The sequence below is a fragment of the Pseudomonas sp. TWP3-1 genome, assembly GCF_049896625.1.
GTDB lineage: Bacteria > Pseudomonadota > Gammaproteobacteria > Pseudomonadales > Pseudomonadaceae > Aquipseudomonas.
Map to the genome: position 1 here is coordinate 1 of NZ_JAFCUQ010000013.1, position 55,346 is coordinate 55,346.

Genomic DNA, 55,346 nt, shown 5'->3' on the forward strand with positions numbered 1-55,346 from the left:
TTGGTCTCGGTACTGGATACGATAAACCGGCTTAGCCGCATAGCTTGAACCGCCGTATACGGATCCGTACGTACGGTGGTGTGAGAGGACGGCGGATGTAAATCCGCCTCCTACTCGATTCAGAAGACGAAGCGTGACCAGGGTCGCAGTGACCTCCGTTCGCGCACGCTTCATTTGTCATTACAGAGGAATGAGAAACTTATGGACTATCCAAAAAGCATTCCCAGCGTCGGGCTGGTGGATGGCCGGTTTGTCGATGAAAACCCCGTCGCCGGCACCCCGGGTTCGCTGATCCCGGCCGTCTGGGGCAACAGCGTCAGCCAGGAAATTTTGAATGTGATTGCCGGTGGCGGGCTGATGCCTTCCGAGGCGGATACCGGACAGTTGCTCAAGGCGATTCAGGCGATTGTCGGGGCGGCGAGTCCGATGCGTTCGGTGGTGACGCGGCTCGCGGCATCGAAGACGCTAAGTGATCAGGAACTTGGGCTGGTATTGATCGACGGAAGTCCCGGATCCACAACATTGACGTTGCCTGCGGCCAACATCGGACTGGGTGTACGCGACGTAATTTTGCGGCGCGTCGACAACAGCGGCAATCGACTGGTGGTGCAGGCGTCCGGCACTGACCGGATCCGTTTTCACACGCACCTGTCCCCAAGCGGCTACCCGTTTCTAGTGCTGATGGGCGGTGGTGACTGGTGGCATTTGCGCAGTGACGGTGCTGGTAGCTGGTGGCCGATCGGTCGCTTCGACAATACCGCGTTGGGCCGACCCTTTTTCGAGACCACCACGTTGCTCAGCCCGGGTGGTTACGGCGCGCTTAACGGTACGCTGATGAACCGTGCCGAGTGGCCGTGGTTGTGGGATCACGCACAGCGCTCGGGGATGCTCAATACCGAAGCCACCCGGGCCGGTAATGAAGGCAACTGGACGCCGGGCGACGGCGCGCTGACCTTCCGTGGGCCAGAACTGCGCGGCGACTTTCTGCGAGTGCTCGATGAAGGGCGCAACGCCGATCCGGCGCGTGTAATGGGTTCCAATCAGGCGGGTACGGTGCACTCCTACGTAATGGGTGCCCAAGGCGCCGGCGCCGTAGGCTCGCGCTGGTCCGACAGTCTTTCGGCTGTGGGCGCCCAGACCCACGAAACAAAAGTGTTCACCACTCCCTCCAACGGTGGCCCGATTTTCCCCGCTGGCACCAGTTACCAGATGGATCCCGCCAATACGCTTTTGTATTCCTTCTCTTCCCGCCCGCGCAACGTTGCCTACCCCGGCCGCATGAAAGTCATTTGAGGTGCTCCATGTTTAATTATCTAGTGGACGACGTCGGCGCTCTGGTCGGGCCGGTCGAGTTTTTCGTTACGCCCGGGATCGGTATTCAGTTGCCCGCCAATGCGGTGCAACTGGCTTACGAGCTGCCGACACCTGAGACCGGCCGTAGCTGGGCGCTGGTCAATGGCATCCCACGCGAGCTGATCGATCAGCGCGGCACTGTGTATCGCAAAGACAACGGTGCCCTGCAAACCTGGAGCGAGTTGGGGGCACTACCGCAAGAGTTCACGGCTGAGCCTTGTCCCGACCAATTCCATGTCTGGCAGGACAACACGTGGGCCGTGGATGAACCCCGGCGTCAGGCGCAGATCAGCGCCGAAGTTCTTACCCGGCGCGACGCACTGCTGCGCGACGCCGTCCTGCGCATCGCCCCCTTGCAATATGCCGAAGACATCGGCGATGCGAGCCACGAAGAACAACTGCAATTGCTTGAGTGGAAGCTCTACAGCGTGGAGTTGAACCGGGTCGAAAAACAGCCAGGTTTTCCCGGTGAACTGAACTGGCCTGTCGTGCCAGGCGCCACCGTCAGCAACTGAACTACACAGGGAACAGTGCAGTGGACTATCCAAAAAGCATTCCCGGTGTGGGCTTGGTCAACGGTGGGTTTATCGATGAAAACCCGATTGCCGGCACGCCTGGCTCGTTGATCCCCGCTGTCTGGGGCAACAGTGTGACGCAAGAAATCCTCAACGCTATCAAAGCTGCCGGGCTGACTCCGGACGAGGCGAAAACCGACCAGTTGGCTACCGCGATTGGTGCATTGGTCGATTTCAACAAACTGAAGAACACACCGACCACTTTGAGTGGATACGGCATCACTGATGCCGGTGGCCGGTTGCTGGCGATCAGACAGATCGACGCGGTCGGGATCACGGTTTACAAGCCACATCCCAAAGCCAAACGCATCCGGGTGCGTTTGGTCGGGGCAGGTGGCTCTGGTGGCGGATGCGCCCCGGTCGCTGCCACCTATCAAGCTATTGGCGGCGGTGGAGGTGCCGGCGCCTATGTCGAGAGCTTGTATGAAGTGACGCCGGAAATGCTCGCGGGTGTGCCGGTCTCACTTGGGGCCGGAGGTGCACCACGCAACGTTGCTGGATTGACTGGGGGAGGTGCTTCCTTCGGTAGCTACATGAGCGCTACTGGCGGATCGGGTGGACAAACTCTGACGGTTTTGACTTCTGCAACTGCGTCCGGGTTTGTGCAGGGCGGGGCCGGTGGACAAACCTTCACCGGCGGCAACCTCACCAATGCCCGAGGGATACCCGGTGAATATGCGATGTACAACGCCAATTGGGGCGTGCTCTCGGGAGCCGGGGCCGCCAGTCCGTTTGACGGTGGTGGCACGCGAGTCGGCGTGAACGGAAACGGCATTGCTGGCGGGCGGGGCTCGGGCGGTAGCGGCTCTTGTTCAACCAACGCTTCTGCTTCAGTGGTCAGCGGCGCTGGCGGCAACGCCTTTTGTGAAATCTGGGAGTACGAGTAATGGCGCTATACGCACGGATCGAGAACGGTGTCGCGGTCGAGCTGATCGACAGTGGTGACTACGCGATCACTGAACTGTATGCACCTTCTTTTGTAGCCTCCATCGTGCGGGTGCCGGACGGGGTGAATGTCGAAATCGGCGCGCCATTGGCCGCAGCCGCGCTGGCCGTTGAGCCAGCGCTTGCAGAGCCACCTGCGGTTGTTATTCAGACAGCGGTTGCCGAGGACAAGGAACCCGCTGATGCAGGGCGCACCTGGCGCCAGTCTGCGTTTGCAGCTACTGAATGGCTGATCACGCGCCATCGCGATGAGCAGGACCTGGGGCGCGGCACAATGCTCAAGGCCCAGCAATACCTGCAACTGCTGGAATATCGCCAGGCACTGCGTGACTGGCCCGATTCCAGCGGATATCCGACCGCTGTATCTCGGCCCTCAGCGCCGCAATGGTTGCCCGGCACGCTCGGCTGATGCCATCGCGCCGCTTACGTTTTCAGATAAGGAGATGAACCTTGGACTATCCCAAGAGTGTGCCTGGCGTCGGCCTGGTGAATGGACAGTTTGTCGATGAAGATCCGATTGCCGGCAAACCCGGTTCGCTGATCCCGGCGACGTGGGGCAATAGTGTCACGCAGGAAGTACTCAGCGTGGTTCAGGCGGCGGGCATGACGCCGAACGAGGCATCCAGCAACCAGTTGCTGGGTGCTTTGCGCAGTTCTCGGTTGTTTTCCACTGCGCCGCAGTTTGATACCGGTAAAGCGGTGGCCACGGCTGAATTTGTGCAACGGGCGTTGGGTAACCATGCCAATGCTAAAAGCTTGATCGACACGGCCCAGCTGACTGCTGCAGATGTGGGATGTGCGTTCGGGCTGGGTGGCACCACGGCTTACACCGTGACGCTGCCTGAGGTCTCCAGCGTCCCCGATGGCGCCACCCTGAGTTTTCATTGCCTGAGCAATTCGGTCATCACGATCGCCAGTAAAGCCGGAGCACAAATCTGCCCGCAGGGTGCTTATCTGACCTCGATCACCATCAACGGTGGTGAAAGCGCGCAGCTCGTTAAGGGCTACGGCGTCTGGACGGTCCACGGCACCGCCAGCCTGAAATATGCAAACGCCTTTGGCTTGCAACTCGCTACTGCCGGTTATCAAAAACTGCCCAGCGGTCTGGTTTTTCAATGGGCCGTGGGGGGATCCGACGCCAACGGCATCATGACCATTTCATTGCCGATCAGATTTCAGACGGCGATCGTCGGCGGAGTTGCCGATGAGGGCAATCCGGCTGGCTGGAGCACGGGCAACACGACCGTTTGGGCATTTGATCTGGCCGCTTCAACGACATCGGTGGCTGTGGCGCGCGTCAGGAACGTCGCTGCCTCAAGCGTCCGACCGGATCCGGGAATCATGGGCCGCATACTGGTTTGGGGGAAATGACCATGAAGATTCATTTTTACGCACAAACACTCGGATTTGATCGAGTCGAAAGCCCTTATCCCGAGTTACCCGAAGGCGCAGTAGAAATTACTTACGCTCAATATGCCGACCTGTTTGCCGGACAGGCACTCGGTAAAGTCATCAGCGCCAGTGTCAGTGGGCAGCCCGTACTGACTGATCCGGTGATCTCTCCTGCGGCGCGCATCACTCATGAGCGCGCATGGCGCAACTCAGTGCTTCGCGACACTCAATGGTTGGTATTTCGTGACGCTGAGGAAATGGAATCCGGTGGGGGCACGACATTGCGTGCCGAAGAGTTCAAGCAACTGCTGGCGTATCGGCAAGCATTGCGCGACTGGCCCAATGCCCCGGACTTTCCTGATGCTCAATCGCGTCCGGTCGAGCCTGACTGGCTGGAAAGTTTTCTGCGCGTCAGCGCCTGAGGAATTGAAATGGATTATCCAAAAAGCGTTCCCAGTGCAGGGCTGGTGAACGGCAAATTCGTCAATGAGGACGTCGTCGGCGGTTTGCCGGGGTCGTTGATCCCGGCAACGTGGGGCAATGGCGTCACCGATGAGCTGTTGAATGTCGTCAAATCCGTTGGCCTCGCACCGAGTGAAGCGGATGCCACGCAACTGCTGCAAGCGATCAAAAAGCTCAGTCAGGCTGGAGAGGACAAGCATGCGGCCGATGTCGGTGCTGCCAACCTTTATATGGCTAATTACCTGCCAGTCATTACGACTTTGAAGGATGGCTTGGCGCTGCGCTTTACTGCCGCAAACGCCAATACAGCGGCGAGTACATTCGCGCCGAATGGGCTTGTGCCCAAGCCGCTAGTGAGTCTCGCGCTGAGTGCTTTGCGGCCTGCCGAGATAGTCGCTGGCAGCGTGTGTTCTGTAGTTTTCAGCGCGGCACTGGACAGCTGGGTGTTGGTGTATGCCAGTGGTGGCAATGCCAACGGCGGGCGGTTGTTGGGTGTGAGGACGTTTGCTGCTTCGGGGATGTATGTGCCGACGGTGGGCATGAGGAATGTATTGGTAAAGATTGTGGGTGGGGGAGGCGGAAGTGCGGGCGCTGTATCGACCGGCGCTAGCCAGTATTCCCTTTCCGGAGGCGGAGGTTCCGGCAGTTACGCCGAGGCCTGGCTGTCGAGCGACATCGTCGGAGCGAGCCAGGTGGTCACGGTCGGCCTCGGCGGTACTGCTGGAGCACCTACGAGTGGCGGTGGCGTGGGCGGAACTAGCTCTCTTGGTTCTCTGGTATCGGCGCCCGGTGGTCAGGCTTCTCCGTGGCTCACTTGGTTGCCTGCGAATGCGACGGGACTTTGTGTGGGCGGTCAAGGCGGTGACGTTGCGAGCGGTGGAAACATTGTCAATACGGCTGGTGCTGCCGGGGCACCTGGTATTTCGGTCAATGGCTCGACGCTTGCCGGGAATGGCGCCAGTTCCCCGTTGGGAAGTGGAGGCAAGGGGTATGCGATGCCAGGCTCAGGGTATGGCTCGGGTGGGGGTGGAATGGCCATCGGCCCCAATCTCGCTGGTAGATCTGGAGCAGCAGGCGCTCCCGGCGTTGTGATCATTTACGAGTACGCCTGATGAAAACCTACGCACGCATTCATGAAAACACCGTGGTCGAACTGTTCTCGACCGAGGGCAACATGGTCGAGATGTTTCACCCGGATCTGCTCTGGGCAGACATCACCGAAGTCACTCCGGCGCCACAAGTCGACTGGACCGCGAACTTCGGCACACTCGGCTGGGTTTTTTCTTCGCCCGAAGTGGCAGCAGCAGATGGCACCCTGAAAACCCTGGCAATGAAATGGCTGACGGGGCGGGGGCGTCAATCGTGATTCAATCGAAGCATCCAGGGAGGATCGAGCATTATGCAAATTACTGAAAATGACCTTATCAACATCATGCCCAACGCCCGCAGCCAAGCGGGCGTTTTTGTTTCTGCACTCAACACCGCTATGGCCGGCCATCGCATCGACACGCCCAAACGCATCGCTGCGTTTCTTGCGCAAGTCGGGCATGAGTCGGGGCAACTGCAATACGTGCGCGAATTGGGCAACAACCAATATCTGAGCAAGTACGACACCGGTACGCTGGCGTTACGTCTGGGCAATACGCCAGAGGCCGACGGCGACGGACAGAAATATCGCGGTCGCGGTCTGATTCAGATCACTGGGCGCAGCAATTATCGCCAGTGCAGCCTGGGACTGTTTGGCGATGAACGGCTGCTGAGCTTGCCCGAGCTGCTCGAACAGCCGCAATGGGCGGCCGAGTCGGCTGCGTGGTTCTGGGCGGTCAACGGTTTGAACGAACTGGCTGATCGCGATCAATTCAACAGCATCACCCGGCGAATCAACGGCGGGTTGAACGGCCTGCAGGATCGTCTGGATATCTGGGCGCGGGCGAGGGCGGTGTTATGCCTGTCTCCTGGCGATTGATCGGCATTGGCCTGCTTGCTTTAGCTGCTGCCGCGCTGGCCTGGCAATTCCAGGACTGGCGCTACGGCCGGCAGCTGGCCGACCAGGCGCGGCTGCACGCTGAAATGTTGAATCAGTTGAATCTCGCGGCTGCGACCGCGCAACAGGCCGAACAAGACAAGCGTCTTCTGGTTGAACAGCGGCTCGCGGCCAGTGAACAAACCCATTATCGAGTGCTCAGCGATGCCCAACGTGATCAGGATCGCTTGCGCGATCGTCTTGCCACTGCTGATTTGCGCCTGTCAGTCCTCATCGACGCAGGCGATGCTGCCTCAGGCTGCGGGGTGTCAGCCACCTCCAGCGCCGGCAGCGTGGATCATGCAGCCGTACGCGCCCGACTTGACCCGGCGCATGCTCAACGAATTGTCGCCATCACCGGCGAAGGCGACCGCGGACTGATTGCCTTGCAAGCGTGTCAGGCCTATATCAGAGCGCTGGCACCCGAACATTTTGAATAAGCTTGTGTATTGAAAGCGCAACCGGCTCGTGTACGGTGGTACGCATTCCATTCGATCCGGAGAGCACCGTGAAAGAGATCACCCAACTGGCTGCCGAACTCGGCCGACGTCTGCAATTGCTCAATGCTCACGTCACCACCGCCGAGTCGTGCACCGGTGGCGGGATTGCCGAGGCGATCACGCGCATTCCCGGCAGTTCGGCGTGGTTCGAGGCCGGTTATGTGACCTACTCCAACCGGCAGAAAACCCAGCAATTGAATGTGCCGGCAGAGCTTTTTCCCACGGTGGGTGCGGTCAGCCGCGAGGTGGTCGAAGCCATGGTGCGCGGCGCTCAGGAGAAAAGCCTGGCGCGGTTTGCCGTGGCAGTCAGCGGTGTCGCCGGGCCGGACGGTGGCTCGCCGAGCAAACCGGTGGGTACGGTGTGGCTGGCCTGGGGCGTGGGCGGCGCGGTATCCAGCGAGGTGCAGCACTTCCCTGGCAACCGCGACGAAGTCCGCCGACAAACGGTGAAGGCCGCGCTAGACGGGCTGCTGCGACTAGCGGCACGAGAAATCGAAAATCAGGGGTAGGCGATCCGCGAACGCTGTGGAATAATACTGGCTACTTATACAGGTGTTGGCCGTCAGGCCTTATTGATTACGTGAGGACTTTAATGGACGACAACAAGAAGAAAGCCTTGGCTGCGGCCCTGGGTCAGATCGAACGTCAATTCGGCAAGGGTGCCGTAATGCGTATGGGCGATCAGGACCGTCAGGCGATCCCGGCTATCTCCACTGGCTCTCTGGGTCTGGACATCGCGCTCGGCATTGGCGGTCTGCCAAAAGGTCGGATCGTCGAGATCTACGGTCCTGAATCTTCCGGTAAAACCACGCTGACACTGTCCGTGATCGCCCAGGCGCAAAAAGCCGGCGCGACCTGCGCATTCGTCGACGCCGAACACGCCCTCGACCCTGAGTACGCCGGCAAACTCGGCGTCAACGTCGACGACCTGCTGGTTTCCCAGCCGGACACCGGCGAACAGGCTCTGGAAATCACCGACATGCTGGTGCGCTCCAACGCAGTTGACGTGATCATCGTCGACTCCGTGGCAGCACTGGTGCCGAAGGCTGAAATCGAAGGCGAAATGGGCGACATGCACGTGGGCCTGCAAGCCCGTCTGATGTCCCAGGCGCTGCGTAAAATCACCGGTAACATCAAGAACGCCAACTGCCTGGTAATCTTCATCAACCAGATCCGCATGAAGATCGGCGTGATGTTCGGTAGCCCGGAAACCACCACCGGTGGTAACGCGTTGAAGTTCTATGCTTCGGTTCGTCTCGACATCCGCCGTACCGGCGCGGTGAAGGAAGGCGACGAAGTTGTTGGTAGCGAAACCCGCGTCAAGGTTGTGAAGAACAAGGTTGCTTCGCCGTTCCGTCAGGCCGAGTTCCAGATTCTTTACGGCAAAGGCATCTACCTAAACGGCGAGATGATCGACCTGGGCGTGCTGCATGGTTTCGTCGAGAAGTCCGGGGCCTGGTATGCCTACGAAGGCACCAAGATCGGTCAGGGCAAGGCCAACTCGGCCAAGTTCCTGGCGGACAACCCGGAAATCGCCAAGAAGCTCGAGAAGCAATTGCGTGACAAGCTGCTGACGCCGACCGTCATCGACTCCAAGGCTGCTGCTGCGGTGAAAGAGACTGAAGACGACCTGGCTGACGCTGACATCTGATTGCACCGATGAAATCCGTCGTTGTACTCGATACCCTCGTCGCGGTGCGGCGATGCGCCATGGACCTGCTCGCACGTCGCGAGCATGGTCGAGTCGAGCTGACACGTAAGCTCAGTCAGCGTGGCGCTTCACCCGAAATGATCGAAACAGCCCTCGACCGTTTGACGGAAGAGGGGCTGCTCTCCGAAGCCCGATACCTCGAAAGCTACGTTTCCTACCGCGCCCGCTCTGGCTATGGTCCGTTGCGCATACGCGAAGAACTCAGTCAGCGTGGTTTGCAACGCCCTGATATCGAACTCGCCCTGCGCGAGAGTGGGATCAGTTGGCAGGCGCAGCTTGAGGACACTTGGCGACGCAAGTTCTCTGGGCATTTACCCATTGATGCCAGAGAGCGAGCCAAGCAAGGCCGGTTTCTGGCGTACCGCGGGTTCTCGATGGAGTTGATCAACCGCTTGTTCAGCGGCAGAAGCATGGACGATTAAACGATTCAAAAAAACGGCCCGCTATTTCGATAGCGGGCCGTTTTTTTTTGCCTCTAAGTCACCTTCAATGGTTCTCGAGCTCGTTGCGAAGTGGGTGGCTTGGAAGATGCCCAGTTTTCTGGCTGATTGATGAAATCCACCAGCTCTCGCAAACGCCCGTGATCTCGCGCATTGAACGCAAACGCCAGGCGCGCCAGGTGGCTGAACTCGGCGTTGTCATGTTCCTCGCCGTTGTAGGCGTGTTGATGAAACTCATCGCTGAGGCATAGATCAGCGAACGCTTCCTGCATATGCTCCAGCGCTTGGTCACTGAGCTTGTGGTGCATACGAATCACGAACTGGCGCTTGAGCCAGCGGCTGGAGTGGAAGTTGCTGTAAAACTCGTTGATCTGCTGCACCGCCTCTTCGACGCTGTAGACCAGACGCACCAACTTCAAATCATTCGGCAGGATGTAGCGGTTTTCTTCCAGCTGCTGGCGAATGAAATCCAGCGCGCCTTGCCAGAATTTACCGCCCGGCGTGTCCAGCAACACCACAGGCACCAGCGGACTCTTGCCGGTCTGGATCAGGGTCAGCACTTCCAGTGCCTCATCCAGCGTGCCGAAACCGCCTGGGCATAGCACCAGTGCGTCGGCTTCCTTGACGAAGAACAGTTTGCGCGTGAAGAAGAAGTGGAATGGCAGCAAGTTGTTGGTGCCGTCCACCGTCGGGTTGGCATGTTGTTCGAAGGGCAGGGTGATGTTGAACCCCAGACTGTGATCGGGGCCCGCACCTTCATGGGCGGCGGCCATGATGCCGCCACCGGCGCCGGTGATCACCATCATGTCGGATCGGGCCAGTTCGGCGCCCAGTTCTCGAGCCATCGCGTACAGCGGATGTTCGACGGGGGTGCGCGCCGAGCCGAATACCGTGACCTTGCGCCGACCCTTGAATTGTTCGAGCGTGCGAAATGCCTGCTCGAGTTCACGCAGGGCTTGCAGGGTGATCTTGGCGTTCCAGCGGTTGTGATCTTCCTGGGCCATGCGCAGCACGGTCAGAATCATGTCGCGATAGATCGGAATGTTCGGGCTGTTGGGGGAAACCAGGTTGAGTTGTTCTCCGACCTTGCTGATGAGGTCGTGGCCGCTTTCCTGAAAATGACGGCTGAGGAGGTCATTCGGTTGGTAAGGCATTCAACTTCTCCTTCTGCACAGTGCCTTGGGCGCTGACGGGCAGCGTCAGTGCCGCGCTGCAAAAAATCCTCTACTCGGCAGCTCCTTTCCTGCCGCGAAACGGTGAGCGGGAATACGTTGAATCTAGACCCTCGTGTGATTTTTCGCTGACTTGATGATTACGCCGCAATGTCTTTGCTGGCAACTGCTTATTGTGGTTTTGCAAAGTGCTTTCGCCACTCGTCCGAAGCTGCTCCGGGTGAGCAACCCTCTGATTTACTAAAGTACAGACGTGATACCACAGCTTTGCGTCAGCGATCGTACGCAAGGTGCAGGCGATTAAGGATTTGCGGGTGGCATGGAGGCAGGGCTTATGACCAGAGTGATTCTGGACATCGATACGCAGCTGTATCGATTATTGAAAGCAGCAGCCGAGACCAATCATTTGAGTCTCGAAGAGGAGTGTTGCCGACGTCTTTCAGGCGGAGAGCGCCGCTCGCGCTATTTGCAGGCCTTGCTGGCCGAACTGCGCGCCGAGGATGAACAGCGGCGCGCCAATTCTCGCTGATTACTTCTTCTTCGCCGGGCCGGCTTTCGGGCAATCCGATTCCTGATAGCTGGCAGAGCCAACTGCACGGTTGGTTTTCACTTCGGTGAAGTCGTAACGCATGATCGCGCCCTTGGCCATCAGTTTGCGGTACGACGGGTTGTTGCAAACAGAGGCGCCCAACTGGAAATAAACGGCTTTGGGGTCGGCACGCATTTTTTCCGCGTGGCTGCTTTGCACGCTCAGGTGGTTGATCAGCGTGGTGCCTTCAACGGTGTAGCCCTGATCAAGGATGTCCTCGCTGATCGCCCGCGGCGTGCCGACACTGCTTTGTGCGGCAACGTTGCGCAGCTCTCGGTTGAGATTCTGCTCACTCAGGGACGCAGCTTGAGCGCCGAAGGACGACGCTAGCACAATGGCAGCGGTGGGAACGATAAGGCGCAGCATGAAACTCTCCTGGTTCAGTGACTGGTGGTTCGACCCGTCACGTGACTGTGCGTTCAGTGGCGGCGAATTATAGGGGAGCCGGTCGGGAGGGTACAGGCTTGTGGCCGTCGCTCTGGTAAACTGCCGGCCTTTATTGCCCCTGAGTGCTGTTCGTGTCGAGTTCCCCTGTCTGCTGGCGTCGTCCGCAATGAATCATCCCAACGCTGTAGCCCGCTTGCGGGATCAACGCGAGGACGAAGGCATCAAGCCGATTCAGGCCCGTGGCTTTCGCTCGGAACGCTGTCGCGATTGCCGGGTGATCATCAGTCATTGCCTGTGTGCCTGGCGACCAACCGTCGATACGCGCTCCGGCGTGTGTCTGATCATGACCGGCAAGGAAGTGTTCAAGCCGAGCAATACCGGGTGGCTGATCGCCGATATCGTGCGCGACAACCATGCATTCATCTGGTCGCGCACCGAACCTGATCAACAGTTGCTCGCGCTGCTGAGCGATCCGCAATGGCAACCGTATCTGGTGTTCCCCGGGGAATACGTCGAGCCATCGCGGGTGACCAACACGGTCGATGCGGATAGCAGCAAGCGTCCGCTGTTCATTCTGCTGGACGCGACCTGGACCGAAGCTCGCAAGATTTTCCGCAAGAGCCCGTATTTCGACCGCTTGCCGATCCTCAGCCTGCTGCCCGACAAACTGTCGCGCTACCGCCTGCGCCGCTCAACGCGCAGCGAGCATCTGTGCACCGCCGAAGTGGCGGCGTTGTGTCTGGAACTGGCGGGTGACAGCGATGCCGCGTCGGCGCTGGACGCCTATTTCGACGTGTTCAGCCAGCATTACCTCGGTGCCAAACAGCAACTCGACGTCAATCTGTCGACCCCGGCTCACGCAGAACTGCTGCCGTTTGTACGAAACGCGCAACCCGTACCGGCCTGATACTGGCCATACTGCTAAAGCACTGACCGCGCTGCTTGACCACCCAGGCTTCGCTGGTCATGCTTGGCGCCGATTGGGGTGCGGCCAGGCTTTGAAACGCCGTTTTTGTCTGTGATTGGCGTTGAACGTGCCCCTGTGGATGCCACTGCAAAAGTGCTGGCATCTTGATTCGCCTTGGCGATCCGAATGCATCGGATCCGCCATCAAAAACAGGATCATTTGAAAAATGGCCACATACGACATCCTGATTGCCGATGATCACCCACTTTTTCGTAGCGCACTGCATCAAGCGGTGACGCTGGGCCTTGGCCCGGATGTGCGACTGGTGGAAGTGGCGAGCATCGCCGAACTGGAAGCGCGCCTGACCGAGAAGGCCGATTGGGATCTGGTGCTGCTGGACCTGAACATGCCCGGCGCTTACGGATTCTCTGGACTGGTGCTGCTGCGCGGGCAATACCCGCAGATTCCGGTGGTGATGGTCTCGGCGCAGGAAGAAGCTTCGGTGATGGTCAAGTCGCGGGAGTTCGGCGCCAGTGGCTTCATTCCCAAGTCCAGCCCGCTGGATGTGATCCAGCAAGCGGTCAAAGCGGTACTTGATGGTGATGTGTTCTGGCCACCGCAGGCGTTCGAAGCGGTCAGCGTTTCCGCTGAAGCCAAGGCTGCCAGCGATGGACTGGCAAGCCTGACACCGCAGCAGTTTCGGGTACTGACCATGGTCTGTGAAGGCCTGCTGAACAAGCAGATTGCGTATGAGCTGAGCGTGTCCGAAGCGACCATCAAGGCCCACGTCACGGCGATTTTTCGCAAGCTGAATGTGCGCACGCGCACGCAAGCGGCTTTACTGCTGCAACAACTTGAGTCAATTCCGAGTCAGTAAAGGTTGGCGTCTTCACGCTTTTTTGACTTTTGTTGCTCTAGCTTCCCCACTTCTCTTCGGTCGGTTATCTACTTTATGTCACCTTTCAAAGGCCAGACGGGCCTGAAACGCATCCTCAACGCATCCGGCTATTCGCTGGACGGCCTGCGCGCAGCCTTCACCGGCGAAGCGGCGTTCCGCCAGTTGGTGCTACTGAATGCCGTGCTGATTCCGTTGTCGTTCTTCTTGAATGTCAGCCGGGTCGAGCAGGCGCTGCTGATCGCGGTGTGCCTGCTGGCGCTGATCGTCGAGTTGCTGAACTCGGCAGTCGAGGCGGCCATCGACCGCATCTCACTGGAATTGCATCCGCTGTCGAAGAACGCCAAGGACATGGGCAGCGCCGCACAGTTTGTGGCGTTGACCATGATCGCGCTGGTGTGGGCGGTGATTCTGCTTTAAGCGATGCTCGGCAGAACGATTTCGTCGCTGCGCTGCACCCCGGCGGTGAAGGCGCGGCACAGCTCGAGGAATTCGCGCATGGCCGAAGTCTGGTACTTGCGCTTGTGCCAGATGAAATAGAACTGCCGCGCCAGATCCAGATCCGGCGTTTCCACCGGCACCAGACTGCCACGCCGGAACGCGTCGCGCAGGGCCAGGCGCGAGATGCAGCCAATCCCCAGTCCGGACTCCACCGCGCGTTTGATCGCTTCGGTGTGCTCAAGCTCAAGGCGGATATTCAGCGCACTGCGATGATGCCGCATTGCCTGATCGAAGGTCAGACGCGTGCCGGAACCCTGTTCACGCAGGATCCACGCTTCATGCGTCAACTCTTCCATGGTCGCGCTACCGCGTTGGGCCAGCGGATGCTGTGGGGCGCAGAACACCACCAGTTCATCCTCGACCCAGCTCTGCACTTCGATGTCCGGATGGCTGCAGTCGCCTTCGATTAGACCCAGATCAATTTCGTAGTGAGCGACTTGTTGCACGATGTTGGCAGTGTTCTGCACATGCAGCTTGATCTGGCTTTCCGGGTGACGCTGCATGAAGCTGCCGATCAACAGGGTCGCCAGATAATTGCCGATGGTCAGGGTCGCGCCCACCGAAAGCGAGCCGAAACCGGACTTGCCGTTGAGCAGGTCTTCGATTTCCTTGGCCTGATCAAGCATCGCCACCGCTTGCGGTAACAGCTGCTTGCCGAGGGCGTTGAGGCTCAGCCGTTTGCCGGCACGGTCGAACAGCTGGCAGCTGGACTGGCGCTCCAGTTCGGTAATCGAGGTGCTCGCCGCCGACTGCGAGAGGTTCAGCAGGCCCGCAGCACGGGACACGCTTTCCTGCTGGGCGACGGCGACAAAGACTTGCAGTTGACGGAGAGTAAATCGCATATCGATATAACCGATAACCCTTATCTTAATAATCCAGTTAACAGATATTGTCGTCGCTATTAGAATGCGATGCAATTGCGCACTATCGGCATTCGCTCAGAAGAGTCCGCGCTGACTAATTCCCAGGAGTCCCACGTACATGAGCAACATGAACCACGAGCGTGTCCTCAGTGTTCATCACTGGAACGATACCCTGTTCAGCTTCAAGTGCACCCGCGATCCGGGCCTGCGCTTCGAGAACGGGCAGTTCGTGATGATCGGCCTGCAGCAGCCAAACGGCCGCCCGCTGATGCGCGCTTACTCGATTGCCAGCCCGAACTGGGAAGAGCATCTGGAGTTCTTCAGCATCAAGGTGCCGGATGGTCCGTTGACCTCGCAGTTGCAGCATCTGAAGGAAGGCGACGAGATCATCATCAGCAAGAAGCCTACGGGCACGCTGGTGCTGGACGACCTGAAGCCAGGCAAACACCTTTACCTGCTGAGCACCGGCACTGGTCTGGCGCCGTTCATGAGCGTGATTCAGGACCCGGAAACCTACGAGCGTTTCGAAAAAGTCATCCTGTGCCACGGCGTTCGTTACGTGAATGAAGTCGCCTACCGCGAATTCATCACCGAGCACCTGCCGCAGAACGAGTTCTTCGGCGAAGCACTGCGCGACAAACTGATCTACTACCCTACCGTGACCCGCGAGCCGTTCGAGAACGAAGGTCGCCTGACCGATCTGATGCGCAGCGGCAAGTTGTTCAGCGATATCGGCCTGCCGCCGATCAACCCGCAGGACGACCGCGCCATGCTGTGCGGCAGCCCGAGCATGCTCGACGAGACCAGCGAAGTGTTGAACAGCTTCGGCCTGAAAGTCTCGCCACGTATGCGCGAGCCGGGTGATTACCTGATCGAGCGCGCGTTCGTCGAGAAGTAAGCACCAACAGAAAGCCCCGATTGCCTGCTCAGGCAATCGGGGCTTTTTCGTTTGCGGGGTTTATGCTTCGGCGGGAATGACTTCGAGGACGCGGATCTGCTCCGGCGTCGGATAATGCCAGCGCACATCCAGATCCCAGAACTGTGCGCCATATTCACGTTCCGGCGCAGGCGTCTGATACGCCGGGCGCGGATCCTGCGCCAGGCACTGTTCGATCAGCTCGACCAATGGCTCGGCAAGACGCAGCGCATGCCCGTGCGCCTGTTGCAGCGCCGCATCCGTCCACTGCACGTCGATCAACTGTGGCGCCGCGCTGGCGATGCTGTTGGAGGCACTGGGGATGATGTCGGCGTAAGGCACATACGGTTTGATGTCTAGAACCGGCGTGCCGTCGAGCAGGTCGATGCCGGAAATGAACAGACGATTGGCTTCAACCTTGTCCAGCTTCACCACCGACTGACCGATGCCGTTCGGTCGATGAGTCGCGCGGGTGGCGAACACGCCCATGGACTTGTTACCTCCAAGACGAGGAGGGCGCACCTTCAGTCGTGGCTTGTCTTCCAGCGCCTGATGGAACAGGAACAGCAGCCACACATGGCTGACCTGTTCCAGACCCTGCACCGCATCGCCCTGATCGAAAGGCGCCACCAGTTCCAGCACGCCACGGGCAGCAGGCGCCAGTTGTGGCTGGCGCGGGATGGCGAACTTCTCCTTGAAGCAGGAGCGGACGAAGCCGATGGGGGACACGCTGTAGGTCATTGGCTTACTGCGGACGAACGCGCAGGGTCAGGCCCTTGAGGAAGTTGCGCAGCAACTGGTCGCCGCACGCACGATAGTTGGTGTGGCCGACCTTGCGGAACAGTGCGCTCAGCTCAGGCTTGGATACCGGGAACTCGGCAGCCTTGAGGATGGCGTGCATGTCGTCTTCTTTCAGCTCGAAGGCCACGCGCAGTTTTTTCAGAATGATGTTGTTGGTCACCGGCAGTTCGATTGGCTGCGGCGGACGGCTTTCGTCCTTGCCGCGCTTGAAAATTACCAGACCGTCGAGGAAGTGCGCGAGGACTTCGTCCGGGCAGCGCACGAAGCCTTCTTCGTCTTGTTCTTTCTTGTCGAGGTATTTCACCAGGTCTTCCAGCGCGATTTCCATGCCGCCGGACTTGGTGATCTCGATGACTTTCTTGTCGCTGATGTCGAGCATGTAGCGCACGCTGCGCAATACGTCGTTATGAATCATGTGGGCAATCCTGATCGTTCGCTGTGGGCATCGCGCGGGGGCAATGCCAAAAATGTGTGGCGGCAAATAAGAGTTGTCAGAACTTCTCTTTGCCGGACAGGTAGCGCCATTGGCCGACCGGCACTTTACCGATGGACACGCCGCCAATGCGGATGCGGCGCACGCTGATCACCTTCAGGCCTACCGCCTGGCAGAGCTGGTCGATGATTCCTGGCTGCGGGTTTTTCATGGCGAAGCGCAGACGGTTTTCGTTCTGCCAGCTGGCCTTGACCGCCGGCAGCTCCTTGCCCTTGTAGCTGAGGCCGTGGGTCAGGCGGTTGAGGCCATGGGCAACCATGTCGCCTTCAACCTCGACTACGTATTCCTGCTCGATCTTGGCGGAGTCGGCAGTGAGCTTGCGCAGGATCTTCCAGTCCTGAGTGAACACCAACAGACCGCTGGCATTCGCCTGCAGGTCGGCACTGGCGGTCAGGCGCAGGAAGTGCCCGCGCAACGGGCGTTTGCCGTAGCGGTGCTCTTCGCTGAGGGTTTCGGCGCTGATCAACTGCATGGCGCTCTCGACGTCGATACCGGCCGGGGCGTTGAGCAGGATGGTCACCGGCTCTGGCGCGGTGGCCTTGGCGTCTTTGTCGAGTTCGACTTTCTGGCCTTCGACCTTGAATTGCGGCTCGTCGATGACTTCGCCGTCCACGGTGACCCAGCCGCCCTCGATGAACAGCTCGGCCTCCCGGCGGGAGCAACCGACCAGTTCGATGAGGCGTTTGGAGAGGCGAATCGGGTCAGTCATTTCAGCGGCCGTAACAAAAAAGGGGTGGGCATTGTACCTGCCTGGCGCCGGTTAAGCCCGGTTCCATTTGTAGGGTGTTCGTATTTCTTGTGGGATCCAAGAATGTTCAGCCGTTGCTTGAGCGTTGTTGATTCTGGCGCAGGCGCATATGCAACAACGGATACGGCTGACCCATGCCATCGACCTCGGAACGGCCGATCACCTCGAAACCTTGCTTGAAGTAGAACCCCAGCGCTTGCGGATTCTGTTCGTTGACGTCCAGTTCATCGGCGTTCAGATGCTGCATCGCGTAATTGAGCAGCTTCTTGCCCAGCCCTTGGCCGCGACTGGCCGGATCGATGAACAGCATTTCAATCTTGCCGGCCGCCACACCGGCGAACCCGGTGATGCGCTGGTGGCCGTCCTTGGTGCAGATCAGCATTACCGCGTCGAGATAGCGCGTCAGCACCAGATTACGCAGCAACTCGATGTAGCTGTCCGGCAGAAAATCATGGGTCGCGCGAACCGAGGCTTCCCAGACCCGGGTCAGTTCCTGGTAATCGCTGAGCTTCGGTGTGTGGATGACCGAATGGTGGCGCATGCCCGTTAGCCTCTTTGTCATGTGTGAGGGAGTCCTTCCCCTCACAAACGATAGCCGTAAAAAAGCCCCGCATCTCGTCAAGAGAGCAGGGCTTTTTGGATTTTTGCGATTAGATCTGCTCAGCCCACAAGTCGTATTCGTCAGCGTCAGTCACCTTGCACCAAACCTTGTCGCCCGGCTTGAGGTTGCTGCCGTTGTCGATGAATACGTTGCCATCGATTTCCGGGGCATCAAAGAAGCAACGGCCAACCGCGCCTTGCTCGTCGACTTCATCCACCAGCACTTCGATTTCGCGGCCAATGCGCAGTTGCAGGCGCGCCGAGCTGATTTCCTGCTGGTGCGCCATGAAGCGATCCCAGCGATCCTGCTTGACGTCGTCCGGCACGATCTCCAGATCCAGATCATTGGCCGGTGCGCCTTCTACCGGCGAGTACTGGAAGCAACCCACGCGGTCGAGCTGCGCTTCGGTCAGCCATTCCAGCAAGTACTGGAAATCTTCCTCGGTTTCGCCGGGGAAGCCGACGATGAAGGTCGACCGGATGATCAGATCCGGGCAGATCACGCGCCAGTTCTTGATCCGCGCCAGAGTCTTGTCTTCGAACGCCGGGCGTTTCATCGACTTGAGGACTTTCGGGCTGGCGTGCTGGAACGGGATGTCCAGGTACGGCAGGATCTTGCCGGCAGCCATCAACGGGATCAGCTCGTCAACGTGTGGGTACGGGTAAACGTAATGCAGACGCACCCACACCCCCAACGTGCTCAGCGCTTCGCAGAGTTCGGTCATGCGGGTTTTTACCGGCATGCCATTCCAGAAGCCGGTGCGGTATTTGACGTCGACGCCGTAGGCGCTGGTGTCCTGGGAGATTACCAGCAGCTCTTTAACCCCGGATTTGACCAGGCGCTGAGCTTCGTCGAGTACGTCGCCGACCGGACGGCTGACCAGTTTGCCGCGCATCGACGGGATGATGCAGAAGCTGCAGCTGTGGTTGCAGCCTTCAGAAATCTTCAGGTACGCGTAGTGACGCGGGGTCAGCTTGATGCCTTGCGGCGGCACCAGATCGATCAGCGGGTTGTGATCTTTGCGCGGCGGCACGACTTGGTGCACGGCGTTGACCACTTGCTCGTACTGCTGCGGGCCGGTCACGGCCAGCACGCTCGGGTGCACGTTGCGGATGTTGCCTTCTTCCACACCCATGCAGCCGGTGACGATCACCTTGCCGTTTTCCTTGATCGCTTCACCGATCACTTCCAGCGATTCAGCCTTGGCCGAGTCGATAAAACCGCAGGTGTTGACCACCACTACGTCAGCGTCCTGATAAGTGGACACCACGTCATAGCCTTCCATGCGCAGCTGGGTCAGGATTCGTTCGGAGTCGACCAGAGCTTTCGGGCAACCCAGGGATACGAAGCCAACCTTGGGATTGGCTGGCGCAGGAGTGGTGGACATGTCTAACCTCGGTATTTGTGACATCGATCACCTGACTCGGGAATCGACGGATGGGCGCTTGAACTGCGCCTCTGATCAAAAAGTGCGCAATTCTATCGGCGGACAGCGCACTTGACCAGCTTTATGCAGGGAAATACGACGAGTGCTGCGCTTGCTTCGGGAGGCATTGGCTCGGAGTTTGTAACTCGTCGCAGGTACGTACCTGCTCAATGATTGCAGTACCGGGTTCTTTGACATTTTCGTCCGGGGTGCACGCCACGCACTTGTATCGCACCGAGTGCGGTGCAGTTCTGCATAGCAGATGAGCTATTGATCGCAATATTAGGACACATCTTTTTCACTGGCAGCGTCGAGATATTTGGAAAGGCATGTGTAGCATCCACTCTTCGACCTACCCAGCGAACGGAGGCATACATGGGGCGTAAGGTTATCGGGCTTGGAGCGCCGACATCTACCGGTGGATAAGTTCTCGAAGGCAACGTCGGGATTAACATTGATACTTCAGTCAGTACTTCATCTTTAGGGCATCTTGCGAGTTGTCCTGCCTGCAGCAAAGGTCAGGGGCCGATAACTGCAGTTGGTCCTAGAACCATTTCCCTTCCCGCCGGCCCGGTTGCACTTGAAGGTGACTACATTGCGTGCGGTTGTCCACCCGGAGCCAATACCGTTATTGCTGCTCAGTCTTCTGTCTGGCGAGGTGCTGAACATCAGGTCGCCGCATTCTTGCCTATCGCCGCAGTCATCATTCCTAAAGTGATCAGGCGTATTTCTCTGTCGTATGGAGATGCATGTGTTTCGTTACAGGAGGTCTCTAGGTTTTACGTGGATTTGAATATACATGTTCATACTTCCGGATACTCGCCGGGCGAGCAGATTACGGTAAATTTGAGTGGAGATGCTGAACTTACGTTGTCGGCGGTTGTGGGGCAGAACGGTGTTGCTGTCCTTAAGAACGCTCTGGCGAACAATCGAATCAACATGGAAGGTGAAATGTAATGACCAGTCTCGTGGTGAGTACGGGCGGCGTTTCTTCTACAGTCACTGTCAAGCGGCCACGTTACAGTGATTTGTGGGCGGCATACGCAGAGGTTGGGCACATGGACTCTGCATCAGTATATGAATTGGTGGGCGGTGAGGCTGCAGCTCTGCGAAAGCAGAGGCCGGACGCTTATGCGAACGCATGCGCGCTCAGAATGAGCCGGGCTTTCAATTATGGAGGCTACAAGGTCCCTCGTGGCAACATCATTAAAAACAAGGATATCTATCGCGTTCGAGGTAATGACGGTTTTCCTTATATTCTGCGTGTAAACGAAATGATCGATTTCCTCGAATATAACTGGGGAAAGCCCGATCTGATCATGGCTCGCGGTGAGGATGGGAAAATGTCTGGCAAGAAGGGCTTGATTATTGTCGAGGTACAAGGCTGGAATGATGCCAGGGGGCATGTGGTTCTCTGGAATGGTAAAGAGACAAGTGATGGTTCTGACTATCAGCGCTTGGACAGCCATTCCTGGACGGTATCGACAGGTTCGCTGATAAAGACCAACTATTGGGAGTTGAAAGGTTGAAACGGATACTATTGTTGGTTTTGTTTGTAATAAGTGGAATTTGCACAACTGCTAACGCGGCGGTAGATGTTCAGGCGGCCCGTTTGTCGTTGAAGAATTACGGGTTGGCATATTGTATTGCCAATCAGTTTCCGGGTAAGTCCGATGTCAGGGACGATATTGGTATCGCCATAGGTATTTACGGGTTCATGGGCAGTGGTATGCATACCATATTGCAAAACGAGGATACGTTGGAAACATTACATAATCCGTATGATGTAACATCGGATTATGTATTTGCTGCCTATGACAAAGTCAGCGCTGGAAGTAAATACACTGACAAAAAGGTTGTATTTTACGCCTGTCTTGAAGTGTATAACTCAAAAGAATTCGATGCGTTTATCAAAGCCCAGGATAAATATATTCGGAATGAAAGCTGAGGCGCTCAGTCAACGAGTGATTGGAGCCTGTTTTCTGTAAGGTGGGTTACGAAAACATCGGGTAGGTGTCGGCAGGGGTGGGTGCCGGAGCGATTGCCGTTCAGCGAGGCAATCAGCTTGCCCACATTTTGTGGGATGACCTTGACCGTGGACTGGATTTCAAGCGACGGTCATGCCGATAAACGGCGCATGGGGGGCTCTCCCAGCGCCGCAATCCCACTGCCGACAATGCACTTGATCCCCTTTATACCGGGAAATACGACGAGTGCTGCGCTATGCTTCGCGCCTTTGCGCTTTACTGAATTTTTACAGTCAAGAAAACGTCTGTTACAGGGCGTAAAAACGCGCATGCTGCACACAAAGCATAGTGCTTCGTTCAACGAAGCCGGTCTGGAATCAGGAGTTGTTGGATGGGTCAGGCAAGTAGTCACGCGGCAGGCGCCGAGGGTTCGGCCTCCAAGCCGCTGAGCATGCTGGTCGCGGCGGTAGGGGTGGTTTACGGCGATATCGGCACGAGTCCGCTGTACACCCTTAAAGAAGTGTTTTCCGGCGGCTATGGCGTGGCCGTCAATCACGACGGGGTGCTGGGCATTTTGTCGTTGATCTTCTGGTCGCTGATCTGGGTCGTTTCGATCAAGTACATGATGTTCGTGCTGCGCGCCGACAACCAGGGCGAGGGCGGGATCATGGCGCTCACGGCACTGGCGCGGCGGGCGGCGGGTGAGCGCAAGAAATTGCGCTCGCTGCTGGTGGTCTGCGGGCTGATCGGAGCTGCGCTGTTTTACGGCGACAGCATGATCACCCCGGCGATTTCCGTACTGTCGGCGATTGAAGGTCTGGGCCTGGCGTTCGATGGTATCGATCACTGGGTGGTGCCGCTGTCCCTGGTCGTTCTGGTCGCGTTGTTTCTGATTCAGAAGCACGGCACAGCGCGGATCGGCATTCTCTTCGGGCCAATCATGGTCACTTGGTTCCTTGTGCTCGGTGCCCTCGGTGTCTATGGCATCAGCCACTCGCCTGAAGTGCTGCATGCGATGAACCCGATGTGGGCGGTGAATTTCTTCGTCGTGCATCCGGGCATGGGCGTGGCGATCCTTGGCGCTGTGGTGCTGGCACTGACCGGTGCCGAAGCGCTGTACGCCGACATGGGCCACTTTGGCCGCAAGCCGATTGCCCGCGCCTGGTTCATCCTCGTGCTCCCGGCGTTGGTGCTGAACTACTTCGGCCAGGGCGCATTGCTGCTGGAAAACCCGGAAGCCGCGCGTAACCCGTTCTACCTGCTGGCGCCGAGCTGGGCGTTGATTCCACTGGTCGGCCTTTCGACCATGGCCACGGTGATCGCCTCACAAGCGGTGATTTCCGGCGCATTCTCGCTGACCCGTCAGGCGATTCAGCTCGGTTACATTCCACGCATGTACATCCAGCACACTTCCAGCGACGAGCAGGGCCAGATCTACATCGGCGCGGTGAACTGGGCGCTGATGGTCGGCGTGGTATTGCTGGTGCTCGGCTTCGAATCCTCCGGCGCGCTGGCTTCGGCTTACGGCGTGGCGGTGACCGGCACCATGCTGATGACCACGATTCTGGTGTCCGCAGTGATGTTGCTGCTGTGGAAATGGCCACCGATTTTCGCGGTTCCGGTATTGCTCGGCTTTTTGCTGGTGGACGGTCTGTACTTCGCCGCCAACGTGCCGAAAATCGTCCAGGGCGGTGCCTTTCCGGTGATCGCCGGTATCGCGCTATTCGTGCTGATGACCACCTGGAAGCGCGGCAAGCAATTGCTGGTCGAGCGACTGGACGAGGGCGCGCTGCCGCTGCCGATCTTCATCAGCAGCATCCGCGTGCAACCGCCGCACCGCGTGCAGGGCACCGCCGTGTTCCTCACCGCGCGCTCCGACGCCGTGCCGCACGCGTTGTTGCATAACCTGCTGCATAACCAGGTGCTGCACGAGCAGGTGGTATTGCTGACCGTGGTCTACGAAGACATCCCGCGCGTGCCGCCATCACGGCGTTTCGAAGTGGATGCTTACGGTGACGGCTTCTTCCGGGTGATCCTGCACTTCGGCTTCACCGACGAACCGGACGTGCCGCAGGCGCTGAAGCTGTGCCATCTGGATGACCTCGACTTCAGCCCGATGCGTACGACGTACTTCCTCAGCCGCGAAACAGTGATCGCCTCGAAACTCGAAGGCATGGCCCGCTGGCGTGAAGCGTTGTTCGCGTTCATGTTGAAGAATGCCAATGGCAATTTGCGCTTCTTCAATCTGCCGCTGAACCGGGTGATTGAGTTGGGGACGCAGGTGGAGATGTAAGCCTGCCTCAACCAAACGCCCCCGTCAGTCTTGCGACTGGCGGGGGCGTTTTTGTGGCTGTTAACTATCCAAGCCCCGCCAAGAACCCTGTGGGAGCGGGCTTGCCCGCGATGACGGTGTGTCAGTGCATGAATTTGTGACTGATCCACCGCTATCGCGGGCAAGCCCGCTCCCACAGGGATATGCGGTGCTACGAACAATAAAAAGCCCCCGCAACTGCGAAGTGGCGGGGGCTTTTTGTGGGGGCGGTTCAGATCACTCTTCGGCGACCGAGTCCTTGCTCTGGCGCTTCTCGATCAAATCCACCAAACGCTTGGCCAGCGCCGGGTAGTTCTCGTCGAAGTGATGGCCGCCAGGCAGTTTCACCGCCTCACCCACCGCAGTCTTGTCGGTGCAGCCGCTTTCATCGGCCTCTTCTTCACCGTAGATACACACGACCTTGGCCGCTGGCAGTTTGGCCATTTCCGGGCCGGTGGCGGCTTCTTTGCCGGCGTTGCCGAGCCAGCCTTCGACTTCGATTTCGAAGCTGCCGGTGCGGGCGAAGGCCAGCAGGATGATCGCGTCGACGCGTTGCTGTTCGGTTTCAGGCAAGCGGTTGTAGATTGCCGGCAAGACGTCAGCGCCGAACGAGTAACCGGTGAGGACGAAGCGCTTGGTGCCCCATTTCTGCCGGTAGTGCTGCATCAGTTCGGTGAGATCCAGCGCGCTTTGCTCCGGGCTCTTGTGCTGCCAGTAGTAGCGCAGGGTATCGATACCGACCACCGGGTAGCCGATCTTGGCCATTTCGCCGGCCACGTCGCGGTCGAGGTCGCGCCAGCCGCCGTCACCGGAAAGAAACAGGGTCACGGTGTCCTTGGCCTGACCGGCGGGGACTTCTACCACTGGAATCTGCAGACCACCGGCAGCTTTGTCGCCGCCGACGAGGATTTTGCGCAGTTCATTGTTCAGCACTTGCGGCAGATTGATGTCGTAGTCGCTGATGCTGGTTTCGGCGTTCGGTTGATCACGCACGAAACCTGCGCTGGCGTCGTCCGGGTTATCGTTCCACGCCACCAGCCAATGGCCGTGGGCAGCGGCTTTCGGCAGCAGGTGGGTGCAACCGGGTTTTTCCAGTGCCAGGTCGACGGAAATGGCCTGGGCCTTATCGTCTTTCTGCTCGGACAACCAGCGCCATGCCAGCACGGCGCCAGGGCCAATACCGCTGACCAGCGTGGCCGGGCCGTTCAGTTCACGCAGGCCGGTTTGCAGGGCGCGACTTTGCAGCAAGCAGTCCTTGGGCAGAATCACCTGAACGATCTGCGCCGAGGCGCTGCGGCTCAGGGTGCTCAGTTGCTTGTCGCTGAGTTTCTGTTCGTCGGTGACGGCCACCAGCACCTGCGCCTTGGGCTTGGTGCCAGAGATGACGCGGGTCATGGCCGTGCCATCGGCCGCTTTCAGCTGTTCGAGGGTCGGTTCCGGTGCCGGGCGTTTGAGGTACCAGAAACCGCCGCCGGCAATCACTGCCAGCACAATCAGTGCGGCCAGGATGTACTTCAGGGAGCGTTGAATCATCAGCGTTTCACCAATCCAGTCAAGCCGCCCGCGATCAGGGCAGCAGTGTCGGCCAGCGCCACCAGCGGATCGAGTCCGGCGGGCACGGCCATATAACGGGGTTCCCAGTCAGGCTGGAACTTGTCTTTGAAGCGGCGCAAGCCTTGGAAGTTGTACAGCTGCTCACCACGGCGGAAAACCATCGAGCCCAGACGCTGGGTCAGCGGTGCACCACGGCGGGGTTGCAACCCCGACAACGGCACCATGCCCAGGCTGAAGCGCGCGTATCCGTGACTCTTATAGTGTTGAATCAGGCCGACCATCATGAATTCCATGGTCAGCTTCGGCGCGTCCGGGTGTGCGCGCATCAGGTCGAGACTGGCCAGATCATGGCTGTAAGTCTCGAGCAGATTGGCGAACGCCACCGGGCGGCCTTCGAAGCGAATCACCGCGATGCGGAAATGCTTCAGGTAATCGTCGCTGAAGCGGCCGAGGGAGAAGCCTTTCTCGCGAACGTTCTTGCCGGTCAGCCAGGCATCGGAAATCACCTTCAGCTCATCCATCGGAGCCTGACCCGGTTCGTGGATTTCCAGCGACAGGCCGTCGCGGGTGCCACGGTTCCAGGTGTAACGCAGGTCCTTCATCTCTTTGCCCTTGGCTTCCAGGTCAAAGCGAATCAGATCAACCCGGGCTTCTTCGCCGAGTTTGATCGCGGTCAGGCCGATGTCCATGTAGTACGGCAGGTTCTCCGCGCGCACTTGGTAGAACACCGGTCGGGCGTGATAGATGTCGCACAGGTCACGGAACTGCCAGATCATTTCCGCGCGTTGCTGGCCGGGGCCGATCGGGTCGTACAGCGCCACCAGACTGCGCCCACGGCGCGCGTACATCAGAAAGGCTTCGTCGTTGGGGTGGAACAGCAGCGCCTTGTCACCGGTCAGGGCGAGGCCGCCATCGGGTTGCGCCGAGGACATCAGAATCTTCGAGGCGCGTTCCAGTTCATCCGGCGTCGGCAAATGGATCACCGGGCGCGCGGTACGCAGTAGCCAGGTCAGGGCGATCACGATCAGCAACACCGCAGCGCCGAGCAACGAACGCAGACCGCGCGGGGCGTCAGCGTCGAGGGTGAACTGCCACCACAGTTGATGGCTGTACGGCACGTCTTGATAGGCGAACAGCAACAGCCAGGTCGAAGCACCGAGCACACACAGGCTGGCGACCAGATACAGCGGCGAGAACGGCAGCTCGGTCAAACGGCTCGGGCGGTAGAACGAGCGGCGGAACACCCCCAGCAGACTCGCGGTGAGCGTCATCAACAGCGCTTCTTCCCAATCGAAACCCTTGAGCAGCGAAAGCAGGGCGCCGACCAGCAGCAGAATGGTGGTGAGCATCCATGCCGCCGACAAGCGCCGACGCAAGCCTTGTGCGAGCAGCAGGCACAGCACGCCGATCAGACTGGCGCCAAAGTGCGAAGCGTCAACCAAGCGGTGCGGGATCAGAAAACCGATGTGCTCCAGACGAGTGTCGATTTCCGGAGTCGCGCCGGAAAACAGCAGCACCACGCCGGACAGGAATACCAGCACCGCGAGAATCGGCGCTGCCAGACCGGAAGCCGCACGCATCGTCTGCGACTGAAACAGGCGCTGGCCTTCGTTGATCAGCAGCAGTACGCAGGCCACTAGCAGCGGCAGCACCACATAGATCAGGCGATACAGCAGCAGCGCAGCGGCCAGCGGCGCGGCACCCAGTTTGTCGGCAAAGGCAGCCAGCAGAATCGCTTCGAACACACCAACGCCGCCCGGCACATGGCTGAGCACACCGGCGGCCAGTGCCAACAGATACACCAGCAGGAACGCGCCAAATGGCGGCGCTTCCGGCAGTAGCAGATACAACACGGTGGCGGCAGCGGCGACGTCGAGGGCGGTGATGATCAGTTGCAGGAAGGTCAGGCGCCGACCCGGCAGGCGCAGGGTGCGGCGGCCGGCCTTGACCAGCAGGTTGTCACGGTAAGGCTGTTCCGGCAGGCGCCGGCGATAGATGCCGACAGCCAAAGCTGCGCCGAGCAGCAGCACCACCGAGGCGACGCTGCCCAGCAACATCTCGGACAGTCCCAAGGCCTGGGAAGCGGCAGGCAAGTCGCTCAGTGTGGCGAGGGCCGCCAGCGGCGGCAGGGCGCAGCCAAGAGACAGGCTGGCAAACAGGGTCATGTGCGCGACTTCCGACGCGCCCAGACCATGGCGTGCATATAAACGGTAGCGCACCGAGCCGCCGGACAGCAGCGACAGCCCGATCGCGTTGCCAATGGCGAAGGCTGTGAAGCCGCCCATGGCCAGGGTTTGCGGCGGCAGCGTCACGCCCGCATAACGACTGGCCGACCATTCATAGCCCAGCAGAATAATGAAGCCGATCGCAGTCGCGCCCAGAGCACCGAGCAATGCCGGTCGCGGAACGTCGAGAATAGAGTCGTGGAGCGCATCGAGATCCAGCTCGCTGAGCAGATGACGACAGGCAATCAGCGCGATGGCGAACAGCAGCAGAGTGACGGCCAGACCAATCGGTTGCCGGTATTTGCTGATTCGATCCAGCAGGCGTAAACGCTCGGGCTTGATCGGTTGGGTCGCTGTGACGGAGTCTTGTGGATCAGACGAGTTGGCGCGCATCAATCACCTCTTGGATTGTGCGCGACAGGATGGAGGTATCCAGCCAAGTTACCAATCCCTGTAGGAAAAAATAATCACAAAATATTACGCCTCCCACCGAGGATCGGCGAGGGCATCTCATGGATTGCAGACCCGTTGCCCGCGACTCAAGCATAGTCGCAGCACAGCAGGTTTGATGATCCTGAGCGGTTCACTGCACAGTGACAGATCATTGTTGCGAAAGGACTTTTTCGACAGATACAAAAAAGGCCACTCTTTCGAGTAGCCTTTTTTGATGTTTGGTTGCGGGAGCCGGATTTGAACCGACGACCTTCGGGTTATGAGCCCGACGAGCTACCAGACTGCTCCATCCCGCGTCTGTGTGGCGGCATTCTACAGAGGAACGGCGGGGTGTCAACCGCTAATCTCGAGAAGATTCAAATAAATGCCAAATCGCGTCATTCTGTCGCAGGGCGGCGCTAAGTTCCGGAATCTTAAAGAATTCCTTTTCAACGCAGACGCATAAGCAGCTCTCTATAAAGGAAGAAAACTGACGCGCACAAAAAAGGCCACTCTTTCGAGTAGCCTTTTTTGATGTTTGGTTGCGGGAGCCGGATTTGAACCGACGACCTTCGGGTTATGAGCCCGACGAGCTACCAGACTGCTCCATCCCGCGTCTGTGTGTCGGCATTCTACAGAGGAACGCCGGGGTGTCAACCCGCAATCCAGATAAAAAGCTTAAGGTTCAATCAGTTAGCCGTTTGACTGAGACGGCTTGCGGGGCTGAGGCGCAGGCGGGGCAAGGGCTGTAGCTCTATTGGATCCCGCTTTTCGATTAATAAAATAAATTCATCCGGGTTTTCCTACAGGTGCAAAAGAACCTTCTTACCACTGGTGCTATATACAGGTGTCAGTGAGATACTGCCGATCCGGCTCGCCACGTTGCCTTTTCTGTCATGACTCAGCGAAAAATCATCCACGTCGACTGCGACTGTTTCTACGCCGCCATTGAGATGCGTGATGACCCGAACCTGGCCGGCAAGCCGCTGGCGGTGGGCGGGTCGGCGGATCGGCGCGGGGTGATTGCGACCTGCAACTATGAAGCGCGCGCCTACGGTGTGCGTTCGGCGATGTCTTCCGGGCATGCCTTGAAGCTGTGCCCGGACCTGACCATCGTCAAGCCAAGGATGGATGCCTACCGCGAAGCGTCCAGAGAAATCCATACGATCTTCAGCGATTACACCGACCTGATCGAGCCGTTGTCCCTGGACGAAGCCTATCTCGACGTCTCCGACAGTGCGCATTTCGGCGGCAGCGCCACGCGGATCGCTCAGGATATTCGTCGCCGCGTGTCCAATCAGTTGCACATCACCGTTTCCGCCGGAGTGGCGCCGAACAAGTTCTTGGCGAAGATCGCCAGCGACTGGAAGAAGCCCAACGGCTTGTTCGTGATAACCCCGGATCAAGTCGAAGACTTTGTCAGCGGCCTGCCGGTGAGCAAGTTGCACGGCGTCGGCAAAGTGACCGCCGACAAACTCGGCCGGCTCGGCATCGTCGACTGTCAGCACCTGCGCGAGTGGGACAAGCTGACGCTGGTGCGCGAATTCGGCAGCTTCGGCGAGCGATTGTGGAGTCTGGCGCGTGGGATTGATGAGCGGGCGGTGCACAACGACAGTCGCCGTCAGTCGATCAGCGTGGAAAACACCTACGACGTTGATCTGCCGGATCTGCGCAGCTGTCTCGACAAGCTGCCGGAATTGCTGGAGACCCTGAAAAACCGCATGGAACGCATCGACAGCAGCTACCGGCCGGGCAAGCCGTTCGTCAAAGTGAAGTTTCACGATTTCACCCAGACCACGCTGGAGCAGGCTGGGGCAGGGCGGGACTTGGGCAGTTATCAGTTGATGCTGACGCAGGCGTTCAATCGGGGTGGCAAACCGGTGCGGTTGCTTGGGGTCGGCGTGAGGCTGGAGGATTTGCGCGGCGGGTTTGAGCAGATGGAGTTGTTTGAGCGGTAGTTTTTCGGTGAGTTCGAGATTGCCATCGCGGGCAAGCCCGCTCCCACAGTGTTCTGTGTGAAACACAAATTATGTGAACACCCAAAACCTTGTGGGAGCGGGCTTGCCCGCGATGCTTTCAGCCTTAATTCGGTCCCGGATCCGCCACCAGTCGCCCGGCATCCCTGGTCAAAGACTTGAGAAACTCGGCCTGCAACTCAGGATCGTTGCGGGTCAGTTCGATCAGGCTCTGTTCCAGCTCGCTGGCTTCTTCTTCCAGACCCAGTTCCGACAGACGTTTGACCCGGTGTACCCACTGGCTCACTTCGTCGTCTTCCAGGTCTTCGTAAATCAGCCCGTGAGCCTCCAGCAATTTGCCGCGCAGACCCGGGCTGATTGCCAGCGTCGAGTCGGTGTGCACGTCATCCTTGCCGTCTTCGACAGTGATCTGCAATTTGCCCAGATGATTCAAGTCATGTTCGGCGAACGGACTGTCCAGCAGATTCAGGCGCAACACACCATTGCGATCGGTGGTCATGTCGAAAGTCTGCTTGCCGGCTTTGACCTGCACCGGGCGCTCACTCCACGGCAGGCTCGAGTACTCGGTGCGTTTGTCGCGTTGCACTTCGTCGATGCCGGCCAGGTTTTGCTGCGCGCGTCCGTTGGATTGCACGTTCATGAACGGGTTAAGCCCGGCAAAACCGTAGCTGAACCAGTCGCGCGTGACGCTATCCGGCAAATTGCCGAGTGCGAACACGTTGACTATGTTTGCGCCGACACCGCCGACCACCGCGACCACCCCCAGCGGGATCTCGTAGACCTCCCGCCAGGGCTGGTACGGCGTGTAACGGTCGTAATGCCGGCTGACTTCGAGCTCGGTGACTTCGAAAGTCTTCTGTTCGTGAATCTTCACGCGGCGTTGCGGCAGCTCAAGCACCTTGGGCTCGCCGACATCAATTTGCAGGCTGTGATCGAGCAATTTGCGCTCGATACGTTCCTCGTGCTCGCTGCGCTGTGACATGTGATTGGCACAGCCGCTGACCAGCAGGGCGCCACACAGGGTGGCGCCTCCGAGGCCTAAGGTGTTTCGCTTGAACATGACGTCTCTATCTGGTTTCAGCGGCGGATACGGGCCTGAAGGAACGACAGCACGTCGGCGACTGGCAGGGCTTGCGCCTCGCTTTCGGTACGGCTCTTGTATTCCAGGTTGCCTTCGGCGAGGCCACGGTCGCTGACCACGATCCGGTGCGGGATGCCGATCAGTTCCATGTCCGCGAACTTGATGCCCGGGCTGGTTTTCTTGTCACGGTCGTCCAGCAGCACTTCGAAGCCGGCAGCGGTCAGTTCCGCATACAGCTTGTCGGTGGCTTCGCGTACCTGCTCGGTTTCATAGCGCAGCGGTACCAGAGCGATCTGGAATGGCGCCAGAGTGTCGCTCCAGATGATGCCGTTGGCGTCGTTGTTCTGCTCGATGGCCGCAGCCACCACGCGCGAAACGCCGATGCCGTAGCAGCCCATTTCCAGGGTTACAGGCTTGCCGTTGTCACCCAGCACTTCGCACTTCATCGCCTTGCTGTACTTGTTGCCCAGCTGGAAGATGTGCCCGACTTCGATACCGCGCGCGATGGCCAGCGTGCCTTTGCCATCCGGGCTTGGATCGCCTGCAACCACGTTACGCAGGTCGGCAACGGTTGGAACCGGCAGATCACGCTCCCAGTTGACGCCGAAGTAATGCTTGTCGTCGATGTTCGCACCGATACCGAAGTCGCTCATCAGCTCGACCGAACGGTCGATGATGATCGGCAGCGGCAGGTTCAGCGGGCCGAGCGAACCGGCGCCGGCGCCAATCGCGTTACGCAGTTCGGCGTCGGTGGCCATGACCAGCGGGCTGGCGACGCCAGGTTGCTGGGCAGCCTTGATCTCGTTGAGTTCGTGGTCGCCACGGATCACCAGGGCGATCAGCTTGCCTTCTTCTTCGGCGCGCACGATCAGGGTCTTGATGGTCTTTTCAATCGGCAGATTGAATTTTTCCACCAGTGCGGCGATGGTCTTGGTGTCTGGCGTATCGACCAGGCGCAACTCTTCGGTCGGAGCGGGGCGCGCGGTTTCACGCGGCACGGCTTCGGCTTTCTCGATGTTTGCCGCGTAGTCGGAGCCGTTGCTGAAGACGATGTCGTCTTCACCGGACTCGGCCAGTACGTGGAACTCGTGGGAGCCGGCGCCGCCGATCGAGCCGTTGTCAGCTTCAACCGGGCGGAATTTCAGACCCAGACGCGTGAAGATGTTGCAGTACGCCTGATGCATGCGGTCATAGGTGACCTGCAGCGACGGTTGGTCGGCGTGGAACGAGTACGCGTCCTTCATGATGAACTCGCGACCGCGCATCAACCCGAAGCGTGGGCGGATTTCGTCACGGAATTTGGTCTGGATCTGGTACAGGTTGATCGGCAACTGCTTATAGCTGCTCAACTCGTTGCGCATCAGATCGGTGATGACTTCTTCGTGGGTCGGACCCGCACAGAAATCACGACCGTGGCGGTCTTTGAAGCGCAGCAACTCAGGGCCGTATTCTTCCCAGCGTCCCGATTCCTGCCACAGCTCGGCCGGTTGGGTGCTCGGCATCAACACTTCCAGAGAGCCGGCGGCGTTCATTTCTTCACGAACGATGGCTTCAACCTTGCGCATTACTCGCAAACCCATGGGCAGCCAGGTGTACAGGCCCGAGGCAAGTTTGCGGATCATGCCGGCGCGCAGCATCAGCTGGTGGCTGATCACTACCGCATCGGAAGGCGTTTCTTTCTGTGTGGCGAGCAAAAATTGACTGGTGCGCATGGTTGGCCGTTGTCGGTTGCTGAGACTGGAAATGACGGAGCAGTGTACCGGCGAGATTTGCTGACGTACAGAAGTGTGGCCGGCGGCGAGGCTGGACGGCGGCAATCCTCCCGCCGCCGCTGACTTTTCCTACGATTCTTCCGCGACTGGAGTCGGCACAGGCTCGGGCGTCGGCGTCGGGCCTTCGCGGCGGCTCTCCTGGAACCAGTGCAATGCGATCAGCAGCAGGGTCGGCACGCCGAGCATCGCGGTGATCAGGAAGAAACTGTGGTAGCCGAATTTTTCCACCATCACCCCGGAGTAGCCGCCGATCAGGCGAGGCAACAGCAGCATGATCGAGCTGAGCAGGGCGTACTGGGTCGCGGAGAACTTCAGGTTGGTCAGGCTCGACAGGTAGGCGACGAACGCCGAAGTGGCGAGGCCGGAACTGAAATTGTCGAGGGAAATGGTCACCACCAGCATCTGCAGGTTCGGGCCCATGTCCGTGAGCATCACGAACAACAGATTGGTGCCGGCGGATGCTATGCCGCCGATGAACAGAATCGGCAGAATGCCGAAGCGCACGATCAGCAAACCGCCCATGCCGGCGCCGACCAGGGTCATGATCAGGCCGAAGATCTTGCTGACGCTGGCGATCTGATCCTTGGTGAAGCCCTGGTCGATATAAAAGACGTTGGCCATCACACCCATCACCGTATCCGACATCCGATAGGTGGCGATCAGGCCGAGCAGCAGCAGCGCTTGCCAGCGGTAACGCATGATGAAATCGTTGACCGGGGTCAGCACCGGCGCCAAGCCGCGACGCCCCATGGCCGACAGGCACAGGAAGGTCAGCGTGGTGTAGAGGATCGCCCGCAGGAACGCGCGGTCTTCGAGCAGCAAGTCGAGCGGGCTGACGCCTTCGAACAGCACGCTGGCGAAATCGGTGTTGTACAACTGGGTGAACATTGCCGGGACGGACACCAGCAAGATGATCAGCACAAATACCGACATCAGTTGGTGCATGAAGGTGTAGCGGCCGGCCTGCAACTGCGTGCGCAGTGGAACCGGGGGTTCGCGCATGAACAGGGTGGTCAGCAGGGCTGGGATCATCAGCGCGCCGAACAGCACGTAAGTGCCGGCCCAGGCTGAATGCTGATAGTTGAAACCGGTCGAGCCGAAGCCTTCGGCGAAGAACAGTGCGCCGGCAGTCGCCAGCAGCGCAGCGATCCGGTAACCGGACATGTAGCTGGCAGCGAGCGCGGCCTGACGGCTGTCGTCGGCGATTTCCAGTCGATAGGCGTCGACCGCAATATCCTGAGTCGCAGAAGCGAAGGCGACGACCACAGCAATAGCGATCAGCCAGGACAAGTGTTTTTGCGGATCGCAGAAACCCATGCCGATCAGGCCGAGGATCACCAGGCTTTGCGAGAGCACCAGCCACGAGCGACGACGGCCGAGCTTGCCCAGCAATGGCAGGCGCCATTGGTCGAGCAGCGGCGACCAGACCCATTTGAACGCATAAGCGAGGCCGATCAGACTGGCGTAGCCGATCGTTTCACGGGCCACACCGGCTTCACGCAGCCAGACCGATAGCGTTGAGAACACCAGCATGTACGGCAGGCCGGCGGCGAAACCCAGCAACAACAGCACGAGCGTCGAAGGACTGGCATAGGCGGCGAGCGCGGCGCGCCAGGTTTTACGGGGCATGGGCTGGAGTCTGCCTCAAGATTGCGAAAACAAAGCGCGCACTCTAACCGCTGTGCTCTACCGGGCGCCAGCCATGGCGCCGAATATCCACACGATTGTTCTGGACGGTAATCCCTTCCGTGCGCAAACGCGCGCGTTGTTCGTCCCCGGACGGGCTGCCAACCGGCAGGCTAATCTTGCCTCCGGCGCCGATAACACGGTGCCAGGGCAGCTTGGTATCGCCGGGTAACTGGCTCAGGGTACGGCCGACCCAGCGGGCGGCGCGCCCCAATCCGGCCAGTTCGGCCAACTGACCGTAGCTGACGACTTTGCCTTCGGGCACTTGGGTCAGCGTCGAGTAGAGCGCCGTGCGTCGGATTTGCGCTTCGTCTGGTGGGTCTTGGCGTGGCTCGGTCACGGGCGCGGTTCCTGAATTTGATCGCGTTTACAGGCTTTAGCGTAAACGGTGGCTGCGCAATTGAGAAATGAACTCAATAGAAATAGTTGGGTCAGTCCTTGTCAGGGTCTTATTCCTACGGATAATGCCGAACTTTTTCCGCAATCTTGAGCCTTCGATTCGCTTATGTTGTCCAGAACCTTGATGTGCCTTGCTGTCTTCAGTGCGTCCACGCCCCTGCTTGCCGATACTGTCTGGTTGAAGAACGGTGACAAGCTGAGCGGTAAAATTACCGTTTTCGACGGCGGCAAACTATTGATCCAGACCAAGTACGCTGGCGCCGTCTCGATTGACTGGAAAGAGGTCAAGACCCTGGAAAGCGATCAGGAGTTATTGGTCAAGCAGGACGCCTACAGTGGCGAGAAAGCCAAATCGCTGAGCGCCGCCGAAGAAGGCAAGGTCACCCTGGCCAACGGCGAAGCGCCGAAGACTGTGGAGCTGGCGAGCATTCAGCAGATCCTCAAGCCTAAACCTGTCGTCGAAGATCTGGTGTGGAAGGGTAATGTGGATCTGGCGCTGGATTATCAGCGTGCCGAAAAAGACACCGACGACTATGACGTCGGCTTCAAGACTACTGCGCGTCACGGCCGCTGGCGTCACATCGCTGAAGGCGAATACAACCGCGAAGTGCAGGATGACGTGACCACCACTGACAATTGGCGCGCCGAGTATTCCCTCGATCGCTTCCTGACGGATCAGTGGTTCTGGCAGGGTCGTGTGAATTACAAGCGCGATCACATCGAAGAACTGGCCCGTCAGCGTGTGGTGGGTACCGGTCCGGGCTACCAGTTCTGGGATGATGAGTTGGGCGCGTTCTCTCTTGGCTCGCTGTTCAACCGCACCGACTATCAGTATCGCGACGGCGCCAAAGACAACTTCTATTCGATCGCTATGAAATGGGATTACAACCGTTACCTGATCGGCAAGAAAGTCGAATTCTTCACCAACGGCGAAGTGGGCAAGCCGCTTTCCGGTGTGGCCGATTACGCACTGGATGCCGAGATGGGCCTGCGCTACAAGGTCACTGACTGGGCGTCGCTCAACCTCAAGGCTGAGCGTGACATCATCAGTGGTACCAACGATGCGGATTTGAACAAGACCCGTTACACCGCAGGGTTTGGCGTAGCCTGGTAACACCGCCTACGAAAAATCGCAGCCATTGCGGCTGCGATTTTTTTTGCGCGCACAAAACACACGCCCACAAAAAAGCCCCGCTTTTGAGGGCGGGGCTTTTTACTAAAGAAGCTACAAGTTAGATAACTTGTACTTCCTCAGCTTGCATGCCTTTCTGACCGCGGGTAGCGATGAAAGAAACCTGTTGGCCTTCTTTCAGGCTTTTGAAGCCGTCGGATTGGATAGCTTTGAAGTGAACGAACAGGTCGTCACCGGATTGTGGAGTGATGAAGCCGAAGCCTTTTTCATCGTTGAACCACTTAACGGTACCGGTTTGGCGATTAGACATGGTGTAACTCCTTGAACAAAGATAACTGCGACGCAGGAAGTGCCCTGGCCGAGACTGAGTGCAAAGAGCAGGAAAAATTCTTGTAGATGGTTGGATCGAAATTCAACATATCGTGTAGAGATTCTCAGTGACACAAGCAACACAGTGACGCCACCTTAACCGGTTTTTCGTAACGTGCCAATGTTTCTTGCAAAGGTTTCTTGAATTTAAGGATCAGCGGTTCCGCGGATCGTCGCCACGCCCCGTATTTCCGGGGAGTTCGGCGAGAATTGCTCGACGGACTTTGAACGCGGCGGCGCGCCCGGTAAGATGCCGGACAGATTTTTTCTCCACCTCGTTATTCAGGACACCCGCCATGAGCATCAAATCGGACAAGTGGATTCGCCGCATGGCGCAGGAACACGGCATGATCGAACCGTTCGTTGAGCGCCAGGTGCGTGGCAACGACGACAACCGCGTGATCTCCTACGGTGTGTCGAGCTACGGCTACGATGTGCGTTGCACTAACCACTTCAAGGTGTTCACCAACATCAACTCGTCCATCGTCGACCCGAAAAATTTCGACCCGGGCAGCTTCGTCGACGTCCACAGTGACGTCTGCATCATCCCGCCGAATTCCTTTGCGCTGGCCAGCACCGTCGAATACTTCCGTATTCCACGGAACGTTCTGACCATCTGCCTGGGTAAAAGCACCTACGCGCGCTGCGGCATTATCGTCAACGTGACGCCGCTCGAGCCTGAGTGGGAAGGTCATGTGACGCTGGAGTTCTCCAACACCACCAACCTGCCGGCGAAGATCTACGCCAACGAAGGCGTGGCGCAGATGCTTTTCCTCGAATCCGATGAGGAATGCGAAGTTTCCTACAAGGACCGTGGCGGCAAGTACCAGGGCCAGCGTGGCGTAACACTGCCGCGTACCTGAGTCGTCCATCCGGCGGATGTCGGGAATTCTTTGGCGGGCAGACACTCTATGGGGTGTACTGCCCGTTTTTGTTTCTGGCAAAACGGGCCTTCGCCGAGGAGTGCTACATGAAGATCGATCCGCATATCACTGCCGAACTCGCAAGGCTTGAGCCCAATCAGATTGGCGTTCTGGCCTGGTCCCTGTTGGCGCACCCGCCCATCAGCATGGCCGGCGGTATTCCTGGTCAGCCTGATCCCGATACCCCAAACGAGCAGCCGACCGAACCTGGCGAACCGACGTTGCCGGACGAGCCGCCACCCGCGCCTGTCGCCTGATCCGCACATTCATGCATGGCCCGTGAGTTGAAGTCTGAACAACATTTCAACTCACGGGCCATATTTCGTTATCACCGATGACGAAAATCCTGCAACTGTCATCCCGATCAACCTGATAGCCGCCAGTAAACGCACCGAACGCCGGCAGCAAGCTGATCCGCTCACCCAATCTGAAACACGCCAGGCGCAGACTTTGCCGACCTTTGCCGTGCAGGCGATAGACCGGATGCACATGGCCCGCCAGCACATGCCGCTCAGGATGCGCATCCGGTTCGTGTTGCAAGGCGAACGGCCCGAGCAGCAGCGGCTCCGGCACCACCCGGATGTTCAGCGAACCCGGTGGATCGCCCGCGCGTTTGTCGTGGTTGCCGCGAATCAGCGTCATCGGCAGATCCGCATGGCGAGCGCGCCACTGTGCCAGCGTCTGCAAGGTCCCGGCGGCATGCGAACCCGGGCCGTGCAGGAAATCGCCAAGGAAAATCAGTTGCCGACACGGCAGTTTCGCCAGCATCCGCTCGATCACTTCAACGTTACTGGCCGTGGTGCCATGCGGCACCGGTTGACCGAGGCTGCGATAGGCCGCGGCTTTGCCAAAATGCACATCGGCAATCAGCAACGCCTGCTGAGCCGGCCAATACATGGCTTTCTCCGGCAGCAGCCACAGTTCCTCGCCCGCGAGGCGCACTGGATAGGGCGCATCCATCAGGATTTACCGCTGTCGGCAGTTTTTTCCAGATCGCCGACCATGCGCCTGATGCGGTCAGCAAGTTTTTCCGAACTCATGCTTTCGCGCATGCGCTCCACCAGCAACGGAAAGCCGAGCGGTGTAGGACGTTTGATCAGGTGCAGGTCGAGTTTCATCCGGTTGATGCGCTCCAATGTCTGTTCCAGTCGACGAATATCCAGTTCTTCGCGCAGGACTTCTTCCCCGGCCTGCGCCAGCAACAGGTTGTCGGCGTCGTATTGTTTGAACACTTCGAAAAACAGACCGCTGGAGGCCTGCACTTGTCGGGTGCTTTTCGGCGCACCGGGATAGCCGGCGAACACCAGCCCGGCGATCCGTGCGATTTCCCGAAAGCGCCGCAATGCGAGTTCACCCGCATTGAGGCTGGCCAGCACGTCGCGCAATAAATTCTCGGGGCTGAGCAGTGCGGCGTCGAGGTGCTGCGACCAGTCGACGGGCGTGGCGCTGAGTAATTCGAGTCCGTAATCGTTGACCGCAATCGAGAACGTAACGGGCTGTCGTTGACTGACGCGCCACGCCAGCAGGCTGGCCAGCCCCAAATGCACTTGGCGACCGGCAAACGGGTAGATAAAAAGATGCCAGCCTTCGCGGGATTTCAGCACCTCGGCCAGCAAGTTGTCGCGGGTCGGCAGGCCGGACCAGCGCGCCTGGGTTTCCAGTAATGGGCGCAACGCCTGCATCTCCGGGCCAATAAACTGGCCCTGCTCAGCGGCACTGAAACGCTCGACCACCGCTTCGGCGAGTTCATTGGAGAGCGGCATGCGCCCGCCATTCCAGCGCGGCACCGCAGCTTTTTTCGCGGTGCTGCGTTTGACGTATGCCGTCATGTTTTCTACCCGCACCAGTTCCAGCAAGCGTCCCGCGAACAAGAAACCGTCCCCCGGTTTGAGCCGCGCGATAAAGCCTTCCTCGACACTGCCCAACTGCTTGCCACCACCGCCCTTGCTCCAGAATTTCAGCTGAATGCTCGCATCGCTGACGATGGTGCCGATGCCCATCCGATGGCGCCGCGCCAAGCGTGCGTCGGGTACGCGCCAGACGCCATGCTCATCCGGCTCGACCCTTCGGTAATCCGGATACGCCGTCAGAGACATCCCGCCGTGACGTACGAAAGCCAGCGCCCACGCCCAATCGGCAAGGCTCAGTTCGCGATATGCCCAAGCGCCACGGACTTCTTCGTACAGCTCATCGGGCAGAAACCCACCGCCAAGCGCCATGCTCACCAGATGCTGCACCAGCACATCCAGTGGTTTGTGCGGCGACTGGCGCGGTTCGATCCGTCGCTGGGCTACGGCGTCCTTGGCTGCTGCGGCTTCGATCAATTCCAGGCTGTGCGTCGGCACCAATGTCACCCGCGACGTGCGTCCGGGAGCGTGGCCAGAACGGCCGGCACGCTGCATCAAACGGGCGACGCCTTTGGCCGAGCCGATTTGCAGCACGCGTTCGACCGGCAGGAAATCCACCCCCAGATCCAGACTCGACGTGCACACCACGGCTTTCAATTGGCCATTCTTCAGTGCCTGCTCAACCCAGTCGCGGGTGTCGCGCGCCAGCGAGCTGTGATGCAAGGCAATCAATCCGGCCCAGTCCGGCCGTGCCTCTAGCAAGGCCTGATACCAGATCTCCGATTGCGCCCGCGTGTTGGTGAACACCAGGCTGCTGGCGCAGGCGTCAAGTTCGGCGACCACTTGCGGCAACATCTTCAGGCCGATGTGTCCGGCCCAGGGAAAACGCTCGGTAGCGGGTGGGAGCAGCGTATCGACCGCGAGCGTTTTTTCGCTTTGGCCCTGAATACTCACGCCGCCACCCTGTGGGATCAGCACTTCTTCGGCGTGGGATTGATTTCCGAGGGTGGCGGATACGCCCCAGACGATCAGTTCGGGATTCCAGCGCCGCAGCCGTGCGAGTGCGAGTTGCAGTTGCACGCCGCGTTTGTTGCCGAGCAGTTCATGCCATTCATCGACCACGACCATGCGCAGGGTCGCCAGCGCAGTTTGCGCGTCGGCGCGGGCGAGCATCAGGGTCAGGCTTTCCGGGGTGGTGATCAGCGTGGTCGGCGGCCGGCGGTTTTGCCGCGCGCGTTCGCTGCTGCCGGTGTCACCAGTGCGCAAGCCGACGCTCCAGGGGATTTGCAGATCGTCCAGCGGCGCCTGCAACGCACGCGCAGTGTCGGCAGCGAGGGCGCGCATCGGCGTAATCCACAGCACTGTCAGCGGTTCAGCAAGCGGTTTGCGCTTGCGCGTGGTTTCTACTGGCGCGCGTAGACGGGCAAAGCGATTCAGCGCGGCAAACCATACCGCATAGGTTTTACCGGCGCCGGTGCTGGCGTGCAGCAATCCGGATTCGCCGCGTTTAACCGCCGCCCACACCTGTTTCTGAAAGGCGAATGGTTTCCAGCCGCGGGCGTTGAACCAGAGTCTGGCGAAGTCGGTGGAGGTTCCCATGCCGGCGGTATGCGCTCTGAACGTGTTCCTTCAGTGACCGCGCCGGCATAGGTTTAGTTTTACTTGAGATTGCCGCTGAGGAATTGCTTGAGACGTTCGCTCTGCGGATTGCCCAGCACATCTTCCGGCGCGCCTTCTTCTTCCACCAGCCCTTGATGGAGAAACAACACCTGGCTGGACACCTTGCGCGCAAAACTCATCTCGTGGGTGACCATGATCATGGTTCGGCCTTCCTCGGCCAGACCCTGAATCACCTTCAGCACTTCGCCCACCAGTTCCGGGTCGAGCGCCGAAGTCGGTTCGTCGAACAGCATCACCTCAGGCTCCATCGCCAATGCTCGTGCGATGGCAACCCGTTGCTGCTGGCCGCCAGACAGAAACGCCGGATACTGATCCGCCACGCGCGCCGGCAACCCTACTTTGTCCAGATAACGCCGCGCACGGTCATCAGCTTCCTGCTTGCTGCAACCCAGCACCCGACGCGGGGCCATGGTGATGTTTTCCAGCACGGTCATGTGGCTCCACAGATTGAAATGCTGGAACACCATCGCCAGCCGCGTGCGCAGGCGTTGCAGTTCATCGGCGTCGGCGACGTGCATGCCGTGGCGGTCGTTGACCATGCGGATTGCCTTGCCATCAAGGCTCATGGCGCCGTCGTTGGGTTGTTCGAGAAAGTTGATGCAGCGTAAAAACGTGCTTTTGCCCGAGCCGCTGGCGCCGATCAGGCTGATCACGTCGCCGGTCCTGGCCTTGAGCGAGACGCCTTTGAGCACTTGATGGTCGCCATAGCTTTTGTGCAGGCCTTCAACGGTCAGTTTGTACATGGGACAGACATCCTCAAGGCGAAAGTAGGTAGCCGCTGCGATAGGCTTCAGCGCCCGCGACGTGGGCGATCACCATGCCGGCGGTGGCCATGCGCCGCAGTGAGCGGGCATAGAGCAGACCGGCAGTGGTGCAATGGATGGGCGTGATCCGATCACTGATCGGATCGATGACCTCGGCAATCTGCTGCCCGGCCTTCAGGTATTCGCCGGGGGTGACGCTGTACACCAGCAGCCCGCCGACCGGTGTAACCACCGGTTCGACCCCGGCCAGCGGCGTGGCGGGGAAGGGTAGCGGCGGCTGCGGTTTGGTTTCGCCCACGATCGCGTCGAACTGGATCAGGTAGTCGATCAGCGCCTGACAGTCGCGGCTGGCCAGCGGATGGCTGACGTCACCCTGACCGCGCAACTCGACGGTGACGGAGAAACTGCCAAGCGGAATCTCGAACTGTTCGCCAAAGCGCTCCCTCAATTGCCACCAGAGCAGCGTGAAGCATTCATCAAACGACTGACCACCGGAATCAGTGGCCAACAGGCTCGCCTGCGATCCGATATAACGCGCCAGCGGCTCGACCTGCGGCCACGCTTCGGGCGTGGTGTACAGGTGAACGATGGATTCAAAATCGCAGTGCAAATCCAGCACCATGTCCGCATCGCAGGCCATCCGTTGCAGGGTCAGGCGCTGAGATTGCAACTGCGTGGCGGGCGATTGCCGGGCGAGGGCGTCGCGCAGGCTGGCGCGGATCAGTTCGAGGTTGTGCTGCGGGTCATCGCCGAGCCGGCCTTCGATCTGGTTGCCGATTTCTTCGCTGAGATCGACGAACCAGCGATTGAAATTCTGCCCGCTCTCCAGTTCATAGCGACCCAGCGGCACGTCCATCAGCACTTGTTCGAGGCCGACCGGATTGGCCACTGGCACCAGTACGATTTCGCTGCGCAGACGGCCGGCGGCTTCCAGCTCCGCCAGCCGCTGCTTGAGGTGCCAGGCCACGAGCATGCCGGGCAGTTCGTCGGCGTGCAGCGAGGACTGGATGTAGATCTTGCCTTTGGCCTTGTCCGGGCCGAAATGGAAACTGTGGATCTGGCGTGCGGTCCCCGGCAGCGGGGCCAGCAGGTCGTGTATCTGGTGGCGCATTTGTTGTTTCCCGAAACGGAAAAGTCTTAGTGGGTCGGCCCGAGGAAGGCCAGCCAGCGGCGTTCGGCGAGGCGGAACAGGCCGACCAGCGCAAAGGTGATGGTCAGGTAAATCAACGCGGCGATGCCGAACGACTGGAACGTCAGGAAGGTCGCCGAGTTAGCGTCCCGCGCAACTTTCAGAATGTCCGGAACGGTCGCGGTGAAGGCCACGGTGGTCGAATGCAGCATCAGAATCACTTCGTTGCTGTAGTACGGCAGCGAACGGCGCAGGGCCGAGGGCATGATTACGTAGGCGTACAGCTTCCAGCCGGTCAGACCGTAGGCTTTGGCCGCTTCGACTTCGCCGTGGTTCATGCTGCGAATCGCCCCGGCGAAAATCTCCGTGGTGTAGGCGCAAGTGTTGAGGGCGAAGGCGAGGATCGTGCAGTTCATCGCATCGCGAAAGAAACTGTCGAGCAGCGGTTGCGCGCGTACGGCGGCGAGGCTGTAGATCCCGGTGTAGCAAATCAGCAGCTGGATATACAGCGGCGTGCCACGGAACAGGTAGGTGTAGAACTGCACTGGCCAGCGAATGTAGAAATTCGGCGAGACGCGAGCAATCGATAGCGGGATCGACACGAGGAAACCGATGAAAATCGAGGCGCTGAGCAGCCACATCGTCATCGCCAGCCCGGTGATGTTCTGGCCGTCGGTATAAAGGAAGGCTTTCCAGTATTCCTGCAGAAGTTCGATCATCGTACGGCCTCCCGCGCGCCGGCAGCGTAGCGGCGTTCGAGCCAGCGCAGGATGAAGTTGGAAGCGCTGGTGATCAACAGGTAGATCAACGCGGCGATCACCAGAAAGTAGAACAGTTGATAGGTGCTCTTACCGGCGTCCTGCGCGGCTTTGACCAGATCAGCTAGGCCGATGATCGACACCAGCGCGGTGGCTTTGAGCATCACCATCCAGTTATTGCCGATGCCCGGCAGGGCGAAGCGCATCATTTGCGGGAACACCACATAGCGAAAACGCTGACCGCGCTTGAGGCCGTAAGCCGTGGCGGCTTCGACCTGACCGCGTGGCACCGCGAGGATCGCGCCGCGAAACGTCTCGGTGAAGTACGCACCATAGATGAAGCCCAGGGTCAGTACCCCGGCGCTGAACGGGTCAATCTCGATGTATTCCCATTCCATGTAGTCGGTGAGCGTCGTCAGCCAGGTTTGCAGGCTGTAGAAGATCAGCAGCATTAGCACCAGATCCGGCACGCCGCGAATCAGCGTGGTGTACAGCTGCGCCGGCAGACGTACGAGTTTGACTTTTGACAGCTTGGCACTGGCGCCGATCAGGCCGAGCAGCACGGCCACCAGCAGCGACAACGCCGATAATTTGATAGTCATCCAGGTGCCCTGCAACAGCAGCGGGCCGAAGCCCTGAAGACTGAACGCGGAGAGCCCCAGATTTTGTAAGAGGTTTTCGAACATAAATCAGCAACCTGACCGAATGAAAAAGGCGCCCATCAAGGATGGGCGCCGGCGCATTATTTGCCGCTGTACAGATTCAGATCGCCAAAGTGTTTCTTTTGAATCTCGGCGTATTTGCCGTCGTCGTGTAACGCTTTGATACCTTTATCCAAAAGCGCTTTCAGCTCGGTGTTACCTTTCTTGATACCGATAGCCGTTTTGGCTGGCAGCAGTTCGCTGTCGACCGGTTTGCTGACTTCGTAGCCTTCGCCTTTAGGCGACTTCAAGAACCCCAGTTCAGCTTGCAGCATGTCCTGGATCGCGGCATCGAGACGCCCGGAAGTCAGGTCGGAATACACCTGATCCTGGTTCTGATAGGCCTGGGTTTTCACACCGGCCTTGTCCAGTACGGCTTTGGCGTAGGCTTCCTGAATGGTGCCTTGCTCGTAACCGACGGTTTTGCCTTTGAGGGACGCGACGTCTTCGCTCAGTCCGGAGCCCTTCTTGAACACGTAAGCGGTCGGGCCGGAGAACAGCTCAGCAGAGAAGTCGATGACTTTCTCGCGGGCCGGAGTCACGGTCATCGACGAGATCACGCCGTCGAATTTGTTGGCCTTGAGGCCCGGAATCATGCCGTCGAAGTCACTTTCGACCCACTTGCACTTGACCTTCAGCTCGGCGCAGATCGCGTTGCCCAGATCAATGTCGAAGCCCACCAGGCTGCCATCCGCCGCTTTCGACTCGAATGGTGCATACGAAGGATCAACGCCAAAACGCAGTTCTTTGTACTCCTTGGCCAACGCGGAACCCGCGGCCATGCACAACGCCAGTGCAGAAAGAGTCAGCAATGCTTTTTTCATTATTCAATCCCTAAGAACCAATATGAGCGCTTGTGGCGCAGAATTATTGTTACTGGAACGCTTACGACTTATAGAAAGTAGCAATTTCCGAACCATAGTCCCGAACAAGTGTTTTAAAAGGCGTGGGAAGAGGACGGTGGGGAGGGGAATGCACGGAATCGGGCGCACGCAAAACGCTGCACCAGGTTGGTTCGGTCTGTATGAATTTATGACACTGACAGCTCTTGTGGCGAGGGAGCTTGCTCCCGCTGGAGGGCGAAGCACTCCCCCGCATTTCTTCAGACAAACCTGGGTGCTGAAGTTGCGACTGCTGCGCCGTCGAGCGGGACGGTGCGGCGATCCGACAAGCTCCCTCGCCACAGGGTTTTTCTGTCTGTCCCTGGAAAGTGGGTCAGGCGAGGAGTTCTTGCAGGGTGGCCAGGCTGTCAGCCTCTTCCACGGTCTTGTCCTGGCGCCAGCGCAACATGCGCGGGAAGCGCACCGCGATCCCGCTCTTGTGCCGGCGTGACAGCGCGATGCCCTCGAACCCCAGCTCAAACACCAGACTCGGTTTTACGCTGCTGACCGGACCGAATTTTTCCACCGTAGTCTTGCGCACGATGCTGTCGACCTGACGCATTTCCGCGTCAGTCAGCCCCGAATACGCTTTGGCGAACGGCACCAGCGCCCGTTGACTGGAATCCGGCGGGCCGTCCCACACCGCAAAGGTGTAATCGCTGTACAAACTGGCCCGGCGCCCGTGACCGCGCTGGGCGTAGATCAACACCGCATCAACGCTGAACGGGTCAACCTTCCATTTCCACCACACGCCCATGTCCTTGGTGCGGCCCACGCCGTACATGGCGTCGCGGGCCTTGAGCATCATGCCTTCAACGCCCAGACGCCGAGAGGCTTCACGTTGTTTGGCCAGATCGAGCCAATCGCTGCCGGTCAGGATCGGCGAGGGCATCAGCACCGGGCTGTTGCACTGCGCAATCACCTGCTCGAGTTGCGCGCGGCGTTTGACCTGCGGCTGATTGCGCCAGTCTTCGCCCTGCCATTCCAGCAAGTCGTAGGCGAGGACAACGACTGGCACTTCTTCGAGGATTTTCTTGTCGAGGGTTTTGCGGCCGATACGCTGTTGCAGCAGGGCGAACGGTTGCACCGCTGGCGGTTCCGTCGATTGCGGGTCGAAGGCATCTTCGGTGGTCGGGTGAGTGCTTTTCCACACCACAATTTCGCCATCGATCACCGTGCCATCGGGCAAGCCGTGCACCAGCGTTTCGAGTTCGGGAAAACGTTCGGTGACCAGTTCTTCACCGCGCGACCAGATCCACAGCCGCCCCTCACGCTTGACCACTTGCGCGCGAATACCGTCCCATTTCCATTCAATCTGCCAGTTGCCGGGAGGTCCGAGCAGCGCGTCGAACTGTTCAACAGGCTGCGACAATCCATGGGCGAGGAAGAACGGGTAGGGCTGACCGCCGCGCTGGGCGTGTTCATCACTGGATTCGGGGGCGATCAGCTTCAGGTAACTGGCGGCGCTTGGCCGATTGGAGAGGTCGGTGTAACCCACCAACCGCTGCGCCACACGCTTGCTGTCGAGTCCGGCCATTGCCGCCAGTGCGCGGGTCACCAGCAGTTTCGACACGCCAACACGGAAGCTGCCGGTTATCAATTTGATGCACAGCATCAGGCTCGGCCGATCGAGTTGCGCCCACAGCGCTGGCAACTGGCGCGCCAGGTACTCCGGGGTTTCACCGCGCAACGGCAGGAGTTTGTGCTCGATCCACTCGGCGAGCCCGGCCTCGGAGCTGTGCGGATTTTCCGGTAGCACCAGCGAGATGGTTTCCGCCAGATCGCCGACAGACTGGTAACTTTCCTCAAACAGCCACGGCCTCAGGCCCGACACCTCGACCGCCAGCTCACGCAAAATACGCACCGGCACCAATTGCCGGGGCCGCCCGCCGGATAAAAAGTACACAGCCCATGCCGCATCTTCCGGCGCAGCCTTGGCGAAAAAATCCTGCATGGCCGCCAGTTTGGCGTTGCTGGACGTGGTGGCGTCGAGTTCGGCGTACAGCCCGGCGAAATCTTTCATGGCTGCACCTCGGCGACGGCGGGTTCGGCGCTGATGTTGTCCTCTTCATCGTCGCCGTATTCGGTGTTGAAACCTTGCGCGTCCAGGCCTTGTTCGCGCAGATGGCGTACCAGCACGCCGATTGAACCGTGGGTGACCATCACCCGTTCAGCGCCAGTCTGTTCGATGGCCCACAGGAGGCCGGGCCAGTCGGCGTGATCGGACAGTACGAAACCTCGATCCACCCCGCGCCGACGCCGCGTGCCACGCAGGCGCATCCAGCCGCTGGCAAAACTGTCGCTGTACTCGCCGAAGCGGCGCATCCAACTGCTGCCACCGGCCGAGGGCGGGGCGATGACCAGGGCTTGGCGCAGCATTGGGTCATTTTTCTGCACGTCCCCGGCGTAGATCGTCGGCGGTAGATACACGCCGGCCTCGCGGTAGACGCGATTGAGCGGTTCGACCGCGCCATGGCTGAGAATCGGGCCAAGGGTTTCGTCGATGCCGTGCAGAATCCGCTGGGCCTTGCCGAAGGAATAGCAGAACAACACGCTGGCCTTGCCGGCCGCGATGTTCTCCGCCCACCACTGATTAATCTCGGCAAACACTTGGGCTTGCGGCTGCCAGCGGTAGATCGGCAGGCCGAAAGTCGATTCGGTGATGAAGGTGTGGCAGCGCACCGGTTCGAACGGGGCGCAGGTGCCGTCGGGTTCGATCTTGTAATCACCGGATGCGACCCAGACTTCGCCGCCATATTCCAGCCGCACCTGGGCTGAACCGAGCACGTGCCCGGCGGGGTGAAAACTCAGGGTGACGCCATGGTGGGTCAGGCGCTGGCCGTAATCGAGGGTTTGCAGGCTGATGTCCTGGCCCAATCGCGCGCGCAGAATCCCTTCGCCGGGGCTGGCGGCCAGATAGTGCTCGTTACCGGTGCGGGCGTGATCGCCGTGGGCATGGGTAATCACCGAGCGTTCGACCGGTCGCCACGGATCAATGTAGAAATCCCCTGCGGGACAGTACAAACCTTCGGGGCGCGCGATAACAAGGTCCATGTCCTTACCAGGTGGGGGGGCTTGTTAGCTATGAGGTTTTGGCGGGCTCAGAAGTTCTATGGATTTCGCGGGAGGATCTAAGATTTTTGTTGGCGGGAAAATTGTTGCCCTCACCCCAGCCCTCTCCCGGAGGGAGAGGGGGCCGACGGAGGTGTCTGGCGGGGTACATCGACCTGAAAAACCGAGTCGATTATGGATTCGGTAAATCTCTTTCAAGTCGGTGTAAGTCTCAAGCAACCCCCAATCAGTCCCCTCTCCCTCCGGGAGAGGGCTAGGGTGAGGGGCTCTTGATCTTTAAGGCTATTTGCTCGGGGTCAATGTGAGACGGTTTTTACCGTAAACCCGATCAAAGTTCTGCGGCTGCATCGGCAATCCGATGTATTGCCCCTTGATCCACGGATCTACACCGTTCAGGTAATTCGGACTGAGCGGATTACCCGATTGCCCGGTCCCGTTCTGCCCCATCAGCGGTTCACTCTGGCCAAAATCGACGATAAAGCGCATCGCTGGCGCGCGAGTGGTGGCGAAGTCCTGCCCCCAGGCAAATGCTGCCGTATTCAACGTCGTGTGATCGCCGCCAGCCGCAATTGGCCCGCGAACGGTCTGACCGTTGGCATTTTTCCACGCGTAGCTGTGCAATTTGCCCCACTGCCAGGCCTTGTGATCGCCACCCAGTTGACTGTCGCCGGCGCTGATCGCGGCGGCCAGACTGCGGGCGAGGATCGCCGGTTTATCTTCTTTCTGCGCAGTGCGCGCGTCGTCCCAGAACGGACTGTCCTCGCGGCCCAGCAGGTGATCGGCCTGAGCCGAGTAGGACAAATCGCCGTTAGCGATAAACGCTTTCCACGCCGCACTGGTTTGCGGGCCGAGTTCGTCGAGGAAGATCTGCTGCATGCTTTCTTGCAGGAACAGCTCATAAATCGCCGCATCGGCCGAGGTCGGGCTGAGCTTGCCGTCGAACGCCATCAACCGCGTGAACGCCTCGCGAGCTTTGCCGCGATCAGCCTCGGGCAGCGCTTCGATGGCTTTCTTCAGCGGCTGGGACATGCCCGGTGCTTCAAACATTTTCTTCAGTTTTGCGGCGAAGGTGGTGGTCTGGTCGTATTGCATGGCGATCACGCTGCGACCGTCATGTTTGCCGTTGCCGGCCAGTTCGGCCAGACGCTCGGCACGCTCTGGCGCCGCCCACGAGTTGGATAATTGCATGCCGTAGCCGTGAGGAATCACGCGTTGGTTGGCGGTGCCGAGCCAGCCTTGCGCCGGGTCCTGATCATACGGGTGGAGCATCGGGTCGGCGTAACCGTCCCAGTCGTAGCGGCCTTCCCAGCCCGGCGATGGCAGCAGGCCTTCGCCTTCACGGCGGTTGGGGAAACGGCCGGTGACTTGCCAGCCGATGTTGCTGGCGTCGGCGAATACCAGATTCAGCGCGATGGCGCGGATTTCGCGGCTGGCGTCCGAGGCGCGTTCAACGGTCTGCGCGCGGCTCAGATCGAAAAATGCGTCGAGGGATTTGTCATCGGTGAAGCTCGGCGTCTGCAACGCCAGACCAAAACCTGCGCCTTGCGCCGCAGCCTGAGCACTGTTGAGCAGCGCACCGTGACGGGTTTCATACACCGCTTCGCGAATCGGCCGCTGGCCTTTGACGAAGTAGGTTTCGTTGCGCACGGTCACTGGCTGCCATTTGCCGTTGACTTCGTAGGACAGCGAGTTGCCCGAGCGACGGATTTTTTCCAGGAACAGATCCTGATTGTCGCCGAGCACACTGGTCAGGCTCCATGCGACTTTGCCGTTGAATCCTCCGAGCACCATCGGCAAACCGGCGACAGTCACACCCGCCGCCTGATATTTCGGGGCGCGGATCTGCACAAAACTCCACAGCGAAGGAGCGGCCAGTGGGCCATGGCTGTCGCTGGCCAGCAGGCTTTTGCCGCTGCGGCTGCGTTGCGGGGCGATCGCCCAGTTGTTCGAAGTCGTGTTGCCGAGCAGGTTGAACGCGGCAAGTTGTTCGCTGGCGTTGCTCAACTCAGTCAGGCCCGGGATCTGCCCGGTGAGCTTGATGCCTTGCAGCTTGTCAGCCTCGCCCACCGGTAGTTTTTCGTCCGGCGCCGAGGGCGACAGCCAGGCGAGTTTGTCGCTGGTGACAGTTTGCGCCAGCACCAAAGATGCGATTTCTTCCGGCAGGTTGGCCGACTGGCTGAAATTCAGCAGGCAGAAAATCAGCGCCGAATCTTCCGGCTTCCAGTATTCCGGCTTGTAACCGCTGGCGGCGAGGTCGGCCGGCAGTTTTTCGGCGTAGCGGAACAGGTAAGCGTTGACGCCCCGCGCGTAGACTTCGAAGAAGCGCTTGAGGCGTGGCGACGAAGCTTTGTACAGCTCGCCGGCACTCTTCTTCAGATTGACTGCGCGCATGTAGCGGTCGGCGTCGAGCATCGATGCACCGGACATTTCCGCCAGACGACCCTGAGCCAACAGGCGCAAAGTCACCATCTGATTGATGCGGTCGCTGGCGTGCACATAGCCGAGGGCGAACAGCGCATCGTGGAAGCTGTTGCTTTCGATCAACGGCATGCCCATCGCATTGCGCCGTACCGAAACGTTCTGCGCCAGACCCTTGAGCGGCTGCACGCCGGAGGTGGGCGGGAGGGTGTCCTGAGCGTTCCAGGTCTGACAACCGGTCAGGCTCAAAACACCGGCCACTGCTGCGGCAACGCCGAACCGGGGAAGAAAATGTGTAAGGGCTGGCGAGGCCATGGCAAAGCTCCTGCGGGGGTGTAAAGGCTGGGGGCGCAATAAAGGCGCTACGTTAGTGAGCAGGAGGTGGCCGCGCAAGCGGGGCGAGGGGTTTATTTCTCTCCACTGATCGTTCGTCTGGATGGCCGTCGCAGTCCCGCCGCTGGAGTTGATCACTTGCCTGGAGGTCGCGACTGATGCTCAAGTGCGCAGAATTCAATTTTCGCGCACGAGAAAAATCGCCATGGAACTCAAGGCCAACGCCGCACTGATCATCATCGACCAGCAACAAGGCATCCTGCATCCGAAGCTCGGGCGGCGGAATAATCCGCTGGCCGAAGAACGCATCCTCGATCTGCTTGGGCTCTGGCGACGCACTGGACGACCAGTCATTCACGTACAGCATCTGTCGCATTCGCCGGATTCGGTGTTCTGGCCAGAACAGTCGGGCGTGCAGTTTCAGCAGCGATTTAAGCCGCGGGACGGTGAATGGCTGATTCAGAAGCGCGTGCCGGATGCGTTTTGTGCGACGGGGCTGGAAGCGCGATTGCGCGAGGCTGGGATCGATCAGTTGGTGATTCTCGGCGTGGCCACCAATAATTCCGTGGAATCGACCGCACGGACGGCGGGCAATCTGGGGTTTGAGGCGTGGGTGGCGGAGGATGGGTGTTTCACGTTCGACAAGGCCGATTACTTCGGCACGTTGCGCTCAGCCGAGGAAGTGCACGCGATGTCGCTGGGGAATTTGCATGGGGAGTATGCGACGGTGGTCAGCAGCGCTGACATTCTCAAGGCGCATTGAAAACCTTGTGGGAGCTGCGGTGCGACGATTCGACTTGCCAGCGATGGGGGCGACACATTCAGCATTGATGTTGCCTGACACTCAGCCATCGCTGGCAAGCCAGCTCCCACATAGTTTGATTGTGCGATCTACTGTGGGAGCGAGCCTGCTGGCGATAGCGATGTTTCAGGCGAAAAACATCTCCGCCAGAAGCATCAAGCGCCGTGGCACTTCTTGAATTTCTTGCCGTTGCCGCATGGGCAAGGATCATTGCGGCCGACATCTTTCAGGGCGTTGCGCACCGGTTCCTGGTGGGCGTGGCCGCAGTTCGGGCCGTGTACATGGCCGTGGTCATGCTGATGGTCATGGCCGTGATCATGGGGTTGATGGTCATGATCGTGGTTGCAATCAGGGCCATGGACATGAGGCTGCTGGGTCATCGGGTTCGCTCCGGAATTAAATCGGCGGGGATTATCACGCCATTGCGCGCCAGGTGCACGTAGTGAGCGATGAATAAACCGGTTTCCATCTCGCCTTCCAGTCGATAGGGAATGCTTTGCCCGGGTTTTTTCAGCAGCTTCACTACCTCTTTGACCTTCGGCCAAAGATTGGTGCGGATCGGTACCTTGAAGTACGCGCTGCGTTTCGGCCCCACGGTGAACCAATGTTCGTGCTCGCCCTCGGCCAGCAACATGTCGGCCAGATGAATCCGGTATTCCAGACCGCGCACGGTCAGGTCGCTGTCGTTGGGGTTGTCGATGCGAAAGTGCAGGATGAATTTCTGCTCGAGCAATTTGGCCCGCACTACCTCGACTTTGACCAAATGCACGGTCGGGTCGACCGGGTCACCAGTGAACCAGGATGCGCAGCCTCCCAGTCCCACGGACAGAAGCAGAAGCAGCGAGAAGGCTTTGAATGTGCGCCATTGACCGAGCATCGTGTGACTCCCTTTGCTGCCCAGTCTAGTCGCCGCTCATCTCAAGCGCCGAAATACCCCGCGCAGCACTTCTTGAACTTCTGCCCGCTGGCACATGGACAACTGTCATTACGCCCCAGCTTCAACTGCACGGTCGGGTCGATGAAGTACCAGTGGCCGCTGTTCTGCACGAACGAAGAACGTTCGCGATGGCTGTGTTCGCCCTGACCATCGTGCCAGCGTGCGGTGAAAGTGACGAAGGCGTGTTCCGGCTGGCCACCGAACACTTCCGAGCTTTCAACTTCCAGCCCGAGCCAGGTGCTCTGCGCGCTCCAGTTGCTGATCGACTGGCGATCCAGCCCGGATTGCTGCGCGGGCAGGGTGGTCGCCACCAGATAATCGATCAGCCCCAGCACGTAGGCGCTGTAGCGCGAGCGCATCAGCGCTTCGGCGCACGGGGCCGGCAGGCCGGCGTGATAATGGCCGCAGCAGGCATCCAGCAGATTGCCGCTGCCACAAGGGCAAATGGCTGTACTCATCACATTACCACCAGTATTTCCCGAAGTTTTCCGGATTGGCCCAGAACCTTGAGTTGAGCCAGTCGGGGACTTGTTTGTAGTCAAGCAGATCGTAGGTGAACAGCGTCAGCACTTGTTCTTCGCGCTGAAAGCGTTCGCTGGCTTGCAGCGCCAGCGAATAGAAATCGGTTTCCTGCCAGCCACTGGGCGACAGATCCGCCAGCACCGCAATGCGACTGGCGTTGAGGTTGCGGATCCCGCCCAACAGATGCAAACCGTCGCGCTTGGGCAGATGCTCCAGGCAATCGACCACCAGCGCCAGATCAAATCGCTGCGCCGCCAGCTCGGCGGGCAGGGCGCCAGGCGAGGCATACGCTACGCAAGTGTCCGGATGCGCCTCTTTAAAAGCTGCCAGCGCCGGAAATTCACTGGCGCCGATCAACAGCAGGCGCGCCGGGGCGTAGCGATCGAGCAAAGCGGCCAGCGCCTGCTGCGGCGTGCGGGGAGAAATGGCAACGGTCATCGAAGATCCTCAATCAGACCGCCAAGACTAGCCTGCCTGACCGCGTCGGCAAAGTGCGCTGTCACGCCGGTTTGCAACAAATGCGTCGAAGTCCTGTGAACACGCGCGCAAACCGCGGTGGCCTATTGCTGGCGGAGATTAAAACTCCGGTCTTTACTCCCTGAATCGGTTTTAAGCCGATCCCTCAGGAGAAAACTAGATGAGCATAGTTCGGACAGCATTACCCTTGGTTCTGCTAACCAGTGTGTTGACTGGTTGCGCAGGTTTGCAGAAAACCGACTGGCCGACCTGTGCGGCAGTCGGTGGTGTTATCGGCGCGGGCCTCGGTGCGACGGAGAGCGCCGCGTGGGCCGGTTACGGCGCGTTGGTTGTCGGCGGTACAGCGGCGGCTTACTGCTGGGTACACGGTGATGGCGACGAAGACGGTGATGGCGTGCCGGACAGCCGCGACAAGTGCCCGGGCACTCCGAAAGGCGTGCAAGTCGATGCCGACGGCTGCCCACCACCAGTGCCTGCGCCAGTGGTCGAAGAAGCTGTGGTGGTCAAGGAAGAAACCATCGTCATCCGCGATGTTCACTTCCAGTTCGACAAAGCCACGCTGACCGGCGCCGACAAGCAAGTGCTCGATAAAGTCGCCACGCGCCTGAAACAGGAATCCTCGACTGCGCAGTTGACCGTGACCGGTCACACCGACAGCGTCGGCAGCGATGCTTACAACCAGAAACTGTCGGATCGCCGCGCACACTCGGTAGTGGAATACCTGATCCAGAGTGGCGTGCCGCGCAGCAGCTTCGTTTCGGTGGCCGGTGCCGGTGAGAGCCAGCCAGTCGCTGATAACAAAACTGCCGACGGTCGCGCACTCAACCGTCGCACGGAGATCAAAATCGACCGCTAAGCCTCCCTCGCATCCGCGCCTTGTGCAGTCGCGGATGCGGGTCTTTACTCCTGTGTAACCGGTATGGGCCGGTGACACAGGAGCTTTCCCAAATGAGTGTTCTCTCAAGGTCCGTCTTGCCGGTTGTGCTGCTGAGCAGCCTGTTGACCGGTTGCGCCACCCACAGCGATGGTTCTGCCCCCCTCAATCAACGTACCTGGCCGATCTGCAGCGTCATTGGCGGACTGGTCGGTGGCGGTCTCGGCGCGATCGAAAGTGCCGGATGGGCCGGCGGCGGCGCAGCGCTGGGGATCCTCACCGGCGGACTGATCTGCTACGCCCAGGATGGCGATGAAGATGACGATGGCGTATTTGACCGCCGCGATCGTTGCCCCGACACCCCGGAAAACACCCCGGTCGACCACCGTGGCTGTCCGCTGCCGCAATACCCGGTCGTCGAGAAAAAGGTCGAACCCGTGCAGCAAACCGAAGTCATCACCTTGAGCGATGCGGGCAACGTGCTGTTCGATTTCGACAAGTCCGACCTCACACCTTCGGCCAAGGCGCAGCTGGATACGCTGATGGATAAACTGCGTAACGCCGATGTGGTGAGTATCAAGGTCGTCGGTCACACCGACAGCAAAGGCTCGGATGCTTATAACC

Annotated in this window: 57 protein-coding genes and 2 tRNA genes (1 of these 59 running past the window's edge); 28 read left to right on the plus strand and 31 right to left on the minus strand. The window is 59.4% G+C overall.

Translation table 11 applies throughout. The features are described 5' to 3' along the window. The first annotated feature begins 201 nt into the window (after window positions 1–201). The 13 genes from ACP7BN_RS17915 (at window position 202) to recX (ending at window position 9,383) form a co-directional block, all read left to right on the plus strand. Complete coding sequence (locus tag ACP7BN_RS17915; RefSeq protein ID WP_426205472.1) at window positions 202–1,293, plus strand: phage tail protein; 1,092 nt, start codon at window positions 202–204, stop codon at window positions 1,291–1,293. Between the two features lie 8 nt (window positions 1,294–1,301). Next, on the plus strand, window positions 1,302–1,868 hold the full coding sequence (locus ACP7BN_RS17920; RefSeq protein ID WP_426205473.1) for a tail fiber assembly protein: 567 nt from the start codon (window positions 1,302–1,304) through the stop codon (window positions 1,866–1,868). Window positions 1,869–1,888: 20 nt separating this feature from the next. After that, window positions 1,889–2,815 carry a hypothetical protein gene (locus tag ACP7BN_RS17925; protein ID WP_426205474.1) on the plus strand — a complete coding sequence of 309 codons (927 nt, stop codon included), beginning with the start codon at window positions 1,889–1,891 and terminating at the stop codon, window positions 2,813–2,815. After that, complete coding sequence (locus ACP7BN_RS17930; protein WP_426205475.1) at window positions 2,815–3,282, plus strand: phage tail assembly chaperone; 468 nt, start codon at window positions 2,815–2,817, stop codon at window positions 3,280–3,282. The genes ACP7BN_RS17925 and ACP7BN_RS17930 overlap by 1 nt, the downstream gene beginning before the upstream one ends. Before the next feature lie 41 nt (window positions 3,283–3,323). Beyond that, on the plus strand, window positions 3,324–4,244 hold the full coding sequence (locus ACP7BN_RS17935) for a gp53-like domain-containing protein (protein WP_426205476.1): 921 nt from the start codon (window positions 3,324–3,326) through the stop codon (window positions 4,242–4,244). Window positions 4,245–4,246: 2 nt separating this feature from the next. Beyond that, on the plus strand, window positions 4,247–4,687 hold the full coding sequence (locus ACP7BN_RS17940; protein ID WP_426205477.1) for a phage tail assembly chaperone: 441 nt from the start codon (window positions 4,247–4,249) through the stop codon (window positions 4,685–4,687). A gap of 9 nt (window positions 4,688–4,696) precedes the next feature. Continuing rightward, on the plus strand, window positions 4,697–5,839 hold the full coding sequence (locus tag ACP7BN_RS17945) for a hypothetical protein (RefSeq protein WP_426205478.1): 1,143 nt from the start codon (window positions 4,697–4,699) through the stop codon (window positions 5,837–5,839). Further along, window positions 5,839–6,093, plus strand: coding sequence for a hypothetical protein (locus ACP7BN_RS17950; protein WP_426205479.1), 255 nt, complete (start codon window positions 5,839–5,841; stop codon window positions 6,091–6,093). Before ACP7BN_RS17945 ends, ACP7BN_RS17950 begins: the two co-directional genes overlap by 1 nt. Before the next feature lie 33 nt (window positions 6,094–6,126). Continuing rightward, window positions 6,127–6,693 carry a glycoside hydrolase family 19 protein gene (locus tag ACP7BN_RS17955; protein WP_426205480.1) on the plus strand — a complete coding sequence of 189 codons (567 nt, stop codon included), beginning with the start codon at window positions 6,127–6,129 and terminating at the stop codon, window positions 6,691–6,693. Then, a complete protein-coding gene (locus tag ACP7BN_RS17960; protein ID WP_426205481.1) occupies window positions 6,672–7,190 on the plus strand; it encodes a lysis system i-spanin subunit Rz in 519 nt (172 codons plus the stop codon). The genes ACP7BN_RS17955 and ACP7BN_RS17960 overlap by 22 nt, the downstream gene beginning before the upstream one ends. A 68-nt stretch (window positions 7,191–7,258) precedes the next feature. Continuing rightward, window positions 7,259–7,759 (plus strand): CinA family protein, encoded by a 501-nt coding sequence (locus ACP7BN_RS17965; protein ID WP_426205482.1) that lies wholly within the window; start codon window positions 7,259–7,261, stop codon window positions 7,757–7,759. 83 nt (window positions 7,760–7,842) lie between these two features. Beyond that, window positions 7,843–8,901 (plus strand): recombinase RecA, encoded by a 1,059-nt coding sequence (recA, locus tag ACP7BN_RS17970; protein WP_420648265.1) that lies wholly within the window; start codon window positions 7,843–7,845, stop codon window positions 8,899–8,901. 8 nt (window positions 8,902–8,909) lie between these two features. Then, on the plus strand, window positions 8,910–9,383 hold the full coding sequence (recX, locus tag ACP7BN_RS17975; protein WP_420648264.1) for a recombination regulator RecX: 474 nt from the start codon (window positions 8,910–8,912) through the stop codon (window positions 9,381–9,383). A 53-nt stretch (window positions 9,384–9,436) separates the two neighbouring features. Here recX and ACP7BN_RS17980 read toward each other — a convergent pair whose 3' ends face one another. Beyond that, the gene (locus tag ACP7BN_RS17980; protein WP_426205483.1) at window positions 9,437–10,555 is read right to left on the minus strand and encodes a TIGR00730 family Rossman fold protein; all 1,119 of its coding nucleotides are present in this window, start codon (window positions 10,553–10,555) and stop codon (window positions 9,437–9,439) included. A gap of 352 nt (window positions 10,556–10,907) precedes the next feature. Between ACP7BN_RS17980 and ACP7BN_RS17985 the strand changes: the two genes are divergently transcribed. Then, a complete protein-coding gene (locus ACP7BN_RS17985; RefSeq protein ID WP_420648262.1) occupies window positions 10,908–11,102 on the plus strand; it encodes a hypothetical protein in 195 nt (64 codons plus the stop codon). Here the strand turns inward: ACP7BN_RS17985 and ACP7BN_RS17990 are convergent, their stop codons facing one another. Then, window positions 11,103–11,528: a PA3611 family quorum-sensing-regulated virulence factor gene (locus ACP7BN_RS17990; RefSeq protein WP_426205484.1), complete on the minus strand. Its 426-nt coding sequence runs from the start codon at window positions 11,526–11,528 to the stop codon at window positions 11,103–11,105. 187 nt (window positions 11,529–11,715) lie between these two features. Here ACP7BN_RS17990 and ACP7BN_RS17995 point away from each other — a divergent pair, with 187 nt between their 5' ends. The 3 genes from ACP7BN_RS17995 (at window position 11,716) to ACP7BN_RS18005 (ending at window position 13,771) form a co-directional block, all read left to right on the plus strand. Further along, the gene (locus tag ACP7BN_RS17995; RefSeq protein WP_426205485.1) at window positions 11,716–12,456 is read left to right on the plus strand and encodes a tRNA-uridine aminocarboxypropyltransferase; all 741 of its coding nucleotides are present in this window, start codon (window positions 11,716–11,718) and stop codon (window positions 12,454–12,456) included. Between the two features lie 226 nt (window positions 12,457–12,682). Next, window positions 12,683–13,333: a response regulator transcription factor ErdR gene (erdR, locus tag ACP7BN_RS18000; protein WP_420648259.1), complete on the plus strand. Its 651-nt coding sequence runs from the start codon at window positions 12,683–12,685 to the stop codon at window positions 13,331–13,333. Window positions 13,334–13,408: 75 nt separating this feature from the next. Further along, complete coding sequence (locus tag ACP7BN_RS18005; RefSeq protein WP_420648258.1) at window positions 13,409–13,771, plus strand: diacylglycerol kinase; 363 nt, start codon at window positions 13,409–13,411, stop codon at window positions 13,769–13,771. Here ACP7BN_RS18005 and ACP7BN_RS18010 read toward each other — a convergent pair. Beyond that, window positions 13,768–14,694, minus strand: coding sequence for a LysR family transcriptional regulator (locus ACP7BN_RS18010; protein WP_426205486.1), 927 nt, complete (start codon window positions 14,692–14,694; stop codon window positions 13,768–13,770). The genes ACP7BN_RS18005 and ACP7BN_RS18010 overlap by 4 nt on opposite strands. 139 nt (window positions 14,695–14,833) lie before the next feature. Between ACP7BN_RS18010 and fpr the strand changes: the two genes are divergently transcribed. Beyond that, on the plus strand, window positions 14,834–15,613 hold the full coding sequence (fpr, locus tag ACP7BN_RS18015) for a ferredoxin-NADP reductase (protein WP_003443014.1): 780 nt from the start codon (window positions 14,834–14,836) through the stop codon (window positions 15,611–15,613). Window positions 15,614–15,673: 60 nt separating this feature from the next. Here the strand turns inward: fpr and tsaA are convergent, their stop codons facing one another. The 5 genes from tsaA to rimO all read right to left on the minus strand — a co-directional run bounded on the left by tsaA (window position 15,674) and on the right by rimO (window position 19,661). After that, entirely contained in the window at window positions 15,674–16,372 is a 699-nt protein-coding gene (tsaA, locus tag ACP7BN_RS18020; RefSeq protein WP_426205487.1) for a tRNA (N6-threonylcarbamoyladenosine(37)-N6)-methyltransferase TrmO, read from the minus strand. Window positions 16,373–16,376: 4 nt separating this feature from the next. Beyond that, a complete protein-coding gene (locus tag ACP7BN_RS18025; protein ID WP_420648255.1) occupies window positions 16,377–16,847 on the minus strand; it encodes a DUF1456 family protein in 471 nt (156 codons plus the stop codon). Window positions 16,848–16,923: 76 nt separating this feature from the next. Further along, window positions 16,924–17,634, minus strand: coding sequence for an rRNA pseudouridine synthase (locus ACP7BN_RS18030; protein ID WP_426205488.1), 711 nt, complete (start codon window positions 17,632–17,634; stop codon window positions 16,924–16,926). A gap of 106 nt (window positions 17,635–17,740) precedes the next feature. Beyond that, on the minus strand, window positions 17,741–18,214 hold the full coding sequence (locus ACP7BN_RS18035) for a GNAT family N-acetyltransferase (protein ID WP_426205615.1): 474 nt from the start codon (window positions 18,212–18,214) through the stop codon (window positions 17,741–17,743). A 109-nt stretch (window positions 18,215–18,323) separates the two neighbouring features. After that, window positions 18,324–19,661, minus strand: coding sequence for a 30S ribosomal protein S12 methylthiotransferase RimO (gene rimO / locus ACP7BN_RS18040; RefSeq protein ID WP_426205489.1), 1,338 nt, complete (start codon window positions 19,659–19,661; stop codon window positions 18,324–18,326). A gap of 995 nt (window positions 19,662–20,656) precedes the next feature. Here rimO and ACP7BN_RS18045 point away from each other — a divergent pair. The 3 genes from ACP7BN_RS18045 to ACP7BN_RS18055 all read left to right on the plus strand — a co-directional run bounded on the left by ACP7BN_RS18045 (window position 20,657) and on the right by ACP7BN_RS18055 (window position 23,960). Beyond that, window positions 20,657–21,229 (plus strand): type VI secretion system amidase effector protein Tae4, encoded by a 573-nt coding sequence (locus ACP7BN_RS18045; RefSeq protein WP_426205490.1) that lies wholly within the window; start codon window positions 20,657–20,659, stop codon window positions 21,227–21,229. Between the two features lie 14 nt (window positions 21,230–21,243). Beyond that, entirely contained in the window at window positions 21,244–21,648 is a 405-nt protein-coding gene (locus ACP7BN_RS18050; protein WP_426205491.1) for a hypothetical protein, read from the plus strand. 470 nt (window positions 21,649–22,118) lie between these two features. Beyond that, the gene (locus ACP7BN_RS18055) at window positions 22,119–23,960 is read left to right on the plus strand and encodes a potassium transporter Kup (RefSeq protein ID WP_420648382.1); all 1,842 of its coding nucleotides are present in this window, start codon (window positions 22,119–22,121) and stop codon (window positions 23,958–23,960) included. 255 nt (window positions 23,961–24,215) lie between these two features. Here the strand turns inward: ACP7BN_RS18055 and ACP7BN_RS18060 are convergent, their stop codons facing one another. From ACP7BN_RS18060 to ACP7BN_RS18075, 4 genes are all read right to left on the minus strand, one after another. Next, window positions 24,216–25,511, minus strand: coding sequence for a virulence factor family protein (locus ACP7BN_RS18060; protein WP_426205492.1), 1,296 nt, complete (start codon window positions 25,509–25,511; stop codon window positions 24,216–24,218). Next, window positions 25,511–28,150, minus strand: a complete 2,640-nt coding sequence (gene mprF / locus ACP7BN_RS18065; protein ID WP_426205493.1) for a bifunctional lysylphosphatidylglycerol flippase/synthetase MprF — start codon at window positions 28,148–28,150, stop codon at window positions 25,511–25,513. Before mprF ends, ACP7BN_RS18060 begins: the two co-directional genes overlap by 1 nt. A 279-nt stretch (window positions 28,151–28,429) precedes the next feature. Beyond that, a tRNA-Met gene (locus tag ACP7BN_RS18070) sits at window positions 28,430–28,506 on the minus strand. Between the two features lie 222 nt (window positions 28,507–28,728). Next, window positions 28,729–28,805, minus strand: a tRNA-Met gene (locus tag ACP7BN_RS18075). A gap of 280 nt (window positions 28,806–29,085) precedes the next feature. Between ACP7BN_RS18075 and dinB the strand changes: the two genes are divergently transcribed. Then, entirely contained in the window at window positions 29,086–30,147 is a 1,062-nt protein-coding gene (gene dinB, locus ACP7BN_RS18080) for a DNA polymerase IV (protein ID WP_426205494.1), read from the plus strand. Between the two features lie 124 nt (window positions 30,148–30,271). On the opposite strand, the gene ACP7BN_RS18085 is transcribed toward dinB, so the two are convergent. The 4 genes from ACP7BN_RS18085 to ACP7BN_RS18100 all read right to left on the minus strand — a co-directional run bounded on the left by ACP7BN_RS18085 (window position 30,272) and on the right by ACP7BN_RS18100 (window position 35,044). After that, on the minus strand, window positions 30,272–31,225 hold the full coding sequence (locus tag ACP7BN_RS18085) for a hypothetical protein (protein WP_426205495.1): 954 nt from the start codon (window positions 31,223–31,225) through the stop codon (window positions 30,272–30,274). A 17-nt stretch (window positions 31,226–31,242) separates the two neighbouring features. Beyond that, the gene (locus tag ACP7BN_RS18090) at window positions 31,243–32,958 is read right to left on the minus strand and encodes a proline--tRNA ligase (RefSeq protein WP_426205496.1); all 1,716 of its coding nucleotides are present in this window, start codon (window positions 32,956–32,958) and stop codon (window positions 31,243–31,245) included. Window positions 32,959–33,087: 129 nt separating this feature from the next. Next, window positions 33,088–34,647, minus strand: coding sequence for an AmpG family muropeptide MFS transporter (locus tag ACP7BN_RS18095; protein WP_426205497.1), 1,560 nt, complete (start codon window positions 34,645–34,647; stop codon window positions 33,088–33,090). Window positions 34,648–34,690: 43 nt separating this feature from the next. Beyond that, window positions 34,691–35,044, minus strand: coding sequence for an MGMT family protein (locus ACP7BN_RS18100; protein ID WP_426205498.1), 354 nt, complete (start codon window positions 35,042–35,044; stop codon window positions 34,691–34,693). A 165-nt stretch (window positions 35,045–35,209) separates the two neighbouring features. Here ACP7BN_RS18100 and ACP7BN_RS18105 point away from each other — a divergent pair, with 165 nt between their 5' ends. Further along, window positions 35,210–36,217: a DUF481 domain-containing protein gene (locus ACP7BN_RS18105; RefSeq protein ID WP_426205499.1), complete on the plus strand. Its 1,008-nt coding sequence runs from the start codon at window positions 35,210–35,212 to the stop codon at window positions 36,215–36,217. 118 nt (window positions 36,218–36,335) lie between these two features. Here the strand turns inward: ACP7BN_RS18105 and ACP7BN_RS18110 are convergent, their stop codons facing one another. Continuing rightward, window positions 36,336–36,545 carry a cold-shock protein gene (locus ACP7BN_RS18110; protein ID WP_002554837.1) on the minus strand — a complete coding sequence of 70 codons (210 nt, stop codon included), beginning with the start codon at window positions 36,543–36,545 and terminating at the stop codon, window positions 36,336–36,338. 355 nt (window positions 36,546–36,900) lie between these two features. Between ACP7BN_RS18110 and dcd the strand changes: the two genes are divergently transcribed. Together dcd and ACP7BN_RS18120 are read left to right on the plus strand one after the other, a co-directional pair. Beyond that, window positions 36,901–37,467, plus strand: coding sequence for a dCTP deaminase (dcd, locus tag ACP7BN_RS18115; protein ID WP_129390062.1), 567 nt, complete (start codon window positions 36,901–36,903; stop codon window positions 37,465–37,467). A 107-nt stretch (window positions 37,468–37,574) separates the two neighbouring features. Next, window positions 37,575–37,784: a hypothetical protein gene (locus ACP7BN_RS18120; RefSeq protein ID WP_212549564.1), complete on the plus strand. Its 210-nt coding sequence runs from the start codon at window positions 37,575–37,577 to the stop codon at window positions 37,782–37,784. A 46-nt stretch (window positions 37,785–37,830) separates the two neighbouring features. On the opposite strand, the gene pdeM is transcribed toward ACP7BN_RS18120, so the two are convergent. The 10 genes from pdeM to ACP7BN_RS18170 form a co-directional block, all read right to left on the minus strand. Continuing rightward, a complete protein-coding gene (gene pdeM, locus ACP7BN_RS18125; protein WP_426205500.1) occupies window positions 37,831–38,487 on the minus strand; it encodes a ligase-associated DNA damage response endonuclease PdeM in 657 nt (218 codons plus the stop codon). After that, window positions 38,487–40,973: a ligase-associated DNA damage response DEXH box helicase gene (locus tag ACP7BN_RS18130; protein ID WP_426205501.1), complete on the minus strand. Its 2,487-nt coding sequence runs from the start codon at window positions 40,971–40,973 to the stop codon at window positions 38,487–38,489. The genes pdeM and ACP7BN_RS18130 overlap by 1 nt, the downstream gene beginning before the upstream one ends. A 59-nt stretch (window positions 40,974–41,032) precedes the next feature. Then, window positions 41,033–41,797 carry an ABC transporter ATP-binding protein gene (locus ACP7BN_RS18135; protein ID WP_420648237.1) on the minus strand — a complete coding sequence of 255 codons (765 nt, stop codon included), beginning with the start codon at window positions 41,795–41,797 and terminating at the stop codon, window positions 41,033–41,035. A gap of 13 nt (window positions 41,798–41,810) precedes the next feature. After that, window positions 41,811–42,929, minus strand: a complete 1,119-nt coding sequence (locus tag ACP7BN_RS18140) for a succinylglutamate desuccinylase/aspartoacylase family protein (protein ID WP_426205502.1) — start codon at window positions 42,927–42,929, stop codon at window positions 41,811–41,813. A gap of 26 nt (window positions 42,930–42,955) precedes the next feature. Beyond that, window positions 42,956–43,666, minus strand: a complete 711-nt coding sequence (locus ACP7BN_RS18145) for an ABC transporter permease (RefSeq protein ID WP_426205503.1) — start codon at window positions 43,664–43,666, stop codon at window positions 42,956–42,958. After that, complete coding sequence (locus ACP7BN_RS18150) at window positions 43,663–44,391, minus strand: ABC transporter permease (RefSeq protein ID WP_426205504.1); 729 nt, start codon at window positions 44,389–44,391, stop codon at window positions 43,663–43,665. The genes ACP7BN_RS18145 and ACP7BN_RS18150 overlap by 4 nt, the downstream gene beginning before the upstream one ends. 56 nt (window positions 44,392–44,447) lie before the next feature. Next, complete coding sequence (locus tag ACP7BN_RS18155; RefSeq protein ID WP_426205505.1) at window positions 44,448–45,230, minus strand: transporter substrate-binding domain-containing protein; 783 nt, start codon at window positions 45,228–45,230, stop codon at window positions 44,448–44,450. Window positions 45,231–45,621: 391 nt separating this feature from the next. Continuing rightward, entirely contained in the window at window positions 45,622–47,310 is a 1,689-nt protein-coding gene (locus ACP7BN_RS18160) for an ATP-dependent DNA ligase (protein ID WP_426205506.1), read from the minus strand. Beyond that, window positions 47,307–48,341: a ligase-associated DNA damage response exonuclease gene (locus ACP7BN_RS18165; protein WP_426205507.1), complete on the minus strand. Its 1,035-nt coding sequence runs from the start codon at window positions 48,339–48,341 to the stop codon at window positions 47,307–47,309. The genes ACP7BN_RS18160 and ACP7BN_RS18165 overlap by 4 nt, the downstream gene beginning before the upstream one ends. Window positions 48,342–48,641: 300 nt before the next feature. Then, window positions 48,642–51,092, minus strand: coding sequence for a penicillin acylase family protein (locus ACP7BN_RS18170; protein ID WP_426205508.1), 2,451 nt, complete (start codon window positions 51,090–51,092; stop codon window positions 48,642–48,644). 223 nt (window positions 51,093–51,315) lie between these two features. On the opposite strand from ACP7BN_RS18170, the gene ACP7BN_RS18175 reads away from it, so the two are divergent. Beyond that, window positions 51,316–51,873, plus strand: coding sequence for a cysteine hydrolase family protein (locus ACP7BN_RS18175; protein ID WP_426205616.1), 558 nt, complete (start codon window positions 51,316–51,318; stop codon window positions 51,871–51,873). Between the two features lie 194 nt (window positions 51,874–52,067). Here the strand turns inward: ACP7BN_RS18175 and ACP7BN_RS18180 are convergent, their stop codons facing one another. From ACP7BN_RS18180 to ACP7BN_RS18195, 4 genes are read right to left on the minus strand one after another with little or no spacing between them, the layout of a single operon-like run. Next, the gene (locus ACP7BN_RS18180) at window positions 52,068–52,292 is read right to left on the minus strand and encodes an SEC-C metal-binding domain-containing protein (protein ID WP_420648229.1); all 225 of its coding nucleotides are present in this window, start codon (window positions 52,290–52,292) and stop codon (window positions 52,068–52,070) included. Beyond that, a complete protein-coding gene (locus ACP7BN_RS18185; protein WP_426205509.1) occupies window positions 52,289–52,789 on the minus strand; it encodes an LEA type 2 family protein in 501 nt (166 codons plus the stop codon). Before ACP7BN_RS18185 ends, ACP7BN_RS18180 begins: the two co-directional genes overlap by 4 nt. Before the next feature lie 41 nt (window positions 52,790–52,830). Beyond that, a complete protein-coding gene (locus ACP7BN_RS18190; protein ID WP_420648227.1) occupies window positions 52,831–53,307 on the minus strand; it encodes a YchJ family protein in 477 nt (158 codons plus the stop codon). A gap of 4 nt (window positions 53,308–53,311) precedes the next feature. Further along, window positions 53,312–53,809 carry a DUF6231 family protein gene (locus ACP7BN_RS18195; protein ID WP_426205510.1) on the minus strand — a complete coding sequence of 166 codons (498 nt, stop codon included), beginning with the start codon at window positions 53,807–53,809 and terminating at the stop codon, window positions 53,312–53,314. 199 nt (window positions 53,810–54,008) lie between these two features. On the opposite strand from ACP7BN_RS18195, the gene ACP7BN_RS18200 reads away from it, so the two are divergent. Next, complete coding sequence (locus tag ACP7BN_RS18200; RefSeq protein WP_426205511.1) at window positions 54,009–54,704, plus strand: OmpA family protein; 696 nt, start codon at window positions 54,009–54,011, stop codon at window positions 54,702–54,704. A 92-nt stretch (window positions 54,705–54,796) separates the two neighbouring features. Then, window positions 54,797–55,346 carry the 5' portion of an OmpA family protein gene (locus ACP7BN_RS18205; protein ID WP_420648224.1) on the plus strand. It continues 173 nt past the right edge of the window, so 550 of the gene's 723 nt are visible here — the first part of the coding sequence; the start codon lies at window positions 54,797–54,799; its stop codon lies off the right edge, out of view.

Coding starts and splice junctions, on each gene's coding strand:
- ACP7BN_RS18060 (WP_426205492.1), bottom strand. CDS start 25,511: ATGATTCAACGCTCCCTGAAGTACATCCTGGCCGCACTGATTGTGCTG.
- ACP7BN_RS18140 (WP_426205502.1), bottom strand. CDS start 42,929: ATGCGCCACCAGATACACGACCTGCTGGCCCCGCTGCCGGGGACCGCA.
- ACP7BN_RS18045 (WP_426205490.1), top strand. CDS start 20,657: ATGACCAGTCTCGTGGTGAGTACGGGCGGCGTTTCTTCTACAGTCACT.
- dcd (WP_129390062.1), top strand. CDS start 36,901: ATGAGCATCAAATCGGACAAGTGGATTCGCCGCATGGCGCAGGAACAC.
- ACP7BN_RS18185 (WP_426205509.1), bottom strand. CDS start 52,789: ATGCTCGGTCAATGGCGCACATTCAAAGCCTTCTCGCTGCTTCTGCTT.
- ACP7BN_RS18165 (WP_426205507.1), bottom strand. CDS start 48,341: ATGGACCTTGTTATCGCGCGCCCCGAAGGTTTGTACTGTCCCGCAGGG.
- dinB (WP_426205494.1), top strand. CDS start 29,086: ATGACTCAGCGAAAAATCATCCACGTCGACTGCGACTGTTTCTACGCC.
- ACP7BN_RS18160 (WP_426205506.1), bottom strand. CDS start 47,310: ATGAAAGATTTCGCCGGGCTGTACGCCGAACTCGACGCCACCACGTCC.
- ACP7BN_RS18145 (WP_426205503.1), bottom strand. CDS start 43,666: ATGATCGAACTTCTGCAGGAATACTGGAAAGCCTTCCTTTATACCGAC.
- ACP7BN_RS17995 (WP_426205485.1), top strand. CDS start 11,716: ATGAATCATCCCAACGCTGTAGCCCGCTTGCGGGATCAACGCGAGGAC.
- recX (WP_420648264.1), top strand. CDS start 8,910: ATGAAATCCGTCGTTGTACTCGATACCCTCGTCGCGGTGCGGCGATGC.
- mprF (WP_426205493.1), bottom strand. CDS start 28,150: ATGCGCGCCAACTCGTCTGATCCACAAGACTCCGTCACAGCGACCCAA.
- erdR (WP_420648259.1), top strand. CDS start 12,683: ATGGCCACATACGACATCCTGATTGCCGATGATCACCCACTTTTTCGT.
- recA (WP_420648265.1), top strand. CDS start 7,843: ATGGACGACAACAAGAAGAAAGCCTTGGCTGCGGCCCTGGGTCAGATC.
- ACP7BN_RS18025 (WP_420648255.1), bottom strand. CDS start 16,847: ATGATTCATAACGACGTATTGCGCAGCGTGCGCTACATGCTCGACATC.
- ACP7BN_RS18085 (WP_426205495.1), bottom strand. CDS start 31,225: ATGTTCAAGCGAAACACCTTAGGCCTCGGAGGCGCCACCCTGTGTGGC.
- ACP7BN_RS17940 (WP_426205477.1), top strand. CDS start 4,247: ATGAAGATTCATTTTTACGCACAAACACTCGGATTTGATCGAGTCGAA.
- ACP7BN_RS18010 (WP_426205486.1), bottom strand. CDS start 14,694: ATGCGATTTACTCTCCGTCAACTGCAAGTCTTTGTCGCCGTCGCCCAG.
- fpr (WP_003443014.1), top strand. CDS start 14,834: ATGAGCAACATGAACCACGAGCGTGTCCTCAGTGTTCATCACTGGAAC.
- ACP7BN_RS17980 (WP_426205483.1), bottom strand. CDS start 10,555: ATGCCTTACCAACCGAATGACCTCCTCAGCCGTCATTTTCAGGAAAGC.
- ACP7BN_RS17990 (WP_426205484.1), bottom strand. CDS start 11,528: ATGCTGCGCCTTATCGTTCCCACCGCTGCCATTGTGCTAGCGTCGTCC.
- ACP7BN_RS18195 (WP_426205510.1), bottom strand. CDS start 53,809: ATGACCGTTGCCATTTCTCCCCGCACGCCGCAGCAGGCGCTGGCCGCT.
- ACP7BN_RS17960 (WP_426205481.1), top strand. CDS start 6,672: ATGCCTGTCTCCTGGCGATTGATCGGCATTGGCCTGCTTGCTTTAGCT.
- ACP7BN_RS18175 (WP_426205616.1), top strand. CDS start 51,316: ATGGAACTCAAGGCCAACGCCGCACTGATCATCATCGACCAGCAACAA.
- rimO (WP_426205489.1), bottom strand. CDS start 19,661: ATGTCCACCACTCCTGCGCCAGCCAATCCCAAGGTTGGCTTCGTATCC.
- ACP7BN_RS18035 (WP_426205615.1), bottom strand. CDS start 18,214: ATGCGCCACCATTCGGTCATCCACACACCGAAGCTCAGCGATTACCAG.
- ACP7BN_RS18055 (WP_420648382.1), top strand. CDS start 22,119: ATGCTGGTCGCGGCGGTAGGGGTGGTTTACGGCGATATCGGCACGAGT.
- ACP7BN_RS17920 (WP_426205473.1), top strand. CDS start 1,302: ATGTTTAATTATCTAGTGGACGACGTCGGCGCTCTGGTCGGGCCGGTC.
- ACP7BN_RS18130 (WP_426205501.1), bottom strand. CDS start 40,973: ATGGGAACCTCCACCGACTTCGCCAGACTCTGGTTCAACGCCCGCGGC.
- ACP7BN_RS18150 (WP_426205504.1), bottom strand. CDS start 44,391: ATGTTCGAAAACCTCTTACAAAATCTGGGGCTCTCCGCGTTCAGTCTT.
- tsaA (WP_426205487.1), bottom strand. CDS start 16,372: ATGACCTACAGCGTGTCCCCCATCGGCTTCGTCCGCTCCTGCTTCAAG.
- ACP7BN_RS18200 (WP_426205511.1), top strand. CDS start 54,009: ATGAGCATAGTTCGGACAGCATTACCCTTGGTTCTGCTAACCAGTGTG.
- ACP7BN_RS18180 (WP_420648229.1), bottom strand. CDS start 52,292: ATGACCCAGCAGCCTCATGTCCATGGCCCTGATTGCAACCACGATCAT.
- ACP7BN_RS17950 (WP_426205479.1), top strand. CDS start 5,839: ATGAAAACCTACGCACGCATTCATGAAAACACCGTGGTCGAACTGTTC.
- ACP7BN_RS18155 (WP_426205505.1), bottom strand. CDS start 45,230: ATGAAAAAAGCATTGCTGACTCTTTCTGCACTGGCGTTGTGCATGGCC.
- ACP7BN_RS18135 (WP_420648237.1), bottom strand. CDS start 41,797: ATGTACAAACTGACCGTTGAAGGCCTGCACAAAAGCTATGGCGACCAT.
- ACP7BN_RS17930 (WP_426205475.1), top strand. CDS start 2,815: ATGGCGCTATACGCACGGATCGAGAACGGTGTCGCGGTCGAGCTGATC.
- ACP7BN_RS18120 (WP_212549564.1), top strand. CDS start 37,575: ATGAAGATCGATCCGCATATCACTGCCGAACTCGCAAGGCTTGAGCCC.
- ACP7BN_RS18110 (WP_002554837.1), bottom strand. CDS start 36,545: ATGTCTAATCGCCAAACCGGTACCGTTAAGTGGTTCAACGATGAAAAA.
- ACP7BN_RS17955 (WP_426205480.1), top strand. CDS start 6,127: ATGCAAATTACTGAAAATGACCTTATCAACATCATGCCCAACGCCCGC.
- ACP7BN_RS18105 (WP_426205499.1), top strand. CDS start 35,210: ATGTTGTCCAGAACCTTGATGTGCCTTGCTGTCTTCAGTGCGTCCACG.
- ACP7BN_RS18030 (WP_426205488.1), bottom strand. CDS start 17,634: ATGACTGACCCGATTCGCCTCTCCAAACGCCTCATCGAACTGGTCGGT.
- ACP7BN_RS18090 (WP_426205496.1), bottom strand. CDS start 32,958: ATGCGCACCAGTCAATTTTTGCTCGCCACACAGAAAGAAACGCCTTCC.
- ACP7BN_RS17945 (WP_426205478.1), top strand. CDS start 4,697: ATGGATTATCCAAAAAGCGTTCCCAGTGCAGGGCTGGTGAACGGCAAA.
- ACP7BN_RS17985 (WP_420648262.1), top strand. CDS start 10,908: ATGACCAGAGTGATTCTGGACATCGATACGCAGCTGTATCGATTATTG.
- pdeM (WP_426205500.1), bottom strand. CDS start 38,487: ATGGATGCGCCCTATCCAGTGCGCCTCGCGGGCGAGGAACTGTGGCTG.
- ACP7BN_RS18190 (WP_420648227.1), bottom strand. CDS start 53,307: ATGAGTACAGCCATTTGCCCTTGTGGCAGCGGCAATCTGCTGGATGCC.
- ACP7BN_RS18005 (WP_420648258.1), top strand. CDS start 13,409: ATGTCACCTTTCAAAGGCCAGACGGGCCTGAAACGCATCCTCAACGCA.
- ACP7BN_RS18170 (WP_426205508.1), bottom strand. CDS start 51,092: ATGGCCTCGCCAGCCCTTACACATTTTCTTCCCCGGTTCGGCGTTGCC.
- ACP7BN_RS17915 (WP_426205472.1), top strand. CDS start 202: ATGGACTATCCAAAAAGCATTCCCAGCGTCGGGCTGGTGGATGGCCGG.
- ACP7BN_RS18095 (WP_426205497.1), bottom strand. CDS start 34,647: ATGCCCCGTAAAACCTGGCGCGCCGCGCTCGCCGCCTATGCCAGTCCT.